The sequence below is a fragment of the Bradyrhizobium sp. ORS 278 genome (assembly GCF_000026145.1).
Taxonomy (GTDB): domain Bacteria; phylum Pseudomonadota; class Alphaproteobacteria; order Rhizobiales; family Xanthobacteraceae; genus Bradyrhizobium.
In genome coordinates this window covers 3,724,197-3,780,053 of sequence record NC_009445.1, presented here as the reverse complement: position 1 = coordinate 3,780,053, position 55,857 = coordinate 3,724,197, and the positions used below count along the sequence as shown (strand labels likewise).

Sequence of the window (55,857 nt, the reverse complement as noted above, 5' to 3'; positions counted from 1 at the left end):
TACAGCACCGTCACCCGCTTGTTGCCCAGCTGCGGCTCGATGTGCTCGACCAGCACCTTGCTGAACAGGTCCGACCAGGTGTCGTCCGCGCCGATGCGGATCTTGCCCCGCGCGGCCGCCGCCAGCGCGTCGCGGTCGCCGGTCCGGTCGCGGATCGTCGCCAGCAGGTCGATGCCGGCATGACGCTCGAAGGCGCCGGCCACGGTCAGCAGCTCGGGCTCGGCATAGGGATCGGCGGTGCGGCCGCGGAAGGCGAACTGCCTGATCCCGGTGGCCTGCGCGGCATGGGCGATCACCACCACGGTGTCGGCCATGATGGCGTCGTACGGCGCCTCGGCCCGGTACCATTCCAGCATCGTAAATTCGGGCAGATGCAGGTCGCCGCGCTCGCGGTCGCGGAACACCCGGGCAAATTCGAAGATCCGCCGCTCCCCCGCCGCCAGCAGCTTCTTGCAGGCAAACTCCGGAGAGGTTCTCAAGTACCTTTTATGTTGGACCCCGTCAGCCGCCATCAGCGCGGTCGCTGGCGCGTGCAGATGGGTCTCGTTGCCTGGGGACAGCTGGAGGATGCCGGTTTCGACCTCGGTGAACCCCTGCTCCTCGAACCACCCCCGAAGGGCGCGCGTGATGGCGGCCCGGGCCTGCAGGAATGGCCTGACATCGGCATGTCGCTGCGGCGACCACCAGGGCGACGGGGATGGCTCCTGGCCTGTCATGCGGTCGCCAAAAGACTGGCAAGCTCGGACAAAATCAGTATGTTGCGCCCCGAAACCGCACCCGGCGTCCGACCGCCGCCCGGCTCTGCCCGTTGCCGGGCCCCAAGATCAGGAAAAACAGCTTTGAAAGTCATCGCCAGCTCTATTCGCAAGGGTAACGTCATTGAGCAAGACGGCAAGCTTTACGTTGTCGTCAGCGCCGAGAACATCCATCCCGGCAAGGGCACCCCGGTCAGCCAGATCGAAATGCGCCGAATCAGCGACGGCGTGAAGATCTCCGAGCGCTACAAGACCACCGACCAGGTCGAGAAGGCCACGATCGAAGAGCGCAACTACACCTACCTGTACGAAGACCAGGACGGCTTCCACTTCATGAACCCGGAGACCTACGACCAGGTCCAGGTGCCGAAGGACGTCGTCGGCACGCAGGCGGCGTATCTCCAGGAGAACATGACCGTCAAGCTGTCGATGCACGACACCAACCCCGTCTCGATCGCGCTGCCGCAGCGCGTCACGCTGGAGGTCGTCGAGACCGAGCCGGTCACCAAGGGCCAGACCGCGTCGTCATCGTACAAGCCGGCCGTGCTCTCCAACGGCGTCCGCACCGGCGTGCCGCCGCACATTACCGTCGGCACCCGCATCGTTGTGATGACCGAGGACGGCTCCTATTGCGAGCGCGCCAAGGACTGACGCATGATGCAGGCGGAGATGGCATGATCTGACGCCGGGGGGCGCGGGGGATTGGGGGCAAGGATCACCTTTATCACCGCGGCCCTTGCTGCGGTGATCACGCTGCCCGCGACCTTCGGGGCGCGCGCGACCGACTCCTTCGCCCCGCCGGCCATCTCGCTGCAACGCGCCGACTGGCGGGCTGCGCTCGACCAGCTTCGCTCCGAGCTCAATACGGACCCCGATGTCGCCGCCGACTTCGCGACGGCAGCGCGCCCGCGCGGCGTCGACAGCGATGATCAGCGCGGGCGGCCCGCATTGGCCCAGCTCAACGGTGTGACCTCCGCCATCTTCACGGGGATCGGACGCAGTCCGGTCCCCGTTCTGCTGCCGTTCGACACGTCGGCCTATCTCGGCGCCCGCCGTCGCGGCGCGATCGATCCGCAGACCTTGCCGCGCTACCAGGCCGACTTCCGGACCGATCTGTTCGACGCCGGTCCGTCCGGCTACGATGCGGTGTTCTCGCTCGCGCCGGACGTGACCTCAGGCCTGCCCTCGCGCATCTTCGCGAGGCCCGTCGAGATACAGATCACCGGCTCGATCATCACCTACGACATTGCCGATCCCGCCGGCGGCAAGGGCGAGGCGGTCAAGGTGCTGTCGGCGCAATATCCCGATCTGCGCCGCTTCATCCGCGAGGGCTATGTCCGCTACGCCTTCACCCGCTTCGGCGTGCCCTATGTGGTCTCGATCCAGTGCCTCGACAGCGCACCCCGGCCGAAGCGCCTGGCCTGCCGCGAAGCCTATCCGATCGCCGAGCGTTTCCTGAAAGCGCTGCGCGTCACCGGTGGACAGCCGTCCCGCAGCGCGCCGGCGATCACGCCGGTCGCCGTCGAACGGCCCGCGACGTTCGATCCCGATTTCACCTATCGTCCGGTCGGCGACATCGTCATGAACTCGGGCGCGCGCGGCCAGGGCGGCCGCGCCGATCCGACCGCCTATTCGCAGATCCGCTTTCCGCTCGACGCGCCCGCCTATGTGCATTCGCAGTCGTTCGGCCGAAGGCGCGCCAGCGACAAGCTCGACCAGCCCTGGAGCCAATATCCCTGGCGCGACAATTTCTGCGAGGCGCGCGACTTCAACGTCGGCCAGTGCGCCAGCGGCCTGGGCCATCAGGGCCAGGATCTCAGGCCTGGAACCTGCCCGATGCGCCGCGACGGTCCCGAGGGTTGCGATCCGTGGCGGCAGCGCGTGCTCGCGGTCCGCGACGGCGTCGTGATCCGGAGCGCCAGGCAGCAGGGCGCGATCATCCAGGTCAACACCGGCACCGAGCACATCCGCTTCCGCTACATGCACATGAACCCGACCGCGATGGACAATGACGGTTTGCTCAACGGCCGCGTCTTGCGCGAGGGCGAGCCGATCGGCGTTGTGTCGAACTATCTCGATCACCCCAACGGCACCACGCGCCATCTGCATTTCGACGTCCAATTGTTCACGCGTGACGGCTGGATCTGGGTCAATCCCTATATGACGCTGATCTCGGCCTATGAGCGACTGATCGGCGGCCGCGGCCGCGAGGTCGGTGTGGAGATGGCGGCCACGCCTCCTCCGCCTGTGAACACGACCACCGGGACGATCAGCACGCCCCCGCAAGGCCCCTCCCTGCTCGGCCCCGCCGCCGATGCCGCTGCCGGACGCGACCGGAACTGATCGCGCGCGCAGCCGGCTTGATCGGAACCGACCTCTCGGGCGGCGGGTTATCCGCCGCATGGAGGATGACGGATGGGTACAGGCACGCCTCGCCACAGAATCGGACTGGCGCTGGCTTCAGCGGCGATCGCGCTGATCTGCGTGAGCGCGCTCATCATGCTGGTTCGCGACCGCTGGCATCCACCCGAGATCAAATCCGCCGAGGCCGCCCGCCACTCCACGACCGGGCAGGTCGCCCGCGCCGCCGGCGCCCGCGTGATGCCGACCGATTCCAGCCTCTCGATCGAACCGAAGCCGGAAGGCCCGAAGCGCGCACAGCCGGCGAATCCGTTTTGACGCGGAGCATGCTGAGGAGGTCGAGCTACAGCGCTCAAACGATACGAGTTACTTCGGCGCGGCGAAGGCTCGGTCATCCACGTTGTTCGACGAGCTCAGCTCGACGTGGATGCAGAGGACAAGCCCGGAACAAGCTAATGACAAGCTCGGGCATGACGGCGCAATCATATGTAAGCGATCACGTTTGCTTCGGCCACATCTGCTGCTGTCGTCGCCAGAGCGTCGCCTCACGCCGACCACTTGTCCTCTTCGCGACGGTGCTCCTCGGTATTGAGGCGCTCGGCGATTTCGTCGGCCATGGCCTCGGTGTCGGTGCGCGCGATCGTCTTGCCGTCCCGGCGGCAGACGCGGCCCTTCTCGGCCTCCAGCGGGAAATCGTCGGGCTTGAGCGGCTCGTTCGGCTCGGTCATGGACGCCTCCTCTGACATGAAGGCACAACACGCAGCGCTCCGCCCAGGTTCCATCGGCCTCAGCCGGTGGCGCGCGCCAGCCGCTCCGCCGGCGTCCAGCGGAACGCCACGCCATAGCGGTTCCACAGATTGATCACGCCGATCGCCGAGGTCAGAAACACCAGCTCGGTGTCGGAGAATTCGGCGCGCGCCGCGTCATAGACCTCGTCGCTGACACCGTCCTCCAGTCTCGTGAGCGCCTCGGTGAAGGCCAGCGCCGCGCGTTCGCGGGCTGAAAATTGCGGCGCCTCGCGCCAAACCACCACGAGATTGATCTTGTCGGCGGAGACGCCGAGCCTCTCCGCCAGCAGCACGTGATGCTGCACGCAGAATGCACAGCCGTTGATCTGAGACGCGCGGATCTTGATGAGCTCGAGCAGCTGCTTGTCGAGGCCGGCCTTGGCCGCCTGCTGGCTCACTGCGAGGATCGCCTCGTACAGCTCCGGGGCCTGGCTCCGGAACGTCGTGTAGTCGCTGCGCGCAAGTGACATTGTTTATCTCATGTTATCAGCCTTCTGATAATTTATCAGAGCTATGATATGACGCGCAAGACGACAACCCGATCCGTTCAGCGGCGAGCGCCGCGCCGTCGCGTGGCGGCGGCTCCGCCGTCGGCCCGCCCGCCGCTCCCGGGCGAAGGCAAGCGCGGCGAGGACGGACATCTCGCCTATCTGCTGCGCCAGGCGCAGGCGGCGGCCCGGCTGTCGCTCGAGCGCGCCCTGACCGCGACCGGTCTGACCCATCCGCAATTCGTGGTGCTGACGATGTTGAAGGCCTATCCGGGCCTGTCCGGCGCCGACTGCGCCCGCCTCGCCGTGCTGACGCCGCAGACCGTCAACGTCATCATCGCAAATCTGGAGCGTGACGGCGCCATCCGCCGGACGCCGCATCCGGTGCACGGCCGCATGCTGCAATGGAGCCTGACCCCGCGCGGCCGCGCGCTGCTGACGCGGGCGCGGCGCCAGGCGACTGCGCTGGAGCGCCGCCTCGCCGCCGGTCTCGGCCAGCGGGATCTCGCAACGATTCGACGCTGGCTGGCGCGCATCGCCGCCGAGTTCCATCCGGATTGAGCGCTGCGGGGGGTCTGCCGTCCGCAGGCCGCAGCGGCTAGACTGCCGGACATGACCCAGCCCGATTCCCCGACCCGCCGCACCCTGCTCCGCTCCGGCCTCGGTGCCGCCGCGCTGCTCGTGCCTGCCGTGCCGGCACTGGCCGCACCGGCCGAATTCGACGCCTGGCGCGATGGCTTCCGCGCCCGCGCGCTCGCCAAGGGCATCTCGCAGGCGACCTGGACGCGCGTCATGGCGCGGCTCGAGCCCGACATGACTGTCTTCAGGGAGTTGCGCAATCAGCCGGAGTTCAAGGAGCAGCTCTGGCAGTACGTCAATCGCCGCGTCTCCGACTGGCGCGTCATCAACGGCAAGGTCGCGCTGAAGCAGAACGAGGCGCTGTTCGCCCGAATCGAGAAGGATTTCGGCGTCGAGCGCGGCACGCTGCTGGCGCTATGGGGCGTCGAGTCGGCCTATGGCGATCCGCTGGTGCAGCAGAACCACATGCGCCCGGTGTTTCCGGCGCTCGCCGCGCTCGCCTGGAACGAGCCGCGCCGCAAGGCCTATTGGGAGACCGAGCTCACCAACGCGCTCAAAATTGTCGACCGCGGCTGGAGCACGCCGGAGGAGATGCGCGGCTCCTGGGCCGGCGCGATGGGGCATACGCAATGGATGCCGGAGGTCTGGCTCAATGTCGGCTTCGACTATGACGGCGACGGCAAGATCTCGCCTTTCGGCAAGCCGGACGACGCGCTCGGCTCGACCGCGCGCTATCTCGTCAACCGCGGCAAGTATCACCGCGGCGAGCATTGGGGCTACGAGGTGCGCGCGCCCGGCAACATGTCGGGCAGCAGGACCTACGCGGCCTGGCAGGCCGCCGGCGTCACCCGCGCCGACGGCGAGCCGTTTCCGCAACCGAACGCGTCGGCGCAACTCTGGATCCCGGTCGAGGGCGGCCCGGCCTTCCTGCTGGGGCCGAACTTCTACTCGGTGAAGTCCTACAATCCGGCGATGAGCTACGCGCTCGCGATCTGCCATCTCGGCGACCGCATCCTGGGCGCCCCGCCCTTCCTGCAGCCCTTCCCCGGCTCCGAGCGCGCGCTCACGCTCGCCGAAGTGCAGGAGATGCAGAAGCGCCTGACCGCGGCCGGCTTCGCGACCGGCGGCACCGACGGCCGCGTCGGCAACGACACGATGAAGGCGATCCGCGACTTCCAGGCCAAGGCCGGCCTCACGCCCGCCGACGGCTATGGCGGCCTGAAGGTGCTGACGAAGCTGCGACAGGGCGGTTGACAGTTCAAGGTTCGTAGGGTGGGCAAAGGCGCTGCTGTGCTCTCGCCGCCTACGAGATCGTCGTGGCGCCGTGCCCACCCTCCGCAATCCTGGAAAAGCTGAACTACGGCTTGGCCGCCTCGCGCTGTCCCCTCGTCGCCCTCGCCCTGGGCTGGGGCGTGCTCGCAGCCTTCACCCGAATCCTGACCGAGCCGCCGCCCTTCGACTGCTCCTCGATCTCGAAAGCGCCGGTCTTGCGCACGAGATCGCTGAGCTTGCGGCAGCCATAGGTCCGCGGATCAAAGTCGGAGACGAGATTCGACAACTGCTTGCCGACCTCGCCGAGCGCGACCCAGCCGTCCTCGCTCTCCATCTGCGTGATGACCTTCTTGATGACAGGCGTTGCCGCGCTGATCGGCTGCAACGGCTTCGGCGCCGCCGCGCTGTCCGCATCCTTGCTGCCCGCCGCATCGCTGCGCAGGTTCTCCGTGTAGATGAACCGGCGGCAGGCCTGCCGAAAACTCTCCGGCGTCTTCTGCTCACCGAAGCCGAACACATCGATGCCCTGCTCGCGGATGCGCGCGGCGAGCCGGGTGAAGTCGCTGTCGGATGACACCAGGCAGAAGCCGTCGAACCGGCCGCTGTGCAGCAGGTCCATCGCGTCGATCACCAGCGTGATGTCGGACGCGTTCTTGCCGGTGGTGTAGGCGAACTGCTGCTGCGGCACGATCGCATGGCGCGCCAGCGTGTCCGCCCACGGCTTCGAGCGCGGGCTCGAGAAGTCGCCATAGATCCGGCGCACGCTGGCTTCCCCGATCTTGGCGATCTCCTCGAACAATCCGTCGACGATCTTGGCCGAGGCATTGTCGGCGTCGATCAGGACGGCGAGACGCGGCGAGCGGGGTTCGGATGGCATTTGGTGTCCTTCAAAAGGGCTTTGGTTCGTTCCTTATAACCTGAACCGACGTTCCGTCCGACCACATCATGGCCCGGGTTGAGGGTCGCCGGCTGAGTTTCCGACCCACGACCATTCGCATACGAATAAATTCGCAGTTCTGCGCGCCTTGCGACCGCCGTTTTCACTTTCCTTTAATTTGCGATGCACAACCATGCCGCGACCATTCGGCAGGTTCTGTAAGCGCCATGATGAAAGAAGGCACCTATTCCGCCTGGTTCAAGACGCCCCGAGGCCAGGGCACGGGGATCGTCGAGTTGGTGGGCGGCATCGTCCGTGGCGGCGATACCGTGCTCAGCTATTTCGGCAGCTACAAGACCCAGGGCGACCGGTTCACCGCTCTCATCAAGACCAGGCGCCACGCCTCGGGACAGCCGTCGCTGTTCGGCCCCGACGAGCTGACGCTCAGCCTCGAAGGGTGCTGCAGGGGCACGCCTCTCACCTGCTCCGGCAGGGCGGCGGAGGCGCCCGATGTGCCGTTCGAGGCCATTCTGCTCTACTCCGCGCCGGACGATGTCGCGTGTCCGCCGGCGCAGCGCCCAGCGCGGAAATTCAATCCTGATCAGTGGCCCAAGCCGATCTGGCGCTGAGCCCGCATCCGGCCTAGGCGAATTTCGGGAAGCCTTTCAACGACCTGCTCGCGCGCGCTTCCGGCGGCCAAAAATCCCGCTTGCTTTTATTCCGAAAATCGGAAATAACATGCAGGTCCTGTCCTCATCAGAGGGACGCTTCGCGATCGTCACGAACGTGGAGGATGGGATGCGGTGGCCGCGATCGTGTCGCAGCGTGCTTGGCGCGCCGACGAACGACGGGGTTGCGGACGCGAAATCGCGTGGTCCTGGCGCCCCGAAGCTGGCGCCAAGCCCTGGGGTGATGATGATCCCGGAGGCGACGGTGGCTACCAAGCCGGACACCGGGGAGATCGCGTATAAGCGTGAAGCCCATCGCGCAGGGAATGCCGGTTGAACCGGCTTTGCCTGTGGTGACTGCCGCCTGCTTTTTGTTTGCAGGCGGGCCATGGGTGAGGCCTTCACCCGGCATTCCCTGCGCCCTCTTTCATCGATGAGGGTTTCGATCAGGCATCACTCGGGCGCATCTGCGCGGCGAGATCGTCAACTCACGCGTGTTTATCGGAAGCATGACGTCGCAACATTCTCCGCTGTCATCGCCCGCGAAGGCGGGCGATCCAGTACTCCGCGGCCTATCGGCTCAATCATGACCAGCAGTGGCTACTGGATCGCCCGGTCAAGCCGGGCGATGACAGCGGTGATCAACGCCAAAGCGGAATGCATCGCTGAGCTGAGGAGACGATGCGAACAGATCGCCCCGGCCAAAGGCTACCTGATCATTGCCGGACCGTGATCCGGCACGGCGACATCGAGCACGCGCAGTTGCACGCGCTCGACGCCCTGGTAGCGATCGACCGTCAGGGTCCCCGCGACATGCAGGACCTGGCCGCGATGCTGCACCAGAGCGTTGCCGAGCCTCTGGCCGACCGAGCGGAACGCGATCGCATTCACCGTGGCGCCGTCGCCGGACTTGAACCGCAGCTTGAGATGCGCCTGCCCGACCTCGTCGGCATAGACCAGCTGATGCGATGGCAGCGCCACGATCGGCTCGGGATTGCCGCTGCCGAACGGACCGGCGCGGTTGAGCGTGTTGACCAGCTCCGGCGTCGCAGCGCGCGCACTGATCGCGCCGTCGATCAGGATCTCGTTGACGTGCCGCGCCTCGGCGACATCGGCGGCGAGCGCGTTTTCCAGATAGGCGCGAAACTCCGCCAGCCGCTCCTTGCGCAAGGTGACGCCGGCGGCCATCGCGTGCCCGCCGCCCTTCATCAGCAGGCCCTGCTCCACCGCGTGACGCACCGCCTTGCCGAGATCGACGCCGGGAATGGAGCGCCCCGATCCCGTGCCGATGCCGCCCGGCTCGAGCGCGATCGCGAAAGCCGGCCGCGCGAACTTTTCCTTCAACCGCGACGCCACCAGCCCGACCACCCCGGGATGCCAGCCTTCCGACGCGGTGACGATGACAGCGCCTTTGTCCTCCAGGCCGAGCGAGGCCAGCGCCTCAGCCTCGGCCTGCGCTTCGGCCTGCTGCTCGATGACGCGGCGCTCGGTGTTGAGCCGGTCGAGCTCAGCGGCAATGCGCGCGGCTTCGGAAACGTCGCCCTCCAGCAGCAGCCGCACGCCGAGATCGGCGCGGCCGATCCGGCCGCCGGCATTGATGCGCGGCCCGAGCATGAAGCCAAGATGCCACGCCTCGGGCGGACCGTTCAGGCGCGCGACATCCATCAGCGCGGTGTGGCCGACGTGATCGCGCCGCCGCATCGCGATCAGCCCCTTGGCCACGAAGGCGCGGTTCAGCGCGATCAGCGGCGCGACATCGGCGACGGTGCCGAGCGCGACGTGATGCAGCATCGACAGCAGGTCCGGCTCCGGCCGCGTGCCGCTCCAAAAGCCGCGGCTGCGCAGCTCTCGATTGACCGCCACCAGGGTCACAAAGGTCAGTCCGACCGCGGCGAGATAACCGAGACCGGAGAGATCGTCGGGCCGGTTCGGATTGACCAGCGCCTCGACCTCCGGCAGCTCCTCGCCGCATTGGTGGTGGTCGATGACGACCACGGACATGCCGAGTCGCCGCGCCTCGGCCAAGGGCTCCAGGCTGGTCGTGCCGCAGTCCACGGTCACCAGCAGGGTCGCACCCTTATTGGCGAGCGCGCGGATGGCGTCAGTGTTTGGGCCGTAGCCCTCGAAGATGCGATCGGGAATGTGGATCAGCGGATCGAGCCCGCAATGGCGCAGGTGCCAGGCCAGCAGCGCGGCCGAGGTGGCGCCGTCGACGTCGTAGTCGCCGAAGATCGCAACCTTCTCGCCTTTCACCGCGGCGTCGGCGATGCGCTGGGCCGCCGCTTCCATCTGCGTCACGGTGAACGGATCCGGCATCAGCTTGCGGATGGTCGGGTCGAGGAAGTCCTGCACGGCATCGAGCGCAACATCGCGCCCGGCCAGTACCCGGGCCAGCATCTCCGGAAGCTGGTAGCGCTGCACGATGGCGAGCGCCCGCGCCGCTCCGCGCGTATCCAGCCGGTCGCGCCACAGCTTGTTGGTCAGCGACAGCCGCACGCCGAGGAACGCCTGGGGGGCGCTGGTCGGCAAGGCGGCGGCGGACAGCATCATGGATCGCGAAGCCTCGTGGGCGGCAGGCTGATTCGGAATCAGGCGACGAATCTACAGCAACGGGGTTCGGGGATCAGGGCGCGCAACGGAAACCCCACCGGATTCTCAACTTATCCCGGCAACTCCTGGCGTTTTGCGGGACCGACGGGGAGTTGCCTAAAAATTCAGCTATGTCTAAGGGCGTGCATTAAACAGCCGTTAGGCGAACTCCTTTCAATTTCAATCAAAAGAAGGGTTGCTTGCGCGGCGAGTCCGCAAGGCCGCGGAAGGCGCGCAGCAACGTGGAGAACATGCCGATGCTGACTGCGCCTGATCTGAAGTCCTCGCCCGGAATCGTTCCATCACAGGCGCCGCGCGTCGAGGACGAGACCGACGTCTCGGCGCTGATCGCGCGACTGACCGGCGAGGTCAACCAGATCGCCTGTGAGAAGACCAAGTCGATCCAGCAGATCACCAACCAGATGAAGATGCTGGCGTTGAACGCGCTGATCGAGAGCTCGCGGGTCGGCGCGCAAGGCGCCGGCTTTGCCGTCGTGGCGCAGGAGGTGCGCGCGGTCGGCCAGCAGGTCGAGACCATCGCGCGCGAGCTGGAAGGCCAGCTCACCACCCGCACCGGCAACCTCAAGAGCTCGATCGAGCGGATGACCGAGCGCGCGCGCGGCGAGCGCATGGTCGATCTGGCGCTGAACGCGATCGAGCTGATCGACCGCAACCTCTATGAGCGGACCTGTGACGTGCGCTGGTGGGCGACGGACTCCGCGGTGGTCGATTGCGCCGCTGCGCCGGATGCCGACCGGGTCGCCCACGTCTCCGAACGGCTCGCGGTGATCCTCTCCGCTTATACTGTCTATCTCGATCTGTGGCTGTGCGATCCCTCGGGCAAGGTCATCGCCAATGGCCGCGCCGATCGCTACAACGTCGTCGGCCAGAGCGTCGCGGATACCAAGTGGTTTCGCGAGGCGCGCGGCCTGCGCTCGGGCGACGACTACGTCGCCGGCGACGTCGAATGCCAGCCGCTGCTCGGCAACGCCCAGGTCGCGACCTATTGCGCCTCGGTGCGCGAGAACGGCAAGGCGCATGGCAAGCCGCTCGGCGTGCTCGCCATCCATTTCGACTGGGAGGCGCAGGCGCGCGCGATCGTGCAAGGGGTGCGCGTCAGCGAGAGCGACAAAGCCCGCGCGCTGCTGGTGGATTCCAGCCACCGCGTGATCGCCTCGTCGGACGGCCAGGGCATTCTCAGCGAGCGGGTGTCGCTCAAACTCGATGGCAAAGGGAGCGGCTTCTATCAGGATGCGTCGGGCCGCATGGTCGCCTTCCACGCCACGCCCGGCTACGAGACCTACAAGGGCCTCGGCTGGTATGGCGTGATCGTGTCGGGCGGAAGCTAATCAGGAGTCAGCCACTGCACGCCCTGGGCCGACATCGTGAGAACTGGTCCTCGCCGCTCATAGTTGGAGAAGCAGCCGTCGAATTCGATGATCTGATACTCGCGCTTGCATGCGTCCCCGGCCATGCACGGCGGAAGGTTTGGATGTTGTCCAAACGGTATGGTGGCAAGCCTTCGCAGCTCGTCCATCGCGGCTTCGAAGCTCTCGAACTTGCCGAGCCATTCGGCGTGGATTTCATCCTCGATGACGAACACCACGGCCATGCCGATGTCTCAGCAGCCCAGACGATCAGCGATGCCGTTGAAGTCGGCGGCGACGATGTCCCAGGCGCCGGTGGCCTCGAAGTCGCGGTTCTGCAGCGGGCCGTATTCGGTGGGACGCGCGACGAAGGCGGTCTTCAGGCCGTAACGCTGCGCGGCTTCGAGATCGTTGTTGTGCGCGGCGACCATCATGACCTCGCCGGGCAAAAGACCAAGGAGGCGCGCGGCGCCGAGATAGGTCTCGGGGTCGGGCTTGTAGTGCTGAAACAGCTCGGCGGAGAGCACGAGGTCCCAGGGGAGACCCGCGAACTTCGCCATGTTGGTGAGCAGTGCGACATTGCCGTTGGAGAGCGGCGAGATGATGTATCTGGATTTCAGCCGGGTCAGCCCGGCGACGCTGTCGGCCCACGGATGCAGCCGGTGCCAGCCGCGGGTCAGATAGTCGAGATCGGCCTCGGTCAGTCCAGTGATGCCGAGCTTTGCGACCAGCGTCTCAAGCGAATGCCGGTGCAGCACGTCGAGAATCAGGTAGCCGCGTTCCGGATGCTTGCGCACCTCGTCCATCGAGCCGACATAGAGCCCGCGCCAGCCGTCGACAAGCGCGGTCCAGTCGCCTTCGACCCCACGGCTCTTCGACCACGCGGTGAAATCGTTGATCAGACTGGTGCGCCAGTCGACGACGGTGCCGAACACGTCGAACACCAGCGCCTTGACCATCGAGAGATCGGACATCGCGACGCTCCGCCGTCAGTCGAGGTGGAACTTCTCCAGCTGGCGGTGCTCGGCGCGGATGTAGCGCACGGTGCCGGTGACCGAGCGCATCACGACGGTCTCGGTCTCGATCACCCCGTCCTTGCGGAACTTGACGCCGGAGAGCAGCGAGCCGGTGGTGACGCCGGTGGCCGCGAACAAGCAGTCGCCGCGGGCCATGTCCTCGATGCCGTAGATCATCTTGGGATCGCCGACGCCCATCTTGTGGGCGCGCTCGCGCTTCTCCTCGGTGTCGAGGATCAGGCGGCACTGCATCTGGCCGCCGATGCAGCGCAGGGCCACCGCGGCCAGCACGCCCTCGGGCGCGCCGCCGGTGCCGAGATACATGTCGACGCCGGTGTTGTCGGGATCGGCGCAATGGATCACGCCGGCGACGTCACCGTCGGTGATCAGGCGCACGGCGGCGCCGGTCGAGCGCACGCCGTGAATGATGTCGGCGTGACGGGGACGGTCCAGAACCAGCACGGTGATGGCCGAGGTATCCACGCCCTTGGCCTTGGCCAGACGGCGAACATTGTCAGCGGGCGTCGCATCGAGATCGACCACGCCCTTCTGGTAGCCGGGACCGACGGCGATCTTCTGCATGTAGACGTCCGGCGCGTGCAGCAGGGTGCCGCCGTCCGCCATCGCCATGGTGGCGATCGAACCGGGCATGTTCTTGGCGCACAGGGTGGTGCCTTCAAGCGGGTCAACAGCGATGTCCACGCGGGGACCGGCGTTGAGGCCGACCTTCTCGCCGATGTAGAGCATCGGCGCCTCGTCGCGCTCGCCCTCGCCGATCACGATCGTGCCCTCGATCGGCAGCTTGTTGAGTTCGCGGCGCATCGCGTCGACCGCCGCCTGGTCGGCCGGCTTCTCCTGACCATGGCCGCGCAGACGCGCCGCCGACACCGCCGCCCGCTCGGTCACGCGCACCAGCTCCAAGGTGAGGATGCGCTCGAGCAGCAATTGTTGCGGGACGGAAATCTGCGTCGACATCGGTCAACTCCTCAAGACGTCAAGGCGGATCTCCGCCATCAAATTCTACCAGCCGGCAGCCGCCATCGGGGGCGGCTCACGGTTCAGCGGGCCGGCCCGGTTGGCCGCTGCACGCCACTCGATTTCACCGGTTTGAGCATGAACCTAGCCCAAACGCCACGCGTTTGTTTGAGCAGGGACAACCGGTTCCCTGGGCATCCCAGATTAATTCTTCTCGATCCGGATCACCTGCGGCTTGCCGCTGATCACCTTGTCGCGCTGCACGGCCTGGAGCGCCTTGTACACGGCGTCCTCATGCGTGGCATAGGTGATCAGGATCACAGGCACGGGCCCGCCCTTGGCGCCGGTCTTCAGCGGCTCGCTGCCGTTGGGATGGCGCTGCACGATCGACTCGATCGAGATCTTCTGCTCGGCGAGGCGCGTGGCGATCGTCGCGGCAGTGCCGGCGTGATCGCGGGCCATCAGTCGGATGTAGTAGCCGCCTTCGTGCCGCTCCATCGGCGCCTTCTCGGTCGCCTGCAGCTTGTCGACCGGTCGTCCGAACGGCGCCGCGCGGATACCGCGCGCGACATCGGCGATATCAGCCAGGACCGCGGACGCGGTCGCCGCGCCCCCTGCTCCCGGTCCGACCAGAGTGATCGGCGGAATGCCCTCGCCGTCGATGGTCACCGCGTTGGTCACGCCCATGACCTGGGCGATCGACGACGATTTCGGCACCATGGTCGGATGCACGCGCTGCTCGATGCCCTTGGCCGTGCGCACGGCGACGCCGAGCAGCTTGACGCGGTAGCCGAGCTCGGCGGCCGCCTTCAGATCCTCCGGGGCGATCGAGGAGATGCCTTCCACGTAGATGGATTTTTCCGCGACCTGGGTGCCGAAGGCGAGGCTCGCGAGGATCGCGAGCTTCTGCGCGGTGTCGTGGCCATGGATGTCGAACGACGGATCGGCCTCGGCGTAGCCGAGACGCTGCGCGTCCGCCAGGCACTCGTCGAACGACAGACCTTCCTGCTCCATCCGGGTCAGGATGTAGTTGCAGGTGCCATTGAGAATGCCGTAGACGCGGCTGATGCCGGTGCCGGCGAGGCCTTCGCGCAGGGTCTTGATGACCGGAATCGCGGCGCAGACAGCGGCCTCGAAATTCAGCGCGCCGCCGTGCTTCTCGGCCGCCTTGGCGAGCTTCAGACCGTGCCTGGCGATCAGCGCCTTGTTCGCGGTCACCACCGACTTGCCGGCCTTGAGCGCGGTGTCGATTGCCGACAGCGCGGGATCACCTGCACCACCCATCAGCTCGACCAGACAGTCGACTTCGGGGTCGCTGGCGAGCGCCAGCGGATCCTTGGCCCACTTGATCCCGGAGAGATCGATCGCGCGCTTCTTCTTCGACCGCGCCGTGACCGCCACGACCTGCACGGGACGCCCCGTCCGCTCGGTGAGCACGCGCCCCTGCCGCTCGATCAGACGAACGACCTCGGCACCCACGGTGCCGAGGCCCGCGATGCCCACTCTCAGGGGTGCGACCATGGAATCAAAGAACCTGCAGCAAGGACAACGGGAGACTCAGCGCCGGTTGGCGAGAGGAACCACGTTGTGCAACGTTTCGATGCCGCTTTCAAGGAAGCGGCGGACGCCGCGCGCAGCCTGCCGGATACGCTGTTCGTTCTCGACCATCGCGATGCGGACATAGCCTTCGCCATGCTCGCCGAAGCCGACGCCCGGCGAGACCGCGACGCCGCACTTCTCGACCATCAGCGTCGCGAACTGCATGCTGCCGAGACTCTTGAATTTCTCCGGCAGCGGCGTCCAGGCAAACATCGAGGCTTCCGGCGACGGGATGTCCCAGCCGGCGCGGCCGAACGACTCGACCAGCGTGTCCCGTCGCTTGCGGTAGACGTCGCGCATCTCCCGGATGCAGTCGTCCGGGCCGTTCAATGCCGCGGTCGCTGCTACCTGAACCGGCGTGAACGCGCCGTAGTCGAGATACGACTTCACGCGCGCCAGCGCCGCGATGATGCGCTCATTGCCGACGGCGAAGCCCATGCGCCAGCCGGCCATCGAATAGGTCTTCGACATCGAGGTGAACTCGACCGCGACGTCCATCGCGCCCGGCACCTGCAGCACCGACGGCGGCGGATTGTTGTCGTCAAAATAGACCTCGGCGTAGGCGAGGTCGGACAGGATCAGGATCTCGTGCTTCTTCGCGAATGCGACGAGGTCGCGATAGAAGTCGAGGCTCGCGACATAGGCGGTCGGATTGCTCGGGTAGCAGACGATCAGCGCCAGCGGCTTCGGGATCGAATGAATGATCGCCCGCTCGGCCGCTTCGAAGAATTGCGGCGTCGGCTCCGCCGGAACCGAGCGGATCACGCCGCCCGCCATCAGGAAGCCGAAGGCGTGGATCGGATAGCTCGGGTTCGGGCACAGGATCACGTCGCCCGGCGCGGTGATGGCCTGCGCGACGTTGGCAAAGCCTTCCTTCGAGCCGAGCGTCGCCACGATCTGAGTGTCGGGATTGAGCTTCACCCCGAAGCGGCGGTCATAATAGGCCGCCTGGGCGCGTCGCAGCCCGACGATGCCGCGCGACGCCGAGTAACGGTCGGTGCGCGGCTTGCCCAAGGTCTCCTTGAGCTTCTCCAGCACATGCGCGGGGGCCGGCAGGTCAGGATTGCCCATGCCGAGGTCGATGATGTCGGCGCCGGCGTTCCGCGCGGCCGCCTTGGCCCGGTTGACCTGCTCGAACACGTAAGGCGGCAGACGGCGGATGCGATAGAAATCTTCCATGGGTCTCTCGGCTCCGGCAACCGGCGGCGGATCAGCCAGCAGCGCTGGCTCGGCGGCGGCGCTGCCCTGTAATCCGTGCTAGATCAAAAACTTAGCACAGCCTTGCGGCCTGGCTGGCGACGACACGCGGGGGTGCGGTTGATTCCGGTGTTTTATCATGGACGCCGCCCCATGCCAGACAATTACGTCAGCGGCCGTACCCGCGGCGCCTTGGCCACTCAGCGATCCCTGACGCTCGATCCGATCGACGCCTGGCGATCGCGCGCGGCCTGCAGCTCCTTTTCGATCCGGGTCCGCTCCTCCAACGACATGGTCCGGCTTTCGCGGTCGCGCGGCACGTCGTTCACGGGCAGGTATCCGCTCTGGTCCTTTGGACGCGCCGCGGCATCAGCCTCCAGCGACGGCATATCTGCGATCTGGCTGGAGCAGCCGGACAGGACGGCGCAGAGCCCCACGCCCGCCGCAAGGGCTCGCGCCCTCGTCCTCCAGCTCCCGCTCACCAGCGCCACGCCACAGCCCCCACCGCCACCACACCAGCCAATCGCAACGCGGCACATTTTGCCGCAGTACAACCAATTGTCACTCGAAAGATTGATTGGTTGAACAGGTATTTGACGCTCCGCCTACGAGTTCACCATGGCCGACGCAAGCGCATTTTTCGCAGCGCAACAGACGGACATCGAATTAACCCCAAACTCTCGGATTGTTGATCTCGCGCGGTGACGAAACGATTCCGACGCGATAGTGTGAGCCCGCCATGACCGACGTCCCGAACAACACCAATCCACAAAAAACCTTCGACGCCGAAGCCTTCGCGACGAATATCGCGAGAGCAATGGAGAGCAGCGGCAAGGCCCTCGCCGCCTATCTGAAACCGCGCGAAACCGGCGAGGTTCAGGACCGTCCGCCGACCGAACTCACCGAAGTCGTGAAGTCGTTCACGGCAGTCGCCGACTACTGGCTGTCCGACAAGGATCGCGCCAGCGACATCCAAACCAAGCTCGCCAAGGGCTATCTCGACTTGTGGGGCTCGGCGGCGCGACGGTTGGCCGGCGAGGAGGCGCCGCCGGCGATCTCGCCGTCGCCGCGCGACAAACGCTTTGCCGATCCTGAGTGGAAGTCGAACCAGTTCTACGATTTCGTCATGCAGGCGTATCTGCTGACGACCCAGTGGGCGCAAGACCTCGTGCACAATGCCGAAGGCCTCGATCCGCATACGCGCAAGAAGGCCGAGTTCTACGTCAACCAGATCACCAACGCGCTGGCGCCGTCGAACTTCGTGATGACCAACCCGGAGGTGATGCGGCAGACCGTTGCGTCGAGCGGCGACAATCTGGTGCGCGGCATGCAGATGCTCGCCGAGGACATCGAGGCCGGCAAGGGCACGCTGAAGATCCGCCAATCCGATCCGGCCAATCTGGAGGTCGGCGTCAACATGGCGACGACGCCAGGCAAGGTGATCTTCCAGAACGAGATGATGCAGCTGATCCAGTACGCGCCGACGACGGAAACCGTGCTGCGGACGCCGCTGTTGATCGTGCCGCCCTGGATCAACAAGTTCTACATCCTCGACCTCAGGCCGGAAAAATCCTTCATCAAATGGTGCGTCGATCAGGGCCTCACGGTGTTCGTGATCTCCTGGGTCAATCCCGACAAGAAGCTGGGGACCAAGACCTGGGAAGACTACATGAAGGAAGGTCCGCTCACCGCGATGGACGTCATCGAGAAGGTGACGGGCGAGATGAAGGTGCACACGATGGGCTATTGCGTCGGCGGCACCATGCTGGCGACGACGCTGGCCTGGCTCGCCGACAAGCGCCGCCAGCGCGTGACCTCGGCGACGTTCCTCGCCGCGCAGGTCGACTTCACCCATGCCGGCGATCTCCTGGTGTTCGTCGACGAGACCCAGATTTCGGCGCTGGAGCGCGACATGCAGGCCTCGGGTGTGCTCGAGGGCAGCAAGATGGCGATGGCCTTCAACATGCTCAGGTCGAACGATCTGATCTGGTCCTATGTCGTGAACAACTACCTCAAGGGCCAACCGCCGCAGGCGTTCGACCTGCTGCACTGGAATTCGGACGCCACGCGGATGTCGGCGGCCAATCATTCCTATTATCTTCGCAACTGCTATCTGGAGAATCGCCTGACCACGGGCACCATGGTGCTGGACAACACGCTGCTCGACCTCTCCAAGGTCAAGGTGCCCGTCTACAACCTGGCCACCCGCGAGGACCATATCGCGCCGGCGGACTCCGTGCTCTACGGTTCGCAATTCTTCGGCGGGCCGGTGAAGTATGTGCTGTCGGGCTCCGGACATATCGCCGGTGTGGTCAATCCGCCCTCCTCCGGCAAATACCAGTACTGGACCAACGACCAGATCCACGACATTTCCCTCAAGGACTGGATGAAGGGCGCTCAGGAGCACAAGGGCTCGTGGTGGCCGGACTGGCGCGAATGGCTCGGCCAGCTCGATCCGGAACAGGTTCCCGCCCGCAGTGTCGGCAGCGAGGCCTATCCTCCGATCGAGGATGCCCCGGGCTCCTATGTCCGCGTCCGCGCATAGCGCCGTCAGCCGCAATTGACTATAACCGCTCCGTCCCGCCGGGACGGGACGGAATCAGTTGAGGGGATCTCGATGACGCGTGAACTGTTCTGGCTGACGCTGACGGTCATTCTGACCGGCCTGCTGTGGGTTCCCTACATCCTGAACCGCTGCCAGGTCCGCGGCCTGACCGGCGCCATGGCCAACCCCACGCGCAACGACAAGCCGCACGCGCCGTGGGCGACCCGGTTGATGTTCGCCCACGACAATGCGGTCGAGAACCTCGTGATCTTCGCGCCGCTGGTGCTGATCCTGAACGCGATCGACTACTCCACCAAATGGACCGTGCTCGCCTGTGCCGTCTATTTCTGGTCGCGCGTCGCCCATGTGATCGTCTACGCCCTCGGCCTACCGGTCTTCCGCACCCTGGCCTTCGTGGTCGGCTTCGCGGCGCAGGCCTTGCTGGCGATCGCGATCTTCGGCTGGCTGTAATCGTCACGGCAGATTGTCCCGCAGGAAGATGTCGATGCGGATGCGCTCCTGATCGGGGCTGATCGGCTCCCCCGAGCAATGCGCCAGCAGGACGCGCGCCGCAGAGCGGGCCTCGTGGCCGGGATCCTGGTTGATGATGGCGTCCAGCGTGCCGCGCACCAGGAACCGCCGCGTGTGCTGGGTGAGCTCGTGGGTGATCCACACGACGTCGCGGGCGCGCCCCGACGCCTCCAGCGCATCGGCGATGCCTCGGTTACCGGCGCCGCAGCAATAGATGCCGCTGAGATCGGCATGCTTGGCGAGCAGCGCCGCGGTCAGCTCCCGCGTCAGCTCGCTGTCATCGCGGCCTTCGATGACTGGCAGCGCGCGCAGGTTGGGATATTCACTGGACAGGATTTGGTTGAAGCCGAACTGCCGCTCCGCGTGGTCGCGCAGCGACAGCGACCCGGCGATGACCGCCACGGTGCCGTAGCGGCCTCCCAGGTAGCGTCCCATCAGCGTGGCGGCGGTGCGCCCCGCGGCCGGGTTGTCGATGCCGACGTAATGCAGGCGGCGCGAGGTCGGCGCGTCCGAGACCAGGGTGACGACCGCGACCCCGCGCCCGGTGAGCTCGTCGATCGCGGCCCGGACGCGGGGATGGTCGAGCGCGATGACGGCAACGCCTTGATAGACTGGCGACAGCGTTTCCAGGGCACCGGCCAGCAGGTCGGGGTCGAACACGTCGACATGGACCATGTCGATGAAGCCGCGCTGGCCGGCCAGCCAATCGGCCGTGTGCCTGACCTGCTCGGTCAGATTGGTCATGAAGCTGTTGCCGCCCGTCGGCAGTACGAAGGCGAAGCGAAAACTCTGCCCGCGCGCCAGCCGCGCGGCCGCCACGTCGGCCCGGTAGCCGAGTTTGGCGACGGCCGCCTCGACGCGCGCCATGGTCTTGGCTCGCACCCCCTCGCGCCGGTTGATGACGCGGTCAACGGTGGCGAGCGACACGCCGGCCGTGCGCGCGACGTCCTCGAGCGTCGCGCGGACGGGTGACGGCGGCGCGCCGGGTGTCACGCGCGCGCCGCCCATAGCATGCCGCGGGTCATCAGGGTGCGGATCTCCGGCACGTCGAGCTCATAGGCGCGATGACCGAGCGAGGAATAGAACACCCTGCCCGCGCCATACCGTTTCTTCCAGACCACCGGCATCACGACCCCTTCGATCCAGGGCGCGTGCTCGGCGCTGAACGTCGTGGTCGCCAGCACCTCATTGGCCGGATCGACATGCATGTAATACTGCTCGGATCGATGCTCGAAACTCGTCAATCCCTTCATGATGGGATCATCCGGCCTGGTCAAGTCGACCCGGTAGTCGATGATGTTGCCGGGATGGGCGACCCACTGGCCGCCGCACATGAACTGGTAGTCGACCGAATCGCGGAACGCGTCGCCCATGCCACCGTGATGGCCGGCGAGACCGACGCCGCCGCGTACCGCCGCGCAGAGGTTGAGAGCCTCAGCCTTTTCGATCTTCGACATGGTGTAGATCGGGATGATCAGCGACAGATCATGAATCGCGGGATCGGCGAACGCCGCGGTCGAGGTCTCGATCCGCACCTCGAACCCTTCCGCCTTGAGCCAGCCGCGGATCATCGAGGCACAGAGATCGGGATCGTGTCCTGGCCAGCCGCCCCATACAATCATTGCCTTGCGCATCTATCTGTCCTCAGTCGATCTGTCCGGTTTCGCGTCCTGCCGGCAGCGCCGCCGGCCGCTCGACGCGGCTCTCGATCTTGACGCGCCGGCCCTCGTTGGCGGAGGTCTGGAACGCCTCCATCACTTCCAGGACATGGAAGGCCAGCGCGCCGCTGGCGCGATGCGGGCGGTCGTTCAGGATCGCCGTGGCCATGTCGGCAACCCCGATCGAACGGAATTCACCGTCGACATGGCCATGCGTCAGCGGCATCGTCTCCCAGTCACCGCCGGTCTTGGCGACCTGCACCTCGCCGCCGAAGCGGTTGGGATCAGGCACCAGCATGCTGCCCTTATCGCCATAGATCTCGATCGGGGCGTGCCGATGTTTGGGGACATCGAAGCTCATCGTGACCGACACGACGGCACCACTCTCGAATTCGAGCGTCCCCGCGACATGGGTCGCGACCTCGACCGGGATCAACGTGCCGTTCATCGGCTGGCTGGTGACGAGGCGCTCGGCCCGCGGGCGCGCCGTCGAGCCCATCACGCTCGCGACCGGACCGAGCAGCTGCACGAGATCGGTGATGTAATACGGTCCCATATCGAGCATCGGCCCGCCGCCGCGAAGATAGTAGAAGCCGGGTGCAGGATGCCAGCGCTCATGGCCCGGACAGCCGAAAAAGACGCTGCCGGCGACGGGCGCTCCGATGGCGCCATCGTCGATCAGCTTGCGCGCGGTCTGATGCCCGCCGCCAAGAAAAGTGTCCGGCGCGCAGCCGACGCGCAGATTTTTTTGCGCGGCGAGCTCGATCACCTTGCGGGCTTCCGCCACATCGATGCCGAGCGGCTTCTCGGAATGAACGTGCTTGCCGGCATTCAACACCGCCAGGCTGACATCGGTATGGGCGAGCGGCACGGTGAGGTTGATGACGATCTCGATGTCGTCGCGCTTGAGCAGCTGGTCGACCCGCATTCCCGGCAGGCCGAAGGTTGCGCCCTGCCGCTCGGCCGCGTCGCTGCGCATGTCGGCGAGCGCCTTGATATCGAGGACGGGGAACCGCTGCGCCGCCTTCAGATAGGCGGTGCTGATGTTGCCGCATCCGATGATGCCGATACCGACGCGTCTCATAGCATTCTCCGTGAGATCTGGTTCATCCCTTGACCGCGCCCGACGTCAGGCCGGCGACGATGTGCTTCTGCGCCAGGAGAAACAGGATGATGGTGGGCAGGATGGTCAGGGTGATGAAGGCGAGGATCAGGTGCCACTCGGACGAATACTCGCCCTGATAGACCATGATGCCGAGCGGCCAGGGGTATAGCGCATCGGTGTTGAGCATCACGAGCGGCAGCAGATAGGCATTCCAGCTGTTGACGAAGGTGATGGTGCCGACGGTGGCGAGGATCGGCCGCGACAGCGGCAAGGTCACGTAGCGAAAGAATTTGACGTAGCTGCAGCCGTCGACCAGCGCCGCCTCGAGCAGTTCGTAAGGGATGTCCTTGAAGAAGCGGCGCAGCAGCAGCACGCTCATCGCGAGGCTGAACGCGACCTGCGGCAGCGCCACGCCGAAATAGGTATCGAGCAGGCCGAGATCGCGCACCTTGATGAACAGCGGCAGTACCGCGGTGGCTGCTGGAAACAGCAAGCCCAGCGTCAGATAGCTCAGCAGCATCGAGCTGCCGAAGAACCGGACATGGGCAAAGGTGAACGCCGCCATCGAGGCGACGATCAGGGTCAGGAACACCGTGAGCGTCGAGATGATCAGCGAGTTGCGCAGCAACTGCCAATAGCGGCCGGAGAACAGGATGTCCGCATAATTCTGCCACTCCCAATGTTGCGGCAGGCCGAACGGGTTGACGCGCAGTTCGCCGAGCGACTTGAAGCCGCCAAGGGCGGTCGCCAGCAGCGGCACCAGCACGAACACGGCGACGATCGTCAGGAATGCCGCCTTGAACAGCACCGCCGGATCAAAGGGCTCTCTTGTGGTCTCGGCCCTATTCATCGCGCATGAACCATCGCTTGTAGGTGAAGGCAAAGGTCACGCAGATCACGAACAGGATGACGCCGATGGCGCTGCCGTAGCCCACGCGCATGCGGGAGATGCCGTTGTTGTAGAGGAAGCTGACCATCGTGTTCGAGGAATCGGCCGGGCCGCCGCGGGTCAGCGGCATGACGAGATCGAACAGCTGCAGCGAGCCGATGATGGCAAAGAAAACGGACAGCCGGATCGTGGGATGGAGCAAGGGAATGACCACGTGGCGCAGGCTCTGCGTCCGCGTCGCTCCGTCGATCCGGGCGGCCTCGATCAGGCTCCTGTCGATGCTCTGCAGCGCCGCGATGAACAGCATCATGTGGAAGCCGAAATACTTCCAGACGATCACGATCAAGACCGCCAGCATCGCGGTGTCGGTCGAAGCGAGCAGGTGCGGCGGCTCGGCGCCGAAGCTGCGCCAGATCGAGGCGACGAGCCCGTAGTCGCCGTCATAGACGAAGCTGAAGATCAGTCCGGTCGCGATTTCCGCGAGGATGTAGGGCATGAAGAACAGCATGCGCAGCGCCACCGCGCCGCGGAACCGCTCCGCCAGCATCAGGGCCAGCGTCAGCGCCAGCGGGAGCTGGACGCACAGCGAGACCGCGATGATCAGGCCGTTGTTGCGCAGCGCGAGCCAGAACGCGCGCGTCTCCAGCACGAACCGATAGTTGTCGAATCCGATCCAGTTCGTCGGCCGGCCGAACCCGTTCCAGTTGAAGCCGGAATACCAGGCGGCCTCGCCTATCGGCAGCACCACGAACAGCGTGAACAGCAGCAGCGCGGGCGGCAGGAACAGGACGATGACCGTAAATCGGCCATCCCAGCTCGGGCCGCGGCTGGCATGCGCGGCGAGCTTCGGCCGCGCAACTTGCATGGCCGGGGTACTCGCGATCGGACGCGCCACGTCAGTTGCCCTGTTTCCGCGCCGCTTCGATGGCCTTGGCGGCGTCCTGCGGACTCATGCTGCCGCCAGCAATCTCGGCGCTGACGTCATTGACGACGCGGCCGACCGACGGACCCAGACTCTGGTCATAGAAGTTCTGGTGATAGTTCGACTTCGCCAGATTGGCCGCGATCTGCTTCATGAAGGAGTTGGTGAGGCCGGCTTCGGCGCCCTGCACCACCGGGACAATGAAGTTGCCCGCCGCAAGCCGCGTCTGCACATCCTTCGAGATGAAGTATTTCAGGAAGTCGACCGCCTCCTTCGGCGAACCCTTGGTGACGAGCCAGCCGGTGATACCGCCGAGCGTGTCCGTCGGCGCGCCCTTGCCGTCCGCGACGGTCGGGAAATCGAACCAGCAGATCTTGTCCTCGCCCAAGCCCACCTTGTCGGCCGCGAGCGCCCGCTGCAGATTGTAGACCGAGCTGATCGCCAGCGTCATGGCCGCCTTGCCGTCACCGAAATAGCCGACGGCCTGCGGGTTCTTGAAGCCGAGGAAGCCGTTCTGGAACGGCTGGAGGTCGACCAATTGCTTGAACAGCTCACCGGATTTGACGAAGGTGTCGGCCGCGAAGCCGCCATTCTCGCCGCGGAGCGCCGCCTCGAACGCCGGCTTGCCGCCGAGGCGCACCGCGAGGTGCGTCCAGTAGAAGTGCAGCGGCCATTTGTCGGCGCCGCCCACCACGATCGGCGTGACGCCGGCAGCCTTCAAGGTCTTGACGGCGGTCAGCAGATCATCCCAGGTTTTGATGACTGCAGGATCGACCTTGGCCTTGGCCATCAGCTCCCTGTTGCAGACGAAGCCGACCTGCGAGAGTGCGATCGGCAGGCCGTAGACGCGGCCTTTGTCGGTGAAAGCGGCGAGCGCCGCCGGCGTGATGCTGTCGCTGTAGCCCTTCACCTGGTCGGTGATGTCCTCGAGAACGCCGGCCTCGATCTGCGCCTTCAGCACGCCGCCGGCCCAGCTGTAGATGATGTTCGGGCGATCCTTCGATTGCAGGATGGTCGGCAGCTTGGCCTTGTAGGCCTCGTTCTCCAGGAACTGCATCTCGATCTTCGTGCCCGGATGCGACGCCTCATAAGCGCGCGCCACCTCCTCCCAGATCTTCACCTGGGCCGGGTTGACCTCGATGTGCAGCCATTTGACGGTGGTGTCGGCTAGAACGGCGCTCGCCCCAACAAGGCATGCAGCCGCGGCGAGGCCAAGCTTCGCAAGCAGTCTCATCAGAATCCTCCCAACCGTCTTTTTTGTTGAAGCAATCCTGTCCTCAAAAATTGAGGTGCGCAACTAAAAATCTGACCTGAAAACCTCACAAGAGAGCTTCGCGCGTGCAGCAAAGATGCTGCGCTGCGCACGCGCGGGTTCCCTCCGGTGTCCTGTGCAAGCTTATTCGGAACAAAAAAGGGAAGCGGGACGCCGCCGGGCGACGAGGCGAGCACCGCTGGGCGAACGCGTGCTGCGACACCGCGGAGCGACGTCAGCCGTCGAGAGCGTCGATCAGCGTGTCATTGACCAGAGGACGCAGGCTGAAATCGTCCTTCAGCCGCGTGCGTCCATACCACTCGAGCAAGGTGACTTCCTTGCCGAGATAGCGCTGCATCGCCAGGCCGAACAGCGGATGCTCCTTGTTGGCGATCGCAAAGCTCTTGCGGTCGAGATCGCGGTCGCGCTGATAGATCGCCTCGATCTCATCCAGGAACGCGGAGAGCATGCCTTTGAGTCGCGCCTCGACCTCATTCACCGCGGCAAGGTCAATGCCGGCTTCGACCAGGTGACCCTTGACGTCGTCCAGCTCCTCTTTGAGCGCGAGCGTGGCGATGTCGCGCTCGCGCAGGAACGACAGGCTGCGATGGATGCGCACGTACCAGGGGCACTTGATCTTGACCATCTCGCCACTGGCGAACTGGATGACATAGCCTTCCCTGCCCTCCATGTCAGCCAGCGAGTCGATAGCGGCCGCAAGCGACAGTCCGTCGAACCGATGCACCAGCGGGACGCTGTGGCGGGCGATGAGCTCATGAATGGCGTGATCCCCATCGAGCATGACATACCGGCCGGTGACGTTGTCGCGCACATGCAGCAACCACAGCTCGGGTTGCTCCTGCGCGACGACGATCCGCGCCTCCGGATGGGTCAGCTCGAAGATCGCGGTCATGCCGGCGCTCGCGACCTCCTTGGCGAAGGCGTTGATGCGGACGTATTTTGGTTGCTCCATCAGCTGTGCTGCCAGACGGACCACATCCGAGTTGAACGACTTCTTCGACCGCCATGTCAGCTGACCATCGACCCAGGCGGTCGCGACCATGCTGCCGTCGAGCTTGTCATAGATCGCGACGATGTCGTCGCGGGACAGCAGCCGGTCGGGCGCCAGCCATTCCTTCTCGCCGACATTGAAGAACTTGTGCAGCGGCCGCGATACGATGCGGCCGGCGCGATCGAACGCGATGCCGCGGCACTCCAGCGCCTCCGGCGAGTCGAAGGTCTTGGAGTCCATGAACAGATAGCAGCCGACCGTGATGCCGTTGGGCTGGGAGAGGAAGCGGATCTCCTTCTTGCCCGCGACCGCAGGCTCGACGTCGGAGATGTGTCGAATGGTCTTGAACATCGATGACGTTCCAAAATCGGTAGCAGTGGGAGGCTCGCTCAGGTGCAGCGCGCCTTGAAATCGGCTGCGACCAGCCTGTCCATCACCTCGTTGAGATGCGCCTGGTCGCGGGTCTCGATCACCAGTTCCAGCAAGGTCGCCTTGGCGGGCAAGTCGGAAAACGTGCGCTGATGCGAGACCTCGATAATGTTGGCGCCGGCATCGGCCAGCAGCGCGGACACCGCGGCGAGCTGTCCCGGACGATCGACGATATCGATCGACAGCTGGGTCAGCCGGCCTTCGCGGGCGAGTTCGCGCGTCAGCACCGAGGCGATCAGCCGGGTGTCGATATTGCCTCCACACAGCACGAGACCGACATTGCGGCCCGCAAATTGATCCTGATGCGCGAGAACCGCGGCAAGGCCGACGGCGCCGGCGCCTTCGACCACGGTCTTCTCGATCGAGATCAAGGTGGCCAGCGCACGCTCGATCTGCGGCTCGGTGACGAGCAGGATCTCGTCGACGAGATGCCGGATGATCTCGGTCGTGATCCGGCCCGGCGATTTCACCGCGATGCCCTCCGCCAGCGTATCGCCGCGCATCGGCAGTGACCGCCCGCTGATGGCATTGTACATCGAGGGATAGAGCTCGGCCTGCACGCCGACGATCCGCATCGATGGCTTGAGCGCGCGCGCCGCGACCGCGATGCCCGAGATCAGCCCGCCGCCGCCGATCGGCACCACCAGCGTGTCGAGCTCGGGAACGACGGCCAGCATCTCCAGCGCGACCGTCCCCTGCCCGGCAATGATCAGCGGATCGTCATACGGATGGATCATGGTCATGCCGCGGGCCGCGCCGTGCTCCCGCGCGAACGTGCCTGCTTCCTCCAGCGTGGCGCCGGAGATCACGACCTCGGCGCCGTGCCGGCGGGTGTTCTCCACCTTCACCATCGGCGTGCCCACGGGCATCACGATGGTTGCGGGAATGCCGAGGCGACGCGCGTTGTAGGCGACGCCCTGCGCGTGATTGCCGGCGGACATCGCGATCACGCCGCGCTCTCTCTGCTCTGACGACAGCGCATTCAACCGGTTGAGCGCGCCGCGCTCCTTGAAGGAGGACGTGAACTGCAGGTTCTCGAACTTCAGCCAGATGTTGCAGCCGCAGATCTCGCCGAGCGTCCGGCTCTGGTTGCAGGCCGTGGTGAGCACCGCGCCGCTGATCGTGTCAGCAGCGGCGCGCACATCGTTGATGGTAACGGGCAGATCGTTGAGGTCATAGGTGGTCATGTGTCTACCCATCGATGTCTGGCCGTGCATCCCTGCGGCGGCCGGCAGAAGTCCGGCCGGATGATTCCGTCCGATCTCAGGCGAGATCGGGCAGACCCAGCATCAGCCGCATGTTCTGAACGGCCGCACCCGAGGCGCCCTTCCCGAGATTGTCGAGCCGCGCCACCAGCACCGCCTGATGATGCTTCTCGCTGGCGAAGACATAGAGCTCGAGCTGGTTGGTCTCGTTGAGCCCTTCGGGCTCGAGCTTGCCGCTCGTGTTGGCCGCGCTCTCGAGCGGCATCACCGAAACGCATTTGCTGCCGTCATAGTGCTTCGCCAGGGCGGCATGCAGGTCCGCTCCCGACGGCTTGCCCGGCAGCGTCTCGAGTTGCAGCGGCACCGAGACCAGCATGCCCTGGCGGTAGTTGCCGACCGAGGGAATGAAGATCGGCCGCCGCGTCAGCTTCGAATAGAGCTGCAGCTCCGGCAGGTGCTTATGCTCCAAGCCGAGGCCATAGAGCTCGAAATGCGGCGCGGTGCCGTTCTCATAGGCCGCGATCATGGTCTTGCCGCCGCCCGAATAGCCGCTGACGGCGTTCACCATGATCGGATAGTCCTGCGGCAAGAGGCCCGCATCGACCAGCGGCCGCAGCAGCGCGATACCGCCGGTCGGGTAGCAGCCGGGGTTGGAGACCTTGCGCGCGTTGCGGATCTTGTCGGCCTGGTCGGCGGCAAGCTCGGGAAAACCATACGCCCAGTCCGGCGCGACGCGATACGCGGTCGACGCATCCAGCACCTTCGGCGCCGACGCGCCCATGCTGTCGACCAGGGCGACCGTCTCCTTGGCCGCATCATCCGGCAGGCAGAGGATGACGAGGTCGACCTCGGCCATCAGCTCTTGCTTGGCGGCCGGGTCCTTGCGCTTGTCGTCAGCAATGGTCTTCACGACGATGTCGCTCTGATGCGCGAGCCGCTCGGCGATCCCGAGACCCGTCGTCCCTGAGCCCCCGTCGACGAAGACGGAGCGGGCAGCGGTGCCGGTGGCGGTCTGTGCCTTCGGCGGGTTGCTATCGATCACGGACATCACACGCTCCTTCAGGTCTGGGGTTCGCCGGCAAAGGCCTCGGGCCGCGCCTGCCGCATGAGAGAGGAAATCTGTTGCGCACCGATGTCGGCCTGCTCGCCGAGCCGGGTGGCCACGGCCGCATAGTCGGCTTCGGACTTGTGCTGGTTGAGCTTGAAGCTGCCCTCGACCGCATCGATCGTCATGACGATGCCGACGATCGCCTTGCGCATCGCCTCGAGCCGGCCCGTGGTCATCTTGTCCGAGGTCCAAGGCGGCTTCGGCAACAGCCATTGCTCGAACTTGGCGCTGAGCGCGTCGGCCTGCGCCGCCAGCTCGGCGTCCGACAACAGCCGAGCCGGGCCGGTCAGGTGCACCGCCTGATACAGCCAGGTCGGCACCTGCTCGGGTGAGACGTACCAGTCGGCCGATACGTAGGCGTCGGCACCGTTGACCGCGAGCAGCCATGGCGTCGCGCCGTCGGCGAGCCTCGCCAGCGGATTGTTGCGGGCGACATGGAAGAACGCCTGCGGCGTGCCGTCGGCCAGCGCGCCCAGATGGAACGGCAGCGACGATGCGATCGGCTTGGTGCCGTCCCACGCGCAGACCGTGCCGAAGCCGCGCGCGTCCGCGAAGCCGAGGCTCGCGGCGCGGTCGGGCTTGAAAGGCGGTGGCGTGTACATCGCAAACTCCTGCTGGACGAAGGAGCCGCCTGATCAATCGCGCTGCAAGAAGAGGATTTGCCGCGGGACCGGATCCGGCGGCAAGGGCTGTGACCTCAAACGCAGATCATCGCCCGTACCGCGGGGGTACGACGGCGCATTCCGGCGATCATATTGGTCGCTGCGTGGATCATGGGCGCAGGCGTATAAGGCCGTGGGGTTCCTGCGTCAAGGTCGCAGGCGGCTGGCGCACGTCACACGCTGCGCCACAGCCATTCCATGATGCGGCCGATCACGTCGCCGAACAGCAGCAGCGCGGCCGACCAGACCAGCGCGGACACGAAATTGGCGACCTGAAACATCACATAGGGCATCTCGAAGATGCCGGCCGCCAGCGGCACCGAGGCGCGCAGCGGCCCGAAGAACCGGCCGATGAAAATGCTCGGCACGCCCCAGTCGCGCACGAACGCCTCGCCGCGGGGCAGCAGCTCCGGGTAGCGCGACAGCGGCCACATCCTGGCGACGCGGTCCTTGTAGCGATAGCCGAACCAATAGGAGACCCAATCGCCCAGCGCCGCGCCGAGACCACCGGCCAGCCAGACCGGCCAGAAGCTGATGCCGGTGGCGCCAATCAGGGCGCCGATCGCGACCAGCGCGCCCCAGGCCGGAATCAGCAGCGAGATGAAGGCCAGCGACTCGCCGAAGGCCAGCAGCAGGACGATCGGGGCAGCCCAGGCCTGATGGTCGCGCACGAACTCGGCTACCGCGCGGCCAAACTCTTCCATCTGCTCGACGCCTTTCCTGCGACCCGGCTGTAAGTGCTTGAAGCCTTTCGCGGTTCCCTACCGCAGACTGGTACGCCACGGAGCCGGGCAACTTCAAGTCACAACAACCGGCTGCGGCGCGTGAACGCGGCCGGTTCAGCGCAAGGAACCGCCGAACGGCAGCCAGTCCCTGCGATGGTCCGCGTTCCCAGGTCATTGTTTTATGCCGGGGCATGGCATAGTCAGGCGCAACGATTCGTTCCATCTTGCGCCAGCGCAACATCAAGATTCTATGGGTAAGCCGTTGAAATCAGCTGCAAAAGCCAAGGCCAAGGGGGTCGCCGACCCGCTGGCGGCGTTCGCCGCCAAGGGCAAGGCCCAGACCAAGCATCAAGCCAAGCCAGCCGCACGCGCGGCCGGATCCGAGGGCGAATATACCGCCCGCGACATCGAGGTGCTCGAGGGCCTGGAGCCGGTGCGCCGCCGCCCCGGCATGTATATCGGCGGCACCGACGAGAAGGCGCTGCACCACCTCTTCGCAGAGGTCATCGACAACTCGATGGACGAGGCGCTGGCCGGCCACGCCACCTTCATCGAGGTCGAACTCGACGCCCAGGGCTTCCTGACCGTGACCGACAACGGCCGCGGCATTCCGATTGATCCGCATCCGAAGTTTCCGAAGAAGTCGGCGCTCGAGATCATCATGTGCACGCTGCATGCAGGCGGCAAGTTCGACTCCAAGGTCTACGAGACCTCGGGCGGCTTGCACGGCGTCGGCATCTCCGTGGTGAACGCGCTGTCGACCCGGCTCGAGGTCGAGGTCGCGCGCAACCAGAAGCTCTACCGCATGATCTTCGAGCGCGGCCATCCCAAGGGCAAGCTCGAGGAGGTCGGCAAGGCCCCCAACCGCCGCGGCACCAAGGTGCGCTTCCAGCCCGACCCGACCATCTTCGGCGCCAAGGCGACATTCAAGCCGCAGCGCCTGTTCAAGATGGCCCGCTCCAAGGCCTATCTGTTCGGCGGCGTCGAGATCCGCTGGAAGTGCGATCCGTCGCTGCTCAAGGGCATCGAGGACGTCCAGCCCGAGGCGACGTTCCACTTCCCGGGCGGCCTGAAGGACTATCTGGCCGCAGCGATCCATGCCGACACGCTGGTCCATCCGGACATCTTCGCCGGCAAGTCCGGCCGCACCGGCGGCCATGGCGGCTGCGAATGGGCGGTCGCCTGGACGGCCGATGCCGACGGCTTCTTGTCGTCCTACTGCAACACCATCCCGACGCCCGACGGCGGCACGCACGAATCGGGCATCCGCAGCGCACTCCTTCGCGGCCTGAAGGACCATGCCGAGCGCGTCGGCCAGGGCAAGCGCTCGGCCAACATCACCTCCGAGGACATCATGGCGGGCGCCGCCATCATGCTCTCGGTGTTCGTGCGCGAGCCGGAATTCCAGGGCCAGACCAAGGACCGACTCGCGACCGCCGAGGCGCAGCGCATCGTCGAGCAGGCCGTCAAGGACCCGTTCGACCACTGGCTGTCGGGCAATCCGGTGCAGGCGAACAGGCTGCTCGACTTCGTCGTCGAGCGCGCCGAGGAGCGCATCCGCCGCCGCCAGGAGAAGGAGACGGCGCGCAAGACCGCGACCAAGAAGCTGCGCCTGCCCGGCAAACTCGCCGACTGCACCGACGCCGGGACGGAAGGCTCCGAGCTGTTCATCGTCGAGGGCGATTCGGCCGGCGGCAGCGCCAAGCAGGCGCGCGACCGCAAGAAGCAGGCGGTGCTGCCGCTGCGCGGCAAGATCCTCAACGTCGCCTCCGCCGGCAAGGACAAGCTGACCGCCAACGCCCAGCTCGCCGACCTCGTGATGGCGATCGGCGCCGGGACCGGAACGTCGTACCGCGAAGAGGATCTGCGCTACCAGCGCATCATCATCATGACCGACGCCGACGTCGACGGCGCCCACATCGCCTCGCTGCTGATCACCTTCTTCTACCGGCAGATGCCGCGGCTGATCGACGAGGGGCACCTCTATCTGGCGGTGCCGCCGCTGTACCGGCTCACCCATGGCAGCAAGACGTTCTACGCCCGCGACGACGCCCACAGGGATGAGCTTTTGAGGCGCGAGTTCAACGCCAATGCCAAGGTCGAGATCGGCCGCTTCAAAGGCCTGGGCGAGATGATGCCGGCGCAGCTCAAGGAGACCACCATGGATCCGGCCAAGCGGACCCTGCTCCGGGTGATGCTGCTGGCCGACGATCGCGATGGCACCGCCGACTCGGTCGAGCGGCTGATGGGCACCAAGGCCGAGGCGCGTTTCGCCTTCATCTCGGAAAAGGCGGAATTCGCCAGCGACGAGTTGCTCGACGTCTAGCTTTTGACCCGATGTCTCGTATCGATTGCAGGTTCCACGCGTTCGCGTGGGCCTGCTTTTTTCTTTTATAAACAATTTGTTACCACGGAGCCTCGCATCCCGCAGCGCACTTTCCCCGCCGGTGTGCTCCCCCGGCAACAGCTTTTGGGCACCAATCGGCTATAGTTCTGGCACAACTGGCGAGGGAATCGCCGCCGCTTTCCGGTCCTCGCGACCCGCCGATCTCTTGGGGAATTGAATATGAAAAAGCTTTTGCTCGCTCTGACCGCGGTGGTCGCGATGACGGGGGCCGCGTCGGCGGCTGATTTGGCTGCCCGCCCCTACGTGAAGGCTCCGATGGCGCCGGTCGCGCCGAGCTGGACCGGCTTCTACATCTTCGGCGGTGGCGGCGGTGGTCTGTGGAACGCCGACAGCAACGTCAAAACGGTTGGCGGTTTGGCGATCACGCGCGATCAGCGCCTCGGCGGCAACGGCTGGTTCGGTACGGTCGGTGCTGGTTACGACTGGCAATTCAATGGCTCGTGGCTGGCCGGCGTGTTCGCCGATGGCCAGTTCGGTGATATTCGCGGCTCGCTGACCGATCCGAACTTCGCCCTCGAAGGCCGTGAGAAGCTGCGCACGAGCTACGCAGCCGGTATCCGCGTCGGCTACCTCGTGGCGCCGAACGTTCTCTCCTACGTCAATGGCGGCTACTCCGGATCCGATTGGTCGGGCACAAACCTGTCCACTTTGGCCGCGGGCGGCGGTGCGACCGTGGCAACCACGCCCTCCTTCCACCGTGACGGCTGGTTCATCGGCGGCGGCGTCGAGAACAACCTGAACATCTTCGGCATCTCTGCGCCGGGCTGGTTCATGAAGACCGAGTACCGCTCGGCCTATTACAGCCGCGTGACCCTCCCGGAGACGGCCGTCGGCGCCGCTGCTCCGTTCCAGACCGTGACCTTCAAGCCCTGGGTGCAGACCATCAGCACCTCGCTGGTCTACCGCTTCAACTGGACCGGACCGGTCGGCAAGTATTGATCGCCAAAAGGCGAGCATCTACCATCGAGCGGTCCACGCTCTGGTCTGATCCATGTCACTGCGAAAAGCCCCGGTGTATCCGGGGCTTTTTATTTTTGGCCCCGCTCCGACACGCTGGTCATCAGGCCCGTCCGCCGCTAGCTTCCGCTGCTAACACGTTCACAAAAAAGGCGGCAGCGGCGTCTCCCATGCGGTGGCGCCGTCGATGAGGGAGGAGTGGCCATGCGGAAATTCTTGATGATGGGCGGCCTGCTTCTGCTTGCTGTCGGCCTGTTCTGGGTCGGCCAGGGCACCGGCGTGGTGGCCTGGCCGCGCACGAGCTTCATGATCAACCAACTGCAATGGGCCGGCTATGGCGTCGGCATGGGCGCGCTCGGGCTGGTGATGATCTGGCAGGGCACCTGCTGACCTTATCCGCACTCGATTTGGAGACGATGCATGACAGGCCGTTTCGACCTGAGGGGCAAGGTTGCGATCGTGACAGGAGGCAACGGCGGGATCGGACTTGGCATGGCCCGAGGCTTGGCCGATGCGGGTGCCGACATCGCCGTCATCGGCCGCAACGAGGCCAAGTCGCAGGCGGCGATCGCCGATCTCGCCAGCCGCGGCGTGCGCGCCATCGCTGTGACGGCCGACGTCCGCAACAAGAACGATGTCGACGCGATGGTCGCGCGTGTCACCGCGGCGCTCGGCCGGATCGACATCCTGATCAACAATGCCGGCATGAGCATCCGCAAGCCGCCGCATCTGCTCGAGCTCGAGGAATGGCAGGAGGTGATCGACACCAATCTCACCAGCGCCTTCCTGTGCTCGAAGGCCGCCTACCCCGCGCTCAAGGCCAATGGCGGCGGCAAGATCATCAACATCGGCTCGATGCTGTCGATCTTCGGCGCCAGCTTCGCGCCGGCCTACGCAGCGAGCAAAGGCGGCATCGTGCAGTATACGCGCGCCTGTGCCTGCGCCTGGGCGCCCGACAACATTCAGGTCAACGCGATTCTGCCGGGCTGGATCGACACCGATCTGACGCGGGCCGCCCGCCAGCAGATCGATGGCCTGCATGACCGGGTGCTGGCGCGCACGCCGGCTGCGCGCTGGGGCCACATCGACGACTTCGCCGGTATCGCCACCTTCCTCAGCTCCTCGGCCTCGGACTTCGTCACGGGCACTGCGATTCCCGTCGACGGCGGCTACTCGATCATGGCCTGACGCGGCGCCTCAGCGCCGAAAGCTCTTGATCTCCGAGACGCTGCCGTCGCGATAGGTCAGCTCGACCGAGACGAACTGCGTCGACGGCGGCAGCTTGAGGTAAGGCGTCGCATTCGACGGGATCGCGATCGGATCCTTCATGTCGCAGCCTGGCATGTTCAGCACCTTGTCGGGCACCGCCGTATCGATGCCGATCCGCACCTCGCGGATCGCGCAGCGATACGACATCAGATGCGTGTAGTAGACCAGCAGCCCGTTGAACTCGCGGAACGACAGCCAGCTGGTCGAGGTCATGTCGAGAATCTTGCGCTGGTCACGGACCAGCGCCGCCTCCGGCTCGAAGCGGATCGGAAACGGTCCCTGCATCTCGCCCGACGCGTCGACGTAACGCACCTGGATGGTGCCGGCGGGCGCGTCGGCCGGCAGCTGGATCGACGGATTGGGCATGCGCTTGCGCGTGCGCGGATCCAGCACATCCATGAAGCCGGTCTCGCGGAACTCGCCTGCGTCGCCCATCCGCCAGGAAATGCCCAGCGTCGGATCGGCGATCGAGAACGTGATAGTCCAGCCGCCATTATGGCGCGAGAACATCGCGATCGGCGCGTTCAACGACTCATTGGCCGGAGGAATCCGCGGCGGCGCGGACACGGGCGGCAGCGCTGCGAGCTTCTGCTGCGTCTCGGCCGGCTTGTCGGCCGCGGCCGGCCCCTTGGCCATGCCGTTCAGGAAGACATCGTCCACCATCTGGTCGAAATAGACCGGGATCTGCTTGTGGCGCACGGTCTCGGCGAGCTCGCTGACGACGCGGCGCGTGCGTTGCGCGACCTGCACCAGATTGACGCCGGGCTGCGTCAGCTCCTTGGCGAAGGTGCGGGTGAAGACCGAATTCGGATTGGCGTCGTCGTTCGAGAGCCGGTCGAGCGCGGTCTGCCGCGGGCCGGCGGAGAACACCGAGAACACGCCTTCCGGCAGCTGCGTCATCGGCGCCAGCCCACCGCCTCCGGCCACCGCACGCGTGCCCGCGCGCTCGAACGGATTGTTGCGGCAGGCGTCGAACACGAGAATCGACGTGCGCGCCTTCTTGTTCTGCAGCCGCTCGATGATGCGGTCGGCCAGGACCGAGGCGTCGCGCACCAGCTCCTCCTGCCCTTCGGTCGCGGCCGGCACGTCGGTCGGCAGCAGGAAGTTCTGGCCGGCGATCTCGAAGCCGTGGCCGGCGTAGAAAAAGAACGCGGTGTCGCCCGGCTCGACGGCGTTATCGAACGCCAGCAGCGCCTGGCTGAATTGCTGGCGATTGAGGTTCTCGGCGACCATGACGCTGAAGCCGAGCTGCTTCAGCGTATCACCCATCGTGCGCGCGTCGTTGACCGCCTTCTGCAGCTTCGGCACGTAGCGATAATCGTTGTTGCCGACCACGAGGGCGACGCGCTTCTCCGCGTAGGCCGGCGTCAACGCGGCCGCCGCGATCGCGAGCCCTGCCAGCATCAGCTTGAATATCGGTCTGCGCATCCGTCGTTCCTGTCCTGGGTCGCCCGGATACCCCTCCGGGCCAGCCGGCGCCACCTTCTTGGCATAGTCGAAATCGATCGAGAGGGGGTTCAATCGGGTGACATCCGCTGCTTCTCCCAGCTCCGGATGAAGGGCGCGAGCAGCGTCAGCGCGAAGGCCCATAGCGACCGCGTCGGATTGACGAAGCTCACCAGGATCGCCAACGCCGACGCCACAATCAGCATCATCGTCGACACCTGGCGGTCGCGGAGATGGTCGCCGGGCTCGAGATGAGGGGTCATTGCGACCATCCGCCAGCTGATCAGCGCGATGAGCAGCGTGTGCCCCGCATACAGCCAGATGGCCGGCGCAAAATGCGCGAAGCGGCCGACGACGGTGGTGGTGAACGGAATGCAGGTGATCAACATCAGATACAGCAGCCACCATCGCACATACGCCCGCGGCACCTCGTCGGCGCGGCTCCGCACCCGGACATTCGCCAGCCAGCGCAACCCCAGCACGGCGAAGCTGAGCACGTAGGGAAAGAATTTCGGCCAGAGATTGACGATGCCGTCGATCAGCTCCTGGCCGTCGCGGGGATGAAAATCGTCGGGAAGTCGGACGTCGAGCGCAAGCAGCGTCATGGCGACCCCGAAGATGCTGTCGCTCAGGGTGTCGAGCCGCGCCTTGGAAAACATCCGTTGTCCTTTCGATTTGGGCCAAAGACGGGTCTAAGTGCCTGCATTTTCGGCAAAAACATTAAGCTTTTTCGGAGCTTCACCCCTCGGCTCCATTGACTTTGGGCAATTTCACCCTATTTTCTGCTCATCGCGGCTTGGTAACGCTACTCGATTCCACAAGCACTGGCCGCGGGTCTGCGTCAGTCAGAAAACCCCCAGCTTCAAAAGCATGCCGTTTCGGGGTTGTACGCGGCCACAGCATTTTACCCCCTCGATTCCTAACGGCGGCGTCGAACAGACGCCCCGTCGCCTGTTGGCGCGTGACACAGAGGCTCGATGTCCTTTTCCAATCTCGGCTTGTCCGACAAGGTGTTGGCTGCAGTTGCGGCCACCGGATACACCACCCCTACTCCCATTCAGGAACAGGCGATTCCTCATGTGCTGGCACGGCGAGACGTGCTCGGCATCGCCCAGACCGGCACCGGCAAGACCGCCGCTTTCGTCCTGCCGATGCTGACCATCCTCGAGAAGGGCCGCGCCCGCGCACGCATGCCGCGCACCCTCATCCTGGAGCCGACCCGCGAATTGGCGGCTCAAGTCAAAGAGAACTTCGACCGTTACGGCGCCGGACAGAAGCTCAACGTCGCGCTCCTGATCGGCGGCGTCTCCTTCGGCGACCAGGACGCGAAGTTGACGCGCGGCGTGGACGTCCTGATCGCGACGCCGGGCCGCCTGCTCGATCATACGGAACGTGGCGGTCTCCTGCTCACCGGCGTCGAGCTCCTGGTCATCGACGAAGCCGACCGCATGCTGGACATGGGCTTCATTCCGGACATCGAGCGCATCTGCAAGCTCGTCCCCTTCACCCGCCAGACCCTGTTCTTCACCGCGACCATGCCGCCGGAAATCCGGCGCATCACCGACGCCTTCCTGCACAATCCGCAGAAGGTCGAAGTGTCCAAGCCGGCCACGACCGCAGTCACGGTGACTCAGCTGCAGGTCCCCTCGGGCCGCGAAGCGCATCAGAAGCGCGAGGTGCTGCGCCGCCTGCTGCGCGAGGCCAAGGATCTCAAGAACGCGATCATCTTCTGCAATCGCAAGCGCGACGTCGCCATCGTTCACAAGTCGCTGCAGAAGCACGGCTTCAGCGTCGGCGCCCTGCACGGCGACATGGACCAGTCGGCGCGCATGGCCGCCCTCGATCAGTTCCGCAAGGGCGAGCTGCCGCTGCTCGTGGCCTCCGACGTGGCGGCGCGCGGTCTCGACATTCCCGAAGTCAGCCATGTCTTCAATTTCGACGTGCCGCATCATTCGGACGACTACGTCCATCGCATCGGCCGCACCGGTCGCGCCGGCCGCACCGGTACCGCGATCTCCATCGTCTCTCCGCCGGATCAGAAATCCGTTGCGGCAATCGAGAAGCTGATCGGGCAGAGCATCCCGACCATCGAAGGCGACTACGAGGTGCAGGAGTCCTCGCGCGATGACGAGGCGCGTGAGCGTCGTCCGCGCGACAGCTCGCGGCGCAGCCGCGGCAAGGCACCGCGTGAGCGCGAAGCTCGCGAGCCGCGCGAGCGTGAGCCGCGTCCGGCCGCAGCCTCTCCGCGTGCGGCGCAGCCCGCGGCGCCGCACCCGGCGCCGAACGCACGTCATGAGCAGCCGCGCAACGAATCCCGCCGGCCGCGACGTGACCACGACAACGAGCCGGCCGATCATTCGCATCTTCCGGCCTTTCTGCTGCGCCCGGTCCGCGCCCCGCTGCCTTGAAAACCCGGGCTCCCGGCTACTCAGGGTGAGTTGCCCGGAGCCTCGTTGGCGCGCGCCGTCCGCTCGACATGACATTGGTCAAGTTCGGCATCGTGCGGATCATCGCTGGAGCTCGCGTCAGCTCGTGTGCTCTGCTCTCAGCATGGCATTTGGCCCGCGTAACCTCGTCGCGAGACGCAAGCGCGATTGTTATGTAGCTTGCTGAGCATATAGTATGACGACATGCGTAGAAGCGACGCATGGCGCTGGCCCGTGACTTTACGGCCGTATTTACCCCCGGTTCACAAACGTCATTTAGCTTGCCGGCATTGTTTATTTCATTGCTGTGACGGCAACGCGGGCGATTGGGGAGAACCTGTTGTGGTCAATGCGCTTGACGAACACGAACGCACGATGGCCTTCGCGGAAGTCGCGCTCAGCCAGATTAAAACACTCCGTCACTCGGCCAATCCGCGCAACTATGAGATCTGGTACGTCTACGCGACCGGCTACAATGCGCAGCTGAACGAGATCATCAACGGCACGCTGGCGCGCAACGGCCGGCTGTCGCAGTCCGAGCTCGACCAGCTCTACGAATCCTATCTCGCGCATCTGAAGGCGTCAGACCGCATCGACAAGGTCGGGGCGCGCGTTGTCGGCGAGATCGACGACCTCATGGGGATGCTCACGGACGCGCTCGGCCGCACCGCGAGCTACGATGCGAGCCTGGCCGGCGCCGATCGCATGCTCGCCTCTGCGACCAGCCGCGAGCAGCTCGTCGACATCATCGAGGCACTGGCGCATTCGACCAAGCAGATGCGGGAGACGAACCGGATCCTCGAGGAGCGCCTGTCGCTGTCCAAGGATGAAATCAGCGGACTGCAGCACAGCCTGGAAGCCATTCGCGCCGAAAGCCTCACCGACCCGCTGACCGGACTTGGCAACCGCAAGTATTTCGACCGCATGATCGAGACGGCGGTGCTGACGGGTCTTGCGACCAACCAGCCTTTGTCGCTGCTGATGTTCGACATCGACCATTTCAAGTCGTTCAACGACTCCTACGGTCACCTCACCGGCGACCAGGTGCTCCGCCTGGTCGGCCTGACGCTGAAGCACGCGGTCAAGGGGCAGGACATCGCCGCGCGTTACGGCGGCGAAGAATTCGCGGTGGTGCTGCCGAACACGGCGCTGCGGCAGGCGCTGGCGGTCGCCGACCAGATTCGCCGCGCGGTCACCGCGAAAGAGTTGAAGAAGAAGTCGACCGGCGAGATCCTGGGCCGCGTGACCATCTCGGTCGGCGTCTCCATGCTCCGCCCCGGCGACGACACCGACGCGCTGATCGAGCGCGCCGACGCCTGCCTCTATGCCGCCAAGCACAACGGCCGCAATCGCGTGGTGTGCGAGAGCGATCCCGAATACGCGACAGCGACGCGCGGCCAGGTCGCCTGACGCAAGCAAGCCGTTCGTCCGGCGATTAGGCTTTTCACCGCGCCTGCTTCGCCGCCTTGCGCGGCGCTTTCCGCGCCGAGGCTCCGGTTGCGCGGCTGCTCTGGCCTGCTGAAGCACCTTTGCTTGTCGCCTTGGCGCTCTTCCGAGCCTTTGCCGGCCTGGCCTTTGTCGTTTGGGGTTTGGGCGCTGTGGTCTTCTTCTTCGGCGACTCCGGGCTTCGCGCGGCCACCCGTTTCTTCCTCGTCCGCTTGCTCAGCGCGGCGCTTTGAGCCGCGGCGAACGCCTCTCGCGCCCAGACGGCAAACTCGTCGGTGTCATCGAACAGATGCGCCGGCACCTGCCAATACGACCGCACGGTCATGGTCCGCGCGCGCGTCTCATAGGAGAACGGCTTGGATCCCGCGGCCTCGAACTTGTCGTAGCTGGCTTCGTCCGCGCGCAGGTAAAGCCCACTGCGCAAGGCCAGCGCGAAGTTGATTCCGTCGGCGGAGATGCCGAAGCCGGAGAACATTCGCCGGATGGTGACCGGTCCGAAGCCGGCAAACAGATCGATCAGGAATTCGCGATCCATCGCGACGCGCTCCCGCCCACAAATTCCGGTCTCGTCAGGATTTGTTGGCCGGGAGGACGGCGCGTGTCAATGTCCGGAACGCAACAATGTCCCGGACCCGCCCTGGCTGGAAAGCGACGCTCAGACTTCGGCAGGCTTCAGTTGCACCGACTCGCCGCAGCCGCAGGCGCTGATCTGGTTCGGATTGTTGAAGACGAACTGCGCCTGCATCTTGTCGGTCTGGTAGTCCATTTCGGTGCCGAGCAGGAACAGCACGGCCTTGGGGTCGACCAGGATCTTGACACCCTTGTCCTCGACGACCTCGTCGGTCGGCCGGATGTCATGGGCATATTCCACCGTGTAGGACTGGCCGGCGCAGCCGCCGTTCTTCACGCCGACACGCAGTCCGATGATCTCGGACTCGGCGCGCTGCGTCAGCTCGCGGATACGAGTGGCCGCGGCGTCTGTCAGCCGCATCACCTGCGGACGGGGCCGCGGCTTCGGCTTGCTGGCGACTGGCGTATTGGTCATATCGGTCATCTGGTCAATCCCGGCGGTCAATCAATCCCGCCCGTCATTCAAACTTCGTGCCTCACCACATGTTGAGCACGAGGCGGGCCTCGTCGCTCATCCGGTCCGGCGTCCATTGCGGCTCCCAGACGATGTTGACGCTCACCACGCCCACACCAGGGACGCTGGCAATGGCGTTCTCCACCATCGTCGGCAGTTCGCCGGCCGCCGGGCAGTTCGGCGTCGTCAGGGTCATGACAACGTCGACGCTGCGGTCATCCTTGATGTCGACCTTATAGATCAGGCCGAGCTCGTAGATGTCAGCCGGAATCTCCGGATCGAACACCGTCTTGAGCGCGGCGATGATCTCCGTGGACAACCGTTCGGTTTCCTCCGGCGGCAAAGCCGAGTGGGTTTCGACGGACTGCGTTTTGACGTCGGCCGTGTCGGTCATGCAAACAAATCCCGCGCCTTGATCAATGCCTGTGCCAGTTGATCGACCTCTTCCCTCGTATTGTACATGCCAAACGAGGCGCGGCAGGTCGCCGTGACGTTGAATCTCTCCAAAAGCGGCATTACGCAATGCGTGCCCGCGCGTACCGCGATGCCCTGGCGGTCGATCACGGTCGCGACATCGTGCGCATGCGCGCCCTTCATCTCGAACGAGATCACCGGGCCCTTGCCCTTGGCGGTGCCGATCAGCCGCAGCGCGTTGATCTCGCGGAGCCGCTCCTGCGCATAGGTCACGAGGTCGTGCTCATGCGCGGCGATTCGCTCCTTGCCGACCGAATTGACGTAGTCAATCGCAGCGCCCAGGCCGACAGCCTCGACGATCATCGGCGTGCCCGCCTCGAAGCGGTGAGGCGGATCGCCATAGGTGACGACATCGCGCGAGACCTCGCGGATCATCTCGCCGCCGCCATTGTAGGGACGCATCGCGGCGAGCAGATCGTATTTGCCGTAGAGCACGCCGATGCCGGTCGGGCCGTAGAGCTTGTGGCCGGTGAAGACGTAGAAGTCGCAGTCGATGTCCTGCACGTCGATCGCGAGATGCACCGCGGCCTGGCTGCCATCGATCAGCACGGGAATGCCGCGCGCATGCGCCAGCCGCACGACCTCCTTCACCGGCACGAGCGTGCCCAGCATGTTCGACATCTGCGTGATGGCGACGATCTTGGTCCGCGGCGTCAGCAGCTTCTCGAATTCGTCGATCAGGAAGTTGCCGTCGTCGTCGACCGGAGCCCACTTGATCACGGCGCCCTGACGCTCCCGCAGGAAGTGCCACGGCACGATGTTGGAATGGTGCTCCATGATCGAGAGCACGATTTCGTCGCCCTCGCCGATGTTCGGCGCGCCCCACGACGACGCCACGAGATTGATCGCCTCGGTGGCGTTGCGGGTGAAGATGATCTCCTCGCTGCGCCTGGCATTGAGGAAGCGCGTCACGCGCTCGCGGCCGCCCTCATAGGCTTCCGTCGCGGCATTGGCGAGATAGTGCAGGCCGCGATGCACGTTGGCGTATTCGCTGGTGTAGGCCTGCGTCATGCGGTCGAGCACCGCGCGCGGCTTCTGCGCCGAGGCGGCGTTGTCGAGATAGACAAGCTTCTTGCCGTACACCTGCAGCGCCAGCGCCGGAAAATCCTCGCGGATGCGGGCGACGTCGTAGCTGCCGTTGCTTACAGCCGGATGCGTACTCATGCGCGGGACTCCAGCCAGTGCTCGGCGGCGGCGATGACGCGTTCGCGCAAAGCATCGTCCTCGATTGCCTCGATTGCCTCGCCAACGAAGGCCTGGATCAGCAGCGCCTGGGCCTGCTTTTCCGGCAGTCCGCGGGCGCGCAGATAGAACAGCAGGCTCTCGTCGAGCGCGCCGGCGGTCGCGCCGTGGCCGCAGGAGACGTCGTCGGCGAAGATCTCGAGCTCCGGCTTGCTGTCGGCCTCGGCCTCGTCGGACAGCAGCAGGGCCCGCGTCATCATCTTGCCGTCGGTCTGCTGCGCGTCCTGGCGGACGATGATGCGCCCCTGGAACACCGAATGCGCCCGATCGTCCAGCACCGCGCGAAAATTCTCGCGGCTGGTGCAGCCGGGCACGGCGTGGTCGACCACCAGGGTCATATCGCCATGCTGCTTGTCGCGCAGCAGGTTGACGCCGTTGACGATCAGCTCGCTGGCTTCGCCGGCGAGCGTGAAGAACGCCTGCAGCCGGCTGACCGCGCCGCCGCTCGTCATGTTGAACAGGCTGAGCTTCGACTTGGCGCCGACCGTGAACAGCTCGGAGGAGACGTTCACCGCGTCAGCGGCATCGCGCATCAGACGGATATGCGACAGCTGAGCGCCGTCGCCGACCCAGATGACAGCGGCATCATTGGCCTGATAGGCGGCAACGCCTTCGGCGGCGATCGACGTCTCGACCAGGGTCGCGCGGGCGCCCTGCCCGACCTTCACATGCGAGCGGCTGTAGCGTGCGGCCTTCGACGCCGTGGCGACATGGATCAGGTGCAGCGGCTCAGTCAGTTGCGCACCATCGGCAACCGTCACGACAACGCCGTCGGTCGCGAGCGCCGCGTTCAGCGACAGCATGGGATCGCTGACCTTGGTCAACAGCAGGTCACCGATAGCCTCGTTCGATGCCTCGTCCAGCACTGCACGAAGCGTTCGAACACCCACGCCCGCCGGCAGCGCGGCGAGATCGGACAGTTCGGCGGCGACGACACCATCGACCAGCACCAGCTTGGCCGCGCCATCGATCGAAATCGGTGCGATCGCAGCCTTCGCCCGTGCCAATGCCGCCGCATCCGGCGCGCCGGCCAGCGGCAGCACCTCGCGCACGAGGGCGCGCAAGTCCGTGTACTTCCATTCCTCGATGCGCCGGTGCGGCAGGCCGGTGCGCTCGAAAGCCGCGAAGGCCTCGCGCCGGATCTCAACAACCTTGCCGGCGCCGGGCAGCCGGCCCTGGGCGGCAGCGAACACGCTGCTCGCCGCCGGACCGCTGTCGTTCTTGACCAGAGCTACGTTCATCACAGATCCATTCACGGGCTCAGGCTGCGTCCTCGAACTGGGCGTAGCCGGACGCCTCCAGCTCGAGCGCGAGCTCCTTGCCGCCGCTCTTCACGACGCGGCCCTTCGACATCACGTGAACGACGTCGGGCACGATGTAGTTCAAAAGCCGCTGATAGTGGGTGATCACGATCATCGAGCGCTCGGGCGCGCGCAGCGCGTTGACGCCGTCGGCGGCGATGCGCAGCGCGTCGATGTCGAGGCCAGAATCCATCTCGTCGAGGATGCAGAGCGACGGCTGGAACAGCGCCATTTGCAGCACCTCATTGCGCTTCTTCTCGCCGCCGGAGAAGCCGACATTGACGCCGCGCTTCAGCATGTCCTGCGGAATGCTGAGCTGCTTGGAAATTTCGCGGACCTTCTTCAGGAAGTCCGGGGTCGAATATTCCTCCTCGCCACGCGCCTTGCGCTGCGCGTTGAGCGCGGTGCGCAGGAAGGTCATGGTGGCGACACCGGGGATTTCCACCGGATACTGAAACGCCAGAAACACACCCTTGGCGGCACGCTCGTCCGGATCCATGGCGAGCAAGTCCTCGCCCTTGAACAGGATCTCGCCGCCGGTGACCTCATAGCCCGGCTTGCCGGCGATGACGTGGGAGAGCGTCGACTTGCCGGAGCCGTTCGGCCCCATGATCGCATGCACCTTGCCTTCGTCGATCGTGAGCGTCAGCCCGTGGAGAATCTCGCGCTCCTCGACGCGGACCTGCAGGTTCTTGATTTCGAGTAGTGCCATGGGTCAGTCCTGATCCTGGTCAATCAGCTCCAGACGCTTTTCAATGCGGTCGAGCCGAACTTTTATTGCTGCAATATCCTGGTGGTCGTGATCTTGGATAGTCACGACACCTGCGAGGTGCTGGCGGATCGCCGTCATTTCGACGCTGAGGGTCTGCATCCAATCCGCCATCTTGCTCATGTCCGACCGGATGGCCCGGAGATGCTCGAGAACAAGATTGTCGGGTTCGACCATCAGCCCACGCTCCCCTCCAGGGAGATCGAGATCAGCTTCTGCGCCTCGACGGCGAACTCCATCGGCAGCTGCTGCAGCACGTCCTTGACAAAGCCGTTGACGACGAGCCCGACCGCCTCCTCCTGCGAGAGGCCGCGCTGAATGCAGTAGAACAGCACGTCCTCGGAGATCTTGGACGTCGTCGCCTCGTGCTCGAAGGTCGCCGAGGAATTCTTCGCCTCGATATACGGCACGGTATGCGCGCCGCATTTGTCGCCGATCAGCAGCGAATCGCAGGCGGTGAAGTTGCGCGCGCCGCTCGCTTTGCGATGCGCCGTCACCAGGCCGCGATAGGTGTTCTGCGAGCGGCCCGCGGCGATGCCCTTGGAGATGATTCGGCTCGACGTGTTCTTGCCGAGATGGATCATCTTGGTGCCGCTATCGACCTGCTGGAAGCCGTTCGAGATCGCGATCGAGTAGAACTCGCCGCGAGAGTTATCGCCGCGCAGGATGCAGCTCGGATATTTCCAGGTGATCGCCGATCCGGTCTCGACCTGGGTCCAGGAGATCTTGGAGTTGGCGCCGCGGCAGTCGCCACGCTTGGTGACGAAATTGTAGATGCCGCCCTTGCCTTCCGAATTGCCCGGATACCAGTTCTGCACCGTCGAGTATTTGATCTCGGCGTCGTCCATCGCGACGAGCTCGACCACGGCTGCGTGCAGCTGGTTCTCGTCGCGCTGCGGCGCCGTGCAGCCTTCCAGATAGGACACATAGGCGCCCTTGTCGGCGATGATCAGCGTGCGCTCGAACTGGCCGGTGTTGCGCTCGTTGATGCGGAAATAGGTCGACAGCTCCATCGGGCAGCGCACGCCCGGCGGCACATAGACGAACGAGCCGTCGGAGAACACCGCGGAGTTCAAGGTCGCATAGAAGTTGTCGGAGGTCGGCACCACGCTGCCGAGATACTTCTGCACCAGCTCGGGATATTCGCGGATGGCCTCGGAGATCGGCATGAAGATGACGCCGGCCTTCTTCAGCTCCTCTTTGAACGTGGTGGCCACCGACACGGAGTCGAACACGGCGTCGACCGCGATCTTGCGCGTCTCCGGACTGCCAGCACCGGGCGCAGGTTCAACGCCCTCGAGGATGGCGACCTCGCGCAGGGGAATGCCGAGCTTCTCGTAAGTCTTCAGGATCTCCGGATCGATCTCGTCGATCGATGAGAGCTGCTTCTTCGGCTTCGGCGCGGCGTAATAATACAGATCCTGGAAGTCGATCTTAGGATAGTCGACGCGCGCCCAGGTCGGCTCCTGCATGGTCAGCCAGCGGCGATAGGCCTCCAGGCGCCATTCGAGCATCCAGGCGGGCTCGTTCTTCTTGCCCGAGATGAAGCGGATCGTGTCTTCGGACAGGCCCTTGGGGGCCTTCTCGGATTCGATGACCGTCTCGAATCCATAGCGATATTGGTCAACGTCGATCCGCCTGACGCGGTCGACCGTCTCTTGTACGGCTGGCATTCCATCCTCCGCTCGCGGTTTCAAGGACCGCGGTGGACATCTTACGGAACCGTCTTACGACGTTTCGCAGACGAAATCACGCCCTTAGAATTGCTCAAGCGCTGTTTCGCCACGTCCCTTAAGTAGGGTCATCGACAGCTTTCGCCAAGCCTCGACGGCCCGATCGACCTCCGCCGACGTCGTGGACCAGCCCAGACTGAGGCGCACCGCTCCCGGGGCGGCTGCAGGACCGACACCCATCGCCTCCAGCACGTGAGAGGGTTGGACCTTGCCCGAAGAGCAGGCCGAGCCCGAAGATACTGAAATACCTTCGAGATCGAAGCCGATCACGGCGGTCTCGGCCTTCATCCCGGGCGCCGTGAACAGAGTGGTATTGGGCAGCCGCGGCGCATCGGATGAGAACACCGTAACGCCAGCCGTCTGGCGGAGACCTGCCTCCAGGCGATCCCGGAGCGCCGTAACCCGCGGAAGATCGGCCTCCAGGGCGGTCAGAGCCGCGCCTGCCGCAGCGCCAAACCCGGCGATCCCGGCAAGATTCTCGGTTCCCGCCCGCCGCCCACGCTCCTGCCCGCCGCCCCGCAGCACCGGGATGACGTCATCCACAGCATCGCCCAGCACCAGCGCGCCGCTCCCTTTGGGGCCACCGATCTTGTGCGCGGAAATGCTCACAAGATTTGCGCCCATCTGGTTGATATCGAGCGGAATTTTGCCGAACGCCTGGATCGCGTCGACGTGCAGCAGGCCGCCGGCCCGGCGAACGATCTCAGCGACTTGCGAAACCGGTTGAAGCACGCCGGTCTCATTGTTGGCGGCCATGACCGAAACCAGCGCCGGCGGACCACCGGCCAGGAGCGCTTCGAGCCGGCCGGGGTCGACCAGGCCGGACCGATCCACCGGGATCGTCTCAATCGCCGCCGGCGCGAACCGGCCGCCGGCCAGGACCGAGGCATGTTCCACGGCCGATACCAGGAGCCGCTCCACCGGTCCGGCCGGCGTCTTCATCCCTGGGCTCAGGGCCAGCGTGTTGGCCTCCGTGCCGCCGGAGGTGAACACGACCCGGCGCGCCACCGTGCCAAGACCGCGGGCGATCACTGGGCGGGCCTCCTCCATCACCCGCCGTGCCTTGCGGCCCTCGTCATGCACCGACGACGGATTGCCGACGAGGTCGAACGCCGCAACCATCGCCGCGCGCGCCTCGGGACGCAGCGGCGTGGTGGCATTCCAATCGAGATAGACGCGATCGCGCATGGCCTCTCTTACTTACCACCTTGCGCGACCACGCCAATCGGAACTGCGCCTCAAGCCGGTTGCTGAACCGGCCTGACCGGCGCGGTGGTCGCCATTTTCAACCCGAACAATGGGCGCAGCCAGTTCATCCGCCGCACCATCTCGTAGGTAAGCACGCAGACCGCGACAGTGCCCGCGATGATGATGCCCGCTTCCAGCCCGGCCGGCAGGCCGCGACCCCGCAAGGCATGGGCGATGATGATGATCGCGGTCTGATGCACGATGTAATAGGGAAACATCGCATCCGTCAGATAGCGCCGCACTGGCCCATCGGATGACACCAGGTGGCGCGCCAGACCAAGCACCGCGGCCATCGCCAGCCATTGATAACAGCCATAGGCGGCGCCCGCGACGGTCTTGAGCGCCGGCACCGGCGCGAGCGTGAGGCCGAAGCCGGCCCGGATCGAAATGAAGACCGCGAAGACGCCGGCCGCACTCGCCAGCGCGATCCCGCGCCAGCGCTCCAGCGTCGACCAGACACGCTGCTCCCGCGCCAGCAGGAAGCCGATCAGGAAGGCCGTCGCATAGTCGGCGTGGTTGTACCAGTCGCCGACCAGCGCATGGGTCGACGGAAACAGCGGCAACAGGACGAGGCGCCAGGCGGCGAATAGAACGCAGGGCAGAATCAGCAGCCGCGGACCGGTCAGCATGGCATCAAGCCGCGCGCCGAGCCGGTCGGGCAATGACGGCCACACCGCCAGCACGCCGATGGTGGCCGCCGTGTAGACCCAGAGATAGAGCACGAACCAGAGATGGTTCCAGGTCGGCATCACGATGCAGGGCCCCGGGCAGAACTTCACAGAGAAGCTGAGATAGTGCCGGAGGTAGAAGTCGGAGAAGCCGCTGGCGTAGCCGACGCTCTCGACCACCTGCAGGTAGGACTGCGGCGGCACGATCACCAGCATGCCGAAGACGAGCGGAACCAGCAGCCGCGCCGAGCGCGCGCCAAGCAGCGGCAGCCGGTCGTATTTCCCCAGCATGAAGCGCGTCGCCACGCCCGACACCAGGAACAGCAGCGACAATCGCCAGGGATTGAGGATCAGCATCACCGGCTCGAGCCAGACCAGCCGATGGTCGCTCTTGATGTGGAAGCCCCAGGATACGTAGAGCATGCCGACGTGGTAGAGGATCAGCAGGCCGAAGGCCCCGATCCGGACCCAATCGAGGTCGATGCGTCGTTCCGAGGGGAAGTCTTGCTGTGGTGCCGACATGATGTTCGCCTCCTTGCCGGGCGCGGTGTGGGACCACGGCGCCGGAGCTGAATGAGATGCCCGAGACGAACAGTGCCAGGGATGCGGCCGCCGTCGAGCCGGCCCGGGACCAGTCCGCGGGTCCGCGGGACGAGGTGCCGCGCGCGGGGACGAGCGGTGGTCGTTGGGGGATCAGCGGTGAGTTCGGCAGGCGCTGCTGCAACCCTTCCGGTTGAAAGCAGCCCGCACCAGTGCCATCCGCGCGGCCCATCCGGCGCCATGCGGCGGGAGTTCCGTTTGCGGCCGGTTGGCGTTGAGCGTTGTCCGGCACCCCGTCATCGCGCAGGCATGCTGCCTAGCGGCCGACATGGTGGTATCGTCGCCCGGCGGCAGAGACGGCGGGTGCGGTCCATGAGCAAGATGACTGATCTGATCCTGCGTCCGAATGATCGGATCTTTTATGCGACCACGGCCGCGCTCGCGGTCGGCATCGCCATTATCAACGCCTTTTCGTCAGCCCATGATGCCGCCCGGCGGGGCGCTACCTACGACGTCGGAAAGCCGCTCATGTTCGAATTGACGAGCATCCTGTTCGTCATTCTGCTGACGCCCTTGCTGGTGGCCACCGTCCGATCGATTCGCAGCTCGTCCGGTGTCGTTCGTCGCGCGACCCTCGCCGCGGCAGCCCTTCTCGTATTTTCGGCGCTGCACATGCTGGGCATGGTGGCCTTGCGCAAGCTGCTGATCTGGACGGCGGGCGGCAGCTACGATTTCAACCTGTCCTGGCCCACGGTCCTGTACGAGTTCCGCAAGGACATTATGACCGTGCTGATCATCAGCACCACGCTGTGGCTGTGGGACGGCTACCATGCAGGCACCGAGCGGAGCCCCTCCCGGGAGCGGGAGGACGACACCGCCCTCCCGGCCGCGCTCTGGTTGCGTGACGGCACGAACCGGGTCCGGATCGCGCCGGCCGAAATTCTGTGGGTCGCTTCCGCCGGCAATTACATCGAATACACCATGGCGGGCGGCCGGCAGCATTTGATCCGCGGCACGCTCTCGTCGGCCGAAACCGAGCTCGCCCGTTTCGGGCTCGTTCGCATCCATCGCGGCCGGCTCGCCAACCTCGCCCGGGTGACCGCGCTGTCGGTGCTGCCAACGGGCGACTTCAGCCTGACCTTCGATACCGGACAGTCCATCCAAGGCAGCCGGCGTTATCGCAGCGCCGTTGCCCAGTTGGAGCGGACGTCCGCATCAAGCCCCGCCTCCGCGCCGCCAGAGAAGGAAAATTCCAAGTCTTTCAACCAGCTGCAGGGAGATCCGGAGAGAACAGGCTGATCTCGCGCGCGAGCGCGCATCACCGCGAAGACACGGCGCGCCATCCCGTCTCCCCATCTCCGGGCGTTGAAAATCCTTGCTTTTTGCCCTGCGCTCCATGCTAGAAGGCCATCTTCCAGTCACGCCAGCACCGCTCCGTCCGAGCGAACGGACGGTGCTCGATCACCACTTGTCCTGCTGAACTCGTCGGCGAGGCGCCGGATGAAGCACAGACGAAGTCGGTCGATGCTCTGCCAAGGATTCTCTGATGCCTGAAGTCATCTTCAACGGTCCGGCCGGCCGCCTCGAGGGCCGTTACCATCCGGCGAAGCAGAAGAACGCGCCGATCGCGATGATCCTGCATCCGCATCCGCAGTTCCATGGCACGATGAACCATCAGATCGTGTACCAGTGCTACTACGCGTTCGCGCATCGCGGTTTCTCGGTGCTGCGCTTCAATTTCCGCGGCGTCGGCCGCAGCCAGGGCTCGTTCGACCACGGCACGGGTGAGTTGTCAGACGCCGCCTCGGCGCTCGACTGGGCGCAGACCATCAACCCCGAGGCGCGCGCCTGCTGGGTCGCCGGCTTCTCGTTCGGCGCCTGGATCGGCATGCAGCTGCTGATGCGCCGCCCCGAGGTCGAGGGCTTCATCTCGATCGCCCCGCCCGCCAACCTCTACGACTTCTCGTTCCTGGCGCCCTGCCCGTCCTCGGGACTGATCGTGCACGGCGAGAAGGACGCGGTGGTGCCACCCAAGGACGTCAACACGCTGGTCGAGAAGCTGAAGACGCAGAAAGGCATCGTGATCGACCAGCAGGTCATCCCCGGCGCCAACCACTTCTTCGACGGCAAGCTTGAGCCGCTGATGGAGACCATCACGGCCTATCTGGACATGCGGCTGGCCAATGTGAGGTGAGGCCGAGAGCCTCGCCGCTGTAGGGTGGGCAAAGGCGCATCCGACGCTCCATCGACACGGATGGTGGCAACGCGCCGTGCCCACCATTCCAGCCGCCGGCGCGGACCCGACGGTGGGCACGCCTTCGACGCCGCTTCGCGCCGATCTGCGGCTTTGCCCACCCTACGAACTCCTGAGTCTACGAACTCCCGAGTCCACCTGACGAACTCTCCGTCTCATCCACCGCTGTCATCACCCGCGAAAGCGGGTGATCCAGTACGCCGCGGTTTCTCGGCTGATCATCGGTGGCTCGGAGTACTGGATCGCCCGGTCAAGCCGGGCGATGACAGCTGTGGGTGTGGCGCGAGCACGCGGTGCGACAACAAAGTCCCTACGCCGCCTGCTTCAACAAATACGCATCATGACGCGTCAGGAATGCGCGCAGCAGCTGCGGATACTCGTGGCTGACAGCCGTCTTCACGCTCGGCCGCCGCGCGAGCTGAGCGCGCCAGGCTCGCACCTTCGGCGTCACGGCGAAGATGCCGAGATCGCCGTATGCATCGAACACATCGAAGTAACGGAAGCTCGGCGCGAACACCGCGTCGACCAGGCTGAACGGCGCGCCGGCGAAGTACGGCCCCTCGCCCAGCGCCGCCTCGACGCGGGCGAACTTCGCCGTCAGCGCCTCGCGCTTGGCCGCGAACACCTGAGCATCCTGCGTCGTCTCCAGACCCCAGAGGTCGCCGAGGATCGCCGAGCCGAACTCCATCCAGGCGCGGTGCTGCGCGCGGGCCAGCGCGCCCAGCGGATGCAGCTTGCCGCCTGCTTGCGTGTCCTCGATGTACTCGCAGATCACGTTGCTCTCGAACAGCGCCACCTCGCCCTGGGGCGTGGGCACCACCAGCACCGGCACCTTGCCGAGCGGCGAGATCTTCAGGAACCAGTCGGGCTTGTTGGCGAGATCGATGTCGATCCGCTCGAAGGCGACGCCCTTCTCGCTGAGCGCAATGACGGCGCGTTGCACATAGGGGCAGAGCTTGTGGCTGATCAGCTTCAGGACCGGCGACATGACATCCTCGGCAGTTTGATGCAGATGCATCAAACTAGATGCCTTTGCATGAAGCTGTCAAGATGAATGCAGATGCATGAATCAGGGCCGCGCGATCACCCCGCCGGTCATGGGGAATGGGACACCCGTGGTGGTCGGATAGCTCAGCGGCAGGCCCTTCATGCCGCGCACGGCTAGGAAGCCGAACGCCTGGGCCTCGATGGCGTCCGCCGACCAGCCCAGCGCATCCGCCGATTCGACGCTCGCCGGCGCCAGCCGCTCCCGCAGCATCCGCATCATGGTGAGGTTGCGGGCGCCGCCGCCGCAGACGATCCAGCTCGCTGGCGGCTTCGGCAGCAGCGGGACGATGCGGGCGATGGCGGCTGCGGTGAATGCAGTCAGGGTCGCGGCGCCATCGGCCGGAGAGACGTCGCCGAGCCGCAGCGCGGCGAAGTCGTTGCGATCGAGCGATTTCGGCGGCGGCCGCGTGAAGAACGGCAGCGCAAGAGCATTCGAAATCCAAGTCTCGTCCGGGGAGCCCTGCTCCGCCACGCGGCCATCCTGATCGAATGCCTGCCCGGTCGTTCGGTGCATGAAGTCGTCGAGCAGCGCATTGCCCGGGCCGGTGTCGCAGGCGATCAGCACGTCCTCGCCGTCAATATAGGTGACGTTGGACACGCCGCCGATGTTGACGACCGCGATCGGGCCCGGACGCGACAGCGATTGCGCCAGCGCGCGGTGATAGACCGGCACGAAGGGCGCGCCCTGCCCGCCGAAATCGACATCCGCGGCGCGGAAATCATGCATCACCGGGATATGGACGGCTTTCGCGAGCGCCGCGGCGTCCCCGATCTGGACCGTCAGCCGCCGCTCCGGCCGGTGCAGCACGGTCTGGCCGTGGAAGCCGATGATGTCGATGTCCTCAGGCTTGAGCCGGTGCTGGGCGAGAAAGGCCGCGATCGCCTCGGCATGCGCCAGCGTCACCGCCTGCTCGGCCTCGCGCACCCGCCCCGGCCGCGCCTCGCGGCGCTCGATCTGCACGGCATCCGCCAGCGCCTGGCGCAGCAGGCTGCGCTCGGCGGGGCCATAGGGGCGATAACCGGACGGACCGAGGCTCTTGATCTGCCGCCCGTCAGTCTCGATCAAGGCCACGTCCACCCCATCCAGCGAGGTGCCACTCATGAGGCCAAGTGCGGTCAGAATCATTGCCGTCGAACCTGAAAATCCTGGCCTCGCCTGAAAGTGCGGCTGATTTGCGGTCCCGCCGACGTCCTGCACATGACCTTGTACAAGCCGGGCGCGTCCTATAATGCCACAACGCCTGGACCGGCGGCAGCCGCTCTCCTGCACCGGGCCGCGACATCAGGCCAATACCGTAAACAAATGCTCAGAGTCCGCCGACCATGACTGGCTTCAAGTCCGATTTCCTGAACGTGCTGCAGAGCCGCGGGTTCATTCATCAGTGCTCGGATTTCGAGGGCCTGGATACGCTCGCCGCCAAGGGCCAGGCGACTGCCTATGTCGGCTATGACTGCACCGCACGCTCGCTGCACATCGGCAACTTCCTGACCATGATGATGCTGTACTGGCTGCAGCAGACCGGGAACAAGCCGATCACCCTGATGGGCGGCGGCACCACCATGGTCGGCGACCCCTCCGGCAAGGACGAGACGCGGGCGATGCGCACGGTCGAGGAGATCGAGGCCAACAAGGCCTCGATCCGCGGCGTGTTCGCAAAAGTGCTGCGCTATGGCGACGGCGCCACCGACGCCATCATGCTCGACAACGCCGAGTGGCTGACCAAGCTGAACTGGATCGAGATGCTGCGCGACATCGGCCGGCACTTCTCGGTTAACCGAATGCTGACCATGGACTCCGTGCGCCTGCGGCTCGAGCGCGAGCAAGAGATGAGCTTCATCGAGTTCAACTACATGGTCTGCCAGGCCTACGACTTCGTCGAGCTGTCACGCCGCACCGGCTGCCGGCTGCAGATGGGCGGCTCCGACCAGTGGGGCAACATCGTCAACGGCGTCGAGCTCGGCCGCCGCATGGGCACCGAGCAGCTGTTTGCGCTGACCACGCCGCTGCTCACCACCGCCTCCGGCGCCAAGATGGGCAAGACCGCGCAGGGCGCGATCTGGCTCAATGCCGACCAGTGCAGCCCGTATGAGTTCTGGCAGTACTGGCGCAACACCGAGGACGCCGACGTCGTCAAGTTCCTCAAGCTCTTCACGACCCTGCCGCTGGCCGAGATCGAGAAGCTCGGCGCGCTCCAGGGAGCCGAGATCAACGAGGCCAAGAAGGCGCTGGCGGATGCGGCGACCACGCTGCTGCACGGCGGGGAGGCCGCGCGCACCGCGGCCGAGACTGCCCGCCGGACCTTCGAGGAAGGCGCGATCGCCGAGAACCTGCCGAAAGTCGAGGTCGCCAGGAGCGAGCTCGACGCCGGTCTCGGCGTGCTCAATGCCTTCGTCAAGGCCGGGCTCGTCGCCTCCAACGGCGAGGCGCGGCGGCAGATCAAGGGCGGCGGCCTGCGCGTCAACGACGTCGCGGTCACCGACGAGAAGATGACGCTGACACGGGCGGATCTGACCAGCGAGGGCGTGATCAAGCTGTCGCTGGGCAAGAAGCGCCACGTGCTGGTCAAGCCTGCATAGGGCCATTCGCTTTTGCCTCCTTGTCAGGGTGCGCCGGACGGCGCTCCCTGGTAGCCATGACCAAGAGCGCGCCACCAGCGCCTGCGCAAGCCGAGGAAACCGCAAGCCCGCCGCGGGCGCGCGTGGGGTTCGTCGTGCTCGGGCTGTGCTTCGCGCTGTCGGTGCTCGGCCGCGGCCTCGGCGAAAGCTTCACCGTCTTCCTCAAACCGATCTCCGACAGCTTTGGCTGGGACCGCGCCGAGGTGGTCTCGATCTATTCGCTGACCGCGCTGGCGGGCGGCCTTGCCGCGCCGCTGATCGGCCGGCTGTTCGATCATTCCGGACCGCGCGCGGTCTATGCGCTCGGGCTGCTGCTGCTGGGCTCGGCCTTCACCGCGGCCGCGCATGCGCGGGCG

General features: G+C 65.6%; 56 protein-coding genes (2 of these 56 running past the window's edge). 20 read left to right on the top strand and 36 right to left on the bottom strand.

Going from position 1 to position 55,857, the window contains the following annotated elements:
* Positions 1-716: the 5' portion of an EF-P lysine aminoacylase EpmA gene (epmA, locus tag BRADO_RS16750; RefSeq protein ID WP_011926511.1), read on the bottom strand. It extends 340 nt beyond the left edge of the window; only the first 716 of its 1,056 coding nucleotides appear in the window; it begins with the start codon at positions 714-716; its stop codon lies off the left edge, out of view.
* Between the two features lie 123 nt (positions 717-839).
* On the opposite strand from epmA, the gene efp reads away from it, so the two are divergent.
* The 3 genes from efp (at position 840) to BRADO_RS16735 (ending at position 3,434) form a co-directional block, all read left to right on the top strand.
* Positions 840-1,406 carry an elongation factor P gene (efp, locus tag BRADO_RS16745; protein WP_011926510.1) on the top strand — a complete coding sequence of 189 codons (567 nt, stop codon included), beginning with the start codon at positions 840-842 and terminating at the stop codon, positions 1,404-1,406.
* A gap of 51 nt (positions 1,407-1,457) precedes the next feature.
* On the top strand, positions 1,458-3,098 hold the full coding sequence (locus BRADO_RS16740; protein WP_011926509.1) for a M23 family metallopeptidase: 1,641 nt from the start codon (positions 1,458-1,460) through the stop codon (positions 3,096-3,098).
* A gap of 72 nt (positions 3,099-3,170) precedes the next feature.
* Positions 3,171-3,434: a hypothetical protein gene (locus BRADO_RS16735; RefSeq protein ID WP_011926508.1), complete on the top strand. Its 264-nt coding sequence runs from the start codon at positions 3,171-3,173 to the stop codon at positions 3,432-3,434.
* Between the two features lie 227 nt (positions 3,435-3,661).
* On the opposite strand, the gene BRADO_RS16730 is transcribed toward BRADO_RS16735, so the two are convergent.
* Positions 3,662-3,844: a hypothetical protein gene (locus tag BRADO_RS16730; protein WP_011926507.1), complete on the bottom strand. Its 183-nt coding sequence runs from the start codon at positions 3,842-3,844 to the stop codon at positions 3,662-3,664.
* A 59-nt stretch (positions 3,845-3,903) separates the two neighbouring features.
* A complete protein-coding gene (locus tag BRADO_RS16725; protein WP_011926506.1) occupies positions 3,904-4,374 on the bottom strand; it encodes a carboxymuconolactone decarboxylase family protein in 471 nt (156 codons plus the stop codon).
* Positions 4,375-4,422: 48 nt separating this feature from the next.
* Here BRADO_RS16725 and BRADO_RS16720 point away from each other — a divergent pair, with 48 nt between their 5' ends.
* Complete coding sequence (locus BRADO_RS16720) at positions 4,423-4,953, top strand: MarR family winged helix-turn-helix transcriptional regulator (RefSeq protein WP_011926505.1); 531 nt, start codon at positions 4,423-4,425, stop codon at positions 4,951-4,953.
* 51 nt (positions 4,954-5,004) lie between these two features.
* Entirely contained in the window at positions 5,005-6,225 is a 1,221-nt protein-coding gene (locus tag BRADO_RS16715) for a lytic murein transglycosylase (RefSeq protein ID WP_011926504.1), read from the top strand.
* A 103-nt stretch (positions 6,226-6,328) separates the two neighbouring features.
* On the opposite strand, the gene BRADO_RS16710 is transcribed toward BRADO_RS16715, so the two are convergent.
* Positions 6,329-7,120 carry an NYN domain-containing protein gene (locus tag BRADO_RS16710; protein WP_011926503.1) on the bottom strand — a complete coding sequence of 264 codons (792 nt, stop codon included), beginning with the start codon at positions 7,118-7,120 and terminating at the stop codon, positions 6,329-6,331.
* A 227-nt stretch (positions 7,121-7,347) separates the two neighbouring features.
* Here BRADO_RS16710 and BRADO_RS16705 point away from each other — a divergent pair, with 227 nt between their 5' ends.
* Together BRADO_RS16705 and BRADO_RS35030 are read left to right on the top strand one after the other, a co-directional pair.
* On the top strand, positions 7,348-7,749 hold the full coding sequence (locus BRADO_RS16705) for a hypothetical protein (RefSeq protein ID WP_173363505.1): 402 nt from the start codon (positions 7,348-7,350) through the stop codon (positions 7,747-7,749).
* 427 nt (positions 7,750-8,176) lie between these two features.
* Entirely contained in the window at positions 8,177-8,521 is a 345-nt protein-coding gene (locus BRADO_RS35030) for a hypothetical protein (RefSeq protein WP_157872575.1), read from the top strand.
* On the opposite strand, the gene recJ is transcribed toward BRADO_RS35030, so the two are convergent.
* A complete protein-coding gene (recJ, locus tag BRADO_RS16695; RefSeq protein ID WP_011926501.1) occupies positions 8,497-10,338 on the bottom strand; it encodes a single-stranded-DNA-specific exonuclease RecJ in 1,842 nt (613 codons plus the stop codon). The genes BRADO_RS35030 and recJ overlap by 25 nt on opposite strands.
* 296 nt (positions 10,339-10,634) lie before the next feature.
* Here recJ and BRADO_RS16690 point away from each other — a divergent pair, with 296 nt between their 5' ends.
* Positions 10,635-11,726, top strand: coding sequence for a methyl-accepting chemotaxis protein (locus tag BRADO_RS16690; protein ID WP_011926500.1), 1,092 nt, complete (start codon positions 10,635-10,637; stop codon positions 11,724-11,726).
* Here the strand turns inward: BRADO_RS16690 and BRADO_RS16685 are convergent.
* From BRADO_RS16685 to BRADO_RS35780, 6 genes are all read right to left on the bottom strand, one after another.
* A complete protein-coding gene (locus BRADO_RS16685) occupies positions 11,723-11,989 on the bottom strand; it encodes a hypothetical protein (RefSeq protein WP_011926499.1) in 267 nt (88 codons plus the stop codon). The two genes, BRADO_RS16690 and BRADO_RS16685, sit on opposite strands and share 4 nt — an antisense overlap.
* 9 nt (positions 11,990-11,998) lie before the next feature.
* Positions 11,999-12,718 carry a haloacid dehalogenase type II gene (locus tag BRADO_RS16680; RefSeq protein WP_011926498.1) on the bottom strand — a complete coding sequence of 240 codons (720 nt, stop codon included), beginning with the start codon at positions 12,716-12,718 and terminating at the stop codon, positions 11,999-12,001.
* A 15-nt stretch (positions 12,719-12,733) separates the two neighbouring features.
* Positions 12,734-13,735, bottom strand: a complete 1,002-nt coding sequence (glpX, locus tag BRADO_RS16675; RefSeq protein ID WP_011926497.1) for a class II fructose-bisphosphatase — start codon at positions 13,733-13,735, stop codon at positions 12,734-12,736.
* Between the two features lie 204 nt (positions 13,736-13,939).
* The gene (locus tag BRADO_RS16670) at positions 13,940-15,256 is read right to left on the bottom strand and encodes a homoserine dehydrogenase (RefSeq protein WP_011926496.1); all 1,317 of its coding nucleotides are present in this window, start codon (positions 15,254-15,256) and stop codon (positions 13,940-13,942) included.
* A 36-nt stretch (positions 15,257-15,292) separates the two neighbouring features.
* The gene (locus BRADO_RS16665) at positions 15,293-16,513 is read right to left on the bottom strand and encodes an LL-diaminopimelate aminotransferase (RefSeq protein WP_011926495.1); all 1,221 of its coding nucleotides are present in this window, start codon (positions 16,511-16,513) and stop codon (positions 15,293-15,295) included.
* A gap of 218 nt (positions 16,514-16,731) precedes the next feature.
* A complete protein-coding gene (locus BRADO_RS35780) occupies positions 16,732-17,022 on the bottom strand; it encodes a hypothetical protein (protein WP_244422830.1) in 291 nt (96 codons plus the stop codon).
* A gap of 248 nt (positions 17,023-17,270) precedes the next feature.
* Here BRADO_RS35780 and BRADO_RS16655 point away from each other — a divergent pair, with 248 nt between their 5' ends.
* Positions 17,271-19,076 (top strand): alpha/beta hydrolase, encoded by a 1,806-nt coding sequence (locus BRADO_RS16655; protein ID WP_011926493.1) that lies wholly within the window; start codon positions 17,271-17,273, stop codon positions 19,074-19,076.
* A 72-nt stretch (positions 19,077-19,148) separates the two neighbouring features.
* Positions 19,149-19,547, top strand: coding sequence for an MAPEG family protein (locus BRADO_RS16650; protein ID WP_011926492.1), 399 nt, complete (start codon positions 19,149-19,151; stop codon positions 19,545-19,547).
* 3 nt (positions 19,548-19,550) lie between these two features.
* Here BRADO_RS16650 and BRADO_RS16645 read toward each other — a convergent pair whose 3' ends face one another.
* From BRADO_RS16645 to BRADO_RS16595, 11 genes are all read right to left on the bottom strand, one after another.
* Positions 19,551-20,615, bottom strand: a complete 1,065-nt coding sequence (locus BRADO_RS16645; RefSeq protein ID WP_041756603.1) for a LacI family DNA-binding transcriptional regulator — start codon at positions 20,613-20,615, stop codon at positions 19,551-19,553.
* On the bottom strand, positions 20,597-21,241 hold the full coding sequence (locus tag BRADO_RS16640) for a ThuA domain-containing protein (RefSeq protein ID WP_011926490.1): 645 nt from the start codon (positions 21,239-21,241) through the stop codon (positions 20,597-20,599). Before BRADO_RS16640 ends, BRADO_RS16645 begins: the two co-directional genes overlap by 19 nt.
* 10 nt (positions 21,242-21,251) lie before the next feature.
* Positions 21,252-22,349, bottom strand: a complete 1,098-nt coding sequence (locus tag BRADO_RS16635; protein ID WP_011926489.1) for a Gfo/Idh/MocA family protein — start codon at positions 22,347-22,349, stop codon at positions 21,252-21,254.
* A 22-nt stretch (positions 22,350-22,371) separates the two neighbouring features.
* On the bottom strand, positions 22,372-23,220 hold the full coding sequence (locus BRADO_RS16630) for a carbohydrate ABC transporter permease (RefSeq protein ID WP_011926488.1): 849 nt from the start codon (positions 23,218-23,220) through the stop codon (positions 22,372-22,374).
* Positions 23,213-24,154, bottom strand: coding sequence for a carbohydrate ABC transporter permease (locus BRADO_RS16625; RefSeq protein WP_011926487.1), 942 nt, complete (start codon positions 24,152-24,154; stop codon positions 23,213-23,215). Before BRADO_RS16625 ends, BRADO_RS16630 begins: the two co-directional genes overlap by 8 nt.
* A 1-nt stretch (position 24,155) precedes the next feature.
* Positions 24,156-25,415: an extracellular solute-binding protein gene (locus BRADO_RS16620; RefSeq protein WP_011926486.1), complete on the bottom strand. Its 1,260-nt coding sequence runs from the start codon at positions 25,413-25,415 to the stop codon at positions 24,156-24,158.
* Between the two features lie 253 nt (positions 25,416-25,668).
* Positions 25,669-26,796 (bottom strand): RNA ligase, encoded by a 1,128-nt coding sequence (locus BRADO_RS16615; protein WP_011926485.1) that lies wholly within the window; start codon positions 26,794-26,796, stop codon positions 25,669-25,671.
* Positions 26,797-26,834: 38 nt separating this feature from the next.
* On the bottom strand, positions 26,835-28,061 hold the full coding sequence (locus tag BRADO_RS16610) for a threonine ammonia-lyase (protein WP_041756601.1): 1,227 nt from the start codon (positions 28,059-28,061) through the stop codon (positions 26,835-26,837).
* A 76-nt stretch (positions 28,062-28,137) separates the two neighbouring features.
* Complete coding sequence (gene argC, locus BRADO_RS16605) at positions 28,138-29,127, bottom strand: N-acetyl-gamma-glutamyl-phosphate reductase (RefSeq protein WP_011926483.1); 990 nt, start codon at positions 29,125-29,127, stop codon at positions 28,138-28,140.
* Between the two features lie 11 nt (positions 29,128-29,138).
* Positions 29,139-29,789 carry an FMN-binding negative transcriptional regulator gene (locus tag BRADO_RS16600; RefSeq protein WP_011926482.1) on the bottom strand — a complete coding sequence of 217 codons (651 nt, stop codon included), beginning with the start codon at positions 29,787-29,789 and terminating at the stop codon, positions 29,139-29,141.
* 233 nt (positions 29,790-30,022) lie between these two features.
* Positions 30,023-30,553, bottom strand: coding sequence for a DedA family protein (locus BRADO_RS16595; protein WP_011926481.1), 531 nt, complete (start codon positions 30,551-30,553; stop codon positions 30,023-30,025).
* Between the two features lie 271 nt (positions 30,554-30,824).
* On the opposite strand from BRADO_RS16595, the gene parE reads away from it, so the two are divergent.
* The 4 genes from parE (at position 30,825) to BRADO_RS16575 (ending at position 35,126) form a co-directional block, all read left to right on the top strand.
* Positions 30,825-32,900: a DNA topoisomerase IV subunit B gene (gene parE, locus BRADO_RS16590; protein WP_011926480.1), complete on the top strand. Its 2,076-nt coding sequence runs from the start codon at positions 30,825-30,827 to the stop codon at positions 32,898-32,900.
* Between the two features lie 240 nt (positions 32,901-33,140).
* Entirely contained in the window at positions 33,141-33,920 is a 780-nt protein-coding gene (locus BRADO_RS16585) for an outer membrane protein (RefSeq protein WP_011926479.1), read from the top strand.
* Between the two features lie 222 nt (positions 33,921-34,142).
* Positions 34,143-34,328 (top strand): hypothetical protein, encoded by a 186-nt coding sequence (locus BRADO_RS16580; protein ID WP_011926478.1) that lies wholly within the window; start codon positions 34,143-34,145, stop codon positions 34,326-34,328.
* Between the two features lie 30 nt (positions 34,329-34,358).
* Positions 34,359-35,126, top strand: a complete 768-nt coding sequence (locus tag BRADO_RS16575) for an SDR family NAD(P)-dependent oxidoreductase (RefSeq protein WP_011926477.1) — start codon at positions 34,359-34,361, stop codon at positions 35,124-35,126.
* A 9-nt stretch (positions 35,127-35,135) separates the two neighbouring features.
* On the opposite strand, the gene BRADO_RS16570 is transcribed toward BRADO_RS16575, so the two are convergent.
* Together BRADO_RS16570 and BRADO_RS16565 are read right to left on the bottom strand one after the other, a co-directional pair.
* Positions 35,136-36,635, bottom strand: coding sequence for a caspase family protein (locus BRADO_RS16570; RefSeq protein WP_011926476.1), 1,500 nt, complete (start codon positions 36,633-36,635; stop codon positions 35,136-35,138).
* Between the two features lie 89 nt (positions 36,636-36,724).
* Complete coding sequence (locus BRADO_RS16565) at positions 36,725-37,312, bottom strand: TMEM175 family protein (RefSeq protein ID WP_011926475.1); 588 nt, start codon at positions 37,310-37,312, stop codon at positions 36,725-36,727.
* 318 nt (positions 37,313-37,630) lie between these two features.
* Here BRADO_RS16565 and BRADO_RS16560 point away from each other — a divergent pair, with 318 nt between their 5' ends.
* Positions 37,631-39,061: a DEAD/DEAH box helicase gene (locus BRADO_RS16560; protein WP_011926474.1), complete on the top strand. Its 1,431-nt coding sequence runs from the start codon at positions 37,631-37,633 to the stop codon at positions 39,059-39,061.
* 360 nt (positions 39,062-39,421) lie between these two features.
* The gene (locus tag BRADO_RS16555) at positions 39,422-40,489 is read left to right on the top strand and encodes a GGDEF domain-containing protein (protein WP_011926473.1); all 1,068 of its coding nucleotides are present in this window, start codon (positions 39,422-39,424) and stop codon (positions 40,487-40,489) included.
* A gap of 34 nt (positions 40,490-40,523) precedes the next feature.
* Here BRADO_RS16555 and BRADO_RS16550 read toward each other — a convergent pair whose 3' ends face one another.
* The 10 genes from BRADO_RS16550 to BRADO_RS16505 form a co-directional block, all read right to left on the bottom strand.
* Positions 40,524-41,060 carry a TfoX/Sxy family protein gene (locus tag BRADO_RS16550; RefSeq protein WP_011926472.1) on the bottom strand — a complete coding sequence of 179 codons (537 nt, stop codon included), beginning with the start codon at positions 41,058-41,060 and terminating at the stop codon, positions 40,524-40,526.
* Positions 41,061-41,180: 120 nt separating this feature from the next.
* Positions 41,181-41,570 carry an iron-sulfur cluster assembly accessory protein gene (locus BRADO_RS16545; RefSeq protein WP_011926471.1) on the bottom strand — a complete coding sequence of 130 codons (390 nt, stop codon included), beginning with the start codon at positions 41,568-41,570 and terminating at the stop codon, positions 41,181-41,183.
* 61 nt (positions 41,571-41,631) lie between these two features.
* Complete coding sequence (locus BRADO_RS16540; protein WP_011926470.1) at positions 41,632-42,003, bottom strand: SUF system Fe-S cluster assembly protein; 372 nt, start codon at positions 42,001-42,003, stop codon at positions 41,632-41,634.
* A complete protein-coding gene (locus tag BRADO_RS16535; protein WP_011926469.1) occupies positions 42,000-43,247 on the bottom strand; it encodes a cysteine desulfurase in 1,248 nt (415 codons plus the stop codon). Before BRADO_RS16535 ends, BRADO_RS16540 begins: the two co-directional genes overlap by 4 nt.
* Positions 43,244-44,566: a Fe-S cluster assembly protein SufD gene (gene sufD / locus BRADO_RS16530; protein ID WP_011926468.1), complete on the bottom strand. Its 1,323-nt coding sequence runs from the start codon at positions 44,564-44,566 to the stop codon at positions 43,244-43,246. Before sufD ends, BRADO_RS16535 begins: the two co-directional genes overlap by 4 nt.
* A gap of 19 nt (positions 44,567-44,585) precedes the next feature.
* Positions 44,586-45,338 (bottom strand): Fe-S cluster assembly ATPase SufC, encoded by a 753-nt coding sequence (sufC, locus tag BRADO_RS16525; RefSeq protein ID WP_011926467.1) that lies wholly within the window; start codon positions 45,336-45,338, stop codon positions 44,586-44,588.
* Between the two features lie 3 nt (positions 45,339-45,341).
* The gene (locus tag BRADO_RS16520) at positions 45,342-45,572 is read right to left on the bottom strand and encodes a hypothetical protein (RefSeq protein ID WP_011926466.1); all 231 of its coding nucleotides are present in this window, start codon (positions 45,570-45,572) and stop codon (positions 45,342-45,344) included.
* Positions 45,572-47,068 (bottom strand): Fe-S cluster assembly protein SufB, encoded by a 1,497-nt coding sequence (sufB, locus tag BRADO_RS16515; protein WP_011926465.1) that lies wholly within the window; start codon positions 47,066-47,068, stop codon positions 45,572-45,574. The genes BRADO_RS16520 and sufB overlap by 1 nt, the downstream gene beginning before the upstream one ends.
* Positions 47,069-47,152: 84 nt before the next feature.
* The gene (locus tag BRADO_RS16510) at positions 47,153-48,316 is read right to left on the bottom strand and encodes a cysteine desulfurase family protein (protein WP_011926464.1); all 1,164 of its coding nucleotides are present in this window, start codon (positions 48,314-48,316) and stop codon (positions 47,153-47,155) included.
* Between the two features lie 50 nt (positions 48,317-48,366).
* Positions 48,367-49,566 (bottom strand): acyltransferase family protein, encoded by a 1,200-nt coding sequence (locus BRADO_RS16505; protein WP_011926463.1) that lies wholly within the window; start codon positions 49,564-49,566, stop codon positions 48,367-48,369.
* Positions 49,567-49,956: 390 nt separating this feature from the next.
* Here BRADO_RS16505 and BRADO_RS16500 point away from each other — a divergent pair, with 390 nt between their 5' ends.
* Positions 49,957-50,883 (top strand): LytTR family DNA-binding domain-containing protein, encoded by a 927-nt coding sequence (locus BRADO_RS16500; protein WP_244422829.1) that lies wholly within the window; start codon positions 49,957-49,959, stop codon positions 50,881-50,883.
* Positions 50,884-51,130: 247 nt separating this feature from the next.
* Positions 51,131-51,778 (top strand): alpha/beta hydrolase, encoded by a 648-nt coding sequence (locus tag BRADO_RS16495; protein WP_006614822.1) that lies wholly within the window; start codon positions 51,131-51,133, stop codon positions 51,776-51,778.
* Between the two features lie 370 nt (positions 51,779-52,148).
* On the opposite strand, the gene BRADO_RS16490 is transcribed toward BRADO_RS16495, so the two are convergent.
* Together BRADO_RS16490 and BRADO_RS16485 are read right to left on the bottom strand one after the other, a co-directional pair.
* Positions 52,149-52,826, bottom strand: a complete 678-nt coding sequence (locus tag BRADO_RS16490) for a glutathione S-transferase family protein (RefSeq protein ID WP_011926460.1) — start codon at positions 52,824-52,826, stop codon at positions 52,149-52,151.
* Positions 52,827-52,907: 81 nt separating this feature from the next.
* The gene (locus tag BRADO_RS16485) at positions 52,908-54,011 is read right to left on the bottom strand and encodes an anhydro-N-acetylmuramic acid kinase (protein WP_011926459.1); all 1,104 of its coding nucleotides are present in this window, start codon (positions 54,009-54,011) and stop codon (positions 52,908-52,910) included.
* Positions 54,012-54,208: 197 nt separating this feature from the next.
* Here BRADO_RS16485 and tyrS point away from each other — a divergent pair, with 197 nt between their 5' ends.
* Positions 54,209-55,462: a tyrosine--tRNA ligase gene (tyrS, locus tag BRADO_RS16480; RefSeq protein ID WP_011926458.1), complete on the top strand. Its 1,254-nt coding sequence runs from the start codon at positions 54,209-54,211 to the stop codon at positions 55,460-55,462.
* A 56-nt stretch (positions 55,463-55,518) separates the two neighbouring features.
* Positions 55,519-55,857, top strand: the 5' end (the start) of a protein-coding gene (locus tag BRADO_RS16475; protein WP_011926457.1) for an MFS transporter. The gene runs 918 nt beyond the window's last position; 339 of the gene's 1,257 nt are visible here — the first part of the coding sequence; its start codon is at positions 55,519-55,521; the stop codon falls past the right edge of the window.

Coding starts and splice junctions, on each gene's coding strand:
- BRADO_RS16735 (WP_011926508.1), top strand. CDS start 3,171: ATGGGTACAGGCACGCCTCGCCACAGAATCGGACTGGCGCTGGCTTCA.
- BRADO_RS16730 (WP_011926507.1), bottom strand. CDS start 3,844: ATGACCGAGCCGAACGAGCCGCTCAAGCCCGACGATTTCCCGCTGGAG.
- BRADO_RS16725 (WP_011926506.1), bottom strand. CDS start 4,374: ATGTCACTTGCGCGCAGCGACTACACGACGTTCCGGAGCCAGGCCCCG.
- BRADO_RS16720 (WP_011926505.1), top strand. CDS start 4,423: ATGACGCGCAAGACGACAACCCGATCCGTTCAGCGGCGAGCGCCGCGC.
- BRADO_RS16715 (WP_011926504.1), top strand. CDS start 5,005: ATGACCCAGCCCGATTCCCCGACCCGCCGCACCCTGCTCCGCTCCGGC.
- BRADO_RS16710 (WP_011926503.1), bottom strand. CDS start 7,120: ATGCCATCCGAACCCCGCTCGCCGCGTCTCGCCGTCCTGATCGACGCC.
- BRADO_RS16705 (WP_173363505.1), top strand. CDS start 7,348: ATGATGAAAGAAGGCACCTATTCCGCCTGGTTCAAGACGCCCCGAGGC.
- BRADO_RS35030 (WP_157872575.1), top strand. CDS start 8,177: ATGGGTGAGGCCTTCACCCGGCATTCCCTGCGCCCTCTTTCATCGATG.
- recJ (WP_011926501.1), bottom strand. CDS start 10,338: ATGATGCTGTCCGCCGCCGCCTTGCCGACCAGCGCCCCCCAGGCGTTC.
- BRADO_RS16690 (WP_011926500.1), top strand. CDS start 10,635: ATGCTGACTGCGCCTGATCTGAAGTCCTCGCCCGGAATCGTTCCATCA.
- BRADO_RS16685 (WP_011926499.1), bottom strand. CDS start 11,989: ATGGCCGTGGTGTTCGTCATCGAGGATGAAATCCACGCCGAATGGCTC.
- BRADO_RS16680 (WP_011926498.1), bottom strand. CDS start 12,718: ATGTCCGATCTCTCGATGGTCAAGGCGCTGGTGTTCGACGTGTTCGGC.
- glpX (WP_011926497.1), bottom strand. CDS start 13,735: ATGTCGACGCAGATTTCCGTCCCGCAACAATTGCTGCTCGAGCGCATC.
- BRADO_RS16670 (WP_011926496.1), bottom strand. CDS start 15,256: ATGGTCGCACCCCTGAGAGTGGGCATCGCGGGCCTCGGCACCGTGGGT.
- BRADO_RS16665 (WP_011926495.1), bottom strand. CDS start 16,513: ATGGAAGATTTCTATCGCATCCGCCGTCTGCCGCCTTACGTGTTCGAG.
- BRADO_RS16655 (WP_011926493.1), top strand. CDS start 17,271: ATGACCGACGTCCCGAACAACACCAATCCACAAAAAACCTTCGACGCC.
- BRADO_RS16650 (WP_011926492.1), top strand. CDS start 19,149: ATGACGCGTGAACTGTTCTGGCTGACGCTGACGGTCATTCTGACCGGC.
- BRADO_RS16645 (WP_041756603.1), bottom strand. CDS start 20,615: ATGGGCGGCGCGCGCGTGACACCCGGCGCGCCGCCGTCACCCGTCCGC.
- BRADO_RS16640 (WP_011926490.1), bottom strand. CDS start 21,241: ATGCGCAAGGCAATGATTGTATGGGGCGGCTGGCCAGGACACGATCCC.
- BRADO_RS16635 (WP_011926489.1), bottom strand. CDS start 22,349: ATGAGACGCGTCGGTATCGGCATCATCGGATGCGGCAACATCAGCACC.
- BRADO_RS16630 (WP_011926488.1), bottom strand. CDS start 23,220: ATGAATAGGGCCGAGACCACAAGAGAGCCCTTTGATCCGGCGGTGCTG.
- BRADO_RS16620 (WP_011926486.1), bottom strand. CDS start 25,415: ATGAGACTGCTTGCGAAGCTTGGCCTCGCCGCGGCTGCATGCCTTGTT.
- BRADO_RS16615 (WP_011926485.1), bottom strand. CDS start 26,796: ATGTTCAAGACCATTCGACACATCTCCGACGTCGAGCCTGCGGTCGCG.
- BRADO_RS16610 (WP_041756601.1), bottom strand. CDS start 28,061: ATGACCACCTATGACCTCAACGATCTGCCCGTTACCATCAACGATGTG.
- argC (WP_011926483.1), bottom strand. CDS start 29,127: ATGTCCGTGATCGATAGCAACCCGCCGAAGGCACAGACCGCCACCGGC.
- BRADO_RS16600 (WP_011926482.1), bottom strand. CDS start 29,789: ATGTACACGCCACCGCCTTTCAAGCCCGACCGCGCCGCGAGCCTCGGC.
- BRADO_RS16595 (WP_011926481.1), bottom strand. CDS start 30,553: ATGGAAGAGTTTGGCCGCGCGGTAGCCGAGTTCGTGCGCGACCATCAG.
- parE (WP_011926480.1), top strand. CDS start 30,825: ATGGGTAAGCCGTTGAAATCAGCTGCAAAAGCCAAGGCCAAGGGGGTC.
- BRADO_RS16585 (WP_011926479.1), top strand. CDS start 33,141: ATGAAAAAGCTTTTGCTCGCTCTGACCGCGGTGGTCGCGATGACGGGG.
- BRADO_RS16580 (WP_011926478.1), top strand. CDS start 34,143: ATGCGGAAATTCTTGATGATGGGCGGCCTGCTTCTGCTTGCTGTCGGC.
- BRADO_RS16575 (WP_011926477.1), top strand. CDS start 34,359: ATGACAGGCCGTTTCGACCTGAGGGGCAAGGTTGCGATCGTGACAGGA.
- BRADO_RS16570 (WP_011926476.1), bottom strand. CDS start 36,635: ATGCGCAGACCGATATTCAAGCTGATGCTGGCAGGGCTCGCGATCGCG.
- BRADO_RS16565 (WP_011926475.1), bottom strand. CDS start 37,312: ATGTTTTCCAAGGCGCGGCTCGACACCCTGAGCGACAGCATCTTCGGG.
- BRADO_RS16560 (WP_011926474.1), top strand. CDS start 37,631: ATGTCCTTTTCCAATCTCGGCTTGTCCGACAAGGTGTTGGCTGCAGTT.
- BRADO_RS16550 (WP_011926472.1), bottom strand. CDS start 41,060: ATGGATCGCGAATTCCTGATCGATCTGTTTGCCGGCTTCGGACCGGTC.
- BRADO_RS16545 (WP_011926471.1), bottom strand. CDS start 41,570: ATGACCAATACGCCAGTCGCCAGCAAGCCGAAGCCGCGGCCCCGTCCG.
- BRADO_RS16540 (WP_011926470.1), bottom strand. CDS start 42,003: ATGACCGACACGGCCGACGTCAAAACGCAGTCCGTCGAAACCCACTCG.
- BRADO_RS16535 (WP_011926469.1), bottom strand. CDS start 43,247: ATGAGTACGCATCCGGCTGTAAGCAACGGCAGCTACGACGTCGCCCGC.
- sufD (WP_011926468.1), bottom strand. CDS start 44,566: ATGAACGTAGCTCTGGTCAAGAACGACAGCGGTCCGGCGGCGAGCAGC.
- sufC (WP_011926467.1), bottom strand. CDS start 45,338: ATGGCACTACTCGAAATCAAGAACCTGCAGGTCCGCGTCGAGGAGCGC.
- BRADO_RS16520 (WP_011926466.1), bottom strand. CDS start 45,572: ATGGTCGAACCCGACAATCTTGTTCTCGAGCATCTCCGGGCCATCCGG.
- sufB (WP_011926465.1), bottom strand. CDS start 47,068: ATGCCAGCCGTACAAGAGACGGTCGACCGCGTCAGGCGGATCGACGTT.
- BRADO_RS16510 (WP_011926464.1), bottom strand. CDS start 48,316: ATGCGCGATCGCGTCTATCTCGATTGGAATGCCACCACGCCGCTGCGT.
- BRADO_RS16505 (WP_011926463.1), bottom strand. CDS start 49,566: ATGTCGGCACCACAGCAAGACTTCCCCTCGGAACGACGCATCGACCTC.
- BRADO_RS16500 (WP_244422829.1), top strand. CDS start 49,957: ATGAGCAAGATGACTGATCTGATCCTGCGTCCGAATGATCGGATCTTT.
- BRADO_RS16495 (WP_006614822.1), top strand. CDS start 51,131: ATGCCTGAAGTCATCTTCAACGGTCCGGCCGGCCGCCTCGAGGGCCGT.
- BRADO_RS16490 (WP_011926460.1), bottom strand. CDS start 52,826: ATGTCGCCGGTCCTGAAGCTGATCAGCCACAAGCTCTGCCCCTATGTG.
- BRADO_RS16485 (WP_011926459.1), bottom strand. CDS start 54,011: ATGATTCTGACCGCACTTGGCCTCATGAGTGGCACCTCGCTGGATGGG.
- tyrS (WP_011926458.1), top strand. CDS start 54,209: ATGACTGGCTTCAAGTCCGATTTCCTGAACGTGCTGCAGAGCCGCGGG.